This window comes from Rothia similimucilaginosa (assembly GCF_029850875.1).
Taxonomy (GTDB): Bacteria; Actinomycetota; Actinomycetes; order Actinomycetales; family Micrococcaceae; genus Rothia.
The window spans coordinates 114,171-171,841 of sequence record NZ_JAOVAM010000004.1 but is presented as its reverse complement, the minus strand read 5'-3'; the positions used below and the strand labels follow the sequence as shown (position 1 = coordinate 171,841).

The window sequence follows — 57,671 nt, the reverse complement described above, 5'->3', positions numbered from 1 at the left end:
ATGGCCCCATGCTCACTGCTATGCTCCGCGAAGATGGCGCTCAAGTACGCCGTATTGCTATCGGTGATGACCCTATTGAGCTACTGCACCGCCTCACGGCAGAATACGAAAGCTTCAAACCGGACATCATCATCACCTCGGGTGGTATCAGCCACGGCAAGTATGAGGTGGTCCGCAACGCCATCGCCAAGGTGCACGAAGCGGACATTCTGGTGCCCGTCTCTTGGTTTGGACACGTCAGCCAACAGCCCGGCGGCCCCCAAGGCGTGAACCTGCTCGACTTCAAGGGGCACCGTGTGCCCATGATTTCCTTCCCCGGAAACCCAGTGAGCACGCTCATCTCGTACGCGCTAATTCTGCGCCCTTACTTGCGTGCCGGCGGCCCCTACGGTGTGCCCTACGCGGTTGCCTCCGAACAAGCGACCTTGAATAACGCACCGCGAGGCGTGCTCGTCACCGAAACCCCGCTTACCGCTCCGGCGACCAAGCGCCAGTTCCTGCGCGGCACCCTCGCCATGGTCGAGGTCGAGCCCGGAACCTACCGGGTGGAGCTCTATCCGGACGTCCTCTCAGGCTCGCATCTGCTGCACCGCGCAGCACAAGCAGATGTGCTCATTGAGCTGGCACCCGGAACTACCTACACCGGGGGAGAGGCAGTACCCTACCACCGTACTCGCCTCACCGATCACTAGCGAAATACCCCCCCCGCATTGTTCCTTGCGTGAACGACAAGGAATAATTGAGACTCATACTAAGTAATGATTCGCGGCAGAAGAATACCTCGCAGAAGCCAGGAGAAACGATGACCTCTACCTCGCAGCCCAACCAGGAACTGACCCACGTGCGCGCCGACGGCTCAGCACACATGGTGGACGTTACGGAGAAGTCGGTCACCACCCGCACTGCCCTGGCTGAGGCAATCGTACGCACCCGCGAAGACGTTATCGCCATGATTTTTGACGCTGACCTTCCCAAGGGTGATGCGCTTCCGGTTGCACGTGTTGCCGGCATCATGGGCGCTAAGCGCACCCCGGAAATCATTCCCCTCTGTCACCCGCTGCCCCTGGGCAAGATTACGGTGGACTTTGAGCGCGGCACCGACTTCGTGCGTATTGAGGCTTCAGTGAAGACCCGTGGCGTCACCGGCGTGGAGATGGAAGCACTGACCGCCGTTTCCTCGGCGGCACTGACTGTTTTCGATATGATCAAGGCAGTCGATAAGTACGCCGTCATCACCGACATTCGTGTTCTGGAGAAGAGCGGCGGCAAGTCCGGCGACTGGTCCGTCTGCAAGGACTCCTAAGCTGCGGCGGCGCACCCCCCGTCACCTGACAGATATAGAAAAGGAATTCCAATGAGTAGCGAAGACTACACCATGCAGGAGAACCTCACCGGCCTGGTTATTGTCGCCTCCACCCGCGCAGCCCGCGGCGTATATGAGGATAAGTCCGGCCCTATCGCTGTGGAGTGGTTGCGCTCGCGCGGCTTTGACACCCCGGACGCAGTGGTCATTGAAGACCGCGATATTATCGAGTACTTCAACGCCTTAGTGGCCGAGGGTAAGAAGAACGGTAACCTGCCGACGTTCATTCTGACCAGCGGTGGTACCGGTCTGAACTCTGACGACCAGACCGTGGAGGCGGTTCGCCCCCACCTGGATAAGGAAGTGCCCGGCATTATGCATGCCTTCTGGATGAACGGTCTGAAAAATGTTCCCGCGGCGGTGCTTTCACGCGGCGTGGCGGGCGTGATTGACCGTACCTTCGTGATGACTCTGCCCGGTTCGCGCGGTGGCGTGAAGGACGGCGTGGCAACCCTCGATCCGCTCGTTGAGCACATTTGCCGTCAGATGGAGGACTACCATGACCACTAAGTCGCAGAACGAAGAATCACTGGACCACTCGGGCGCGCACGGTGCCGAGCCGAGCGGCTCGACCGTGGTGTTCACCGATATTACGGAGGCGCCCCTGGAACCGCTGTACGCGGCGGCTAAAGCTGAGGTCATGACTGATGCCATGGGTGCCCTGGTAATTTTTGACGGCATTGTGCGCAACCATGATCACGGTAGCGCGGTGCGTGGGTTGTCCTATAGCGCGCATCCGCAGGCTCGTGAGTATATTGCGGAGGTTGCCGCCGAGGTTGCTACCGAGCTGGACGGTGTACGTCTGTGGGCTGTGCACCGTGTGGGTCCGATTGCTATTGGCGAGTCGGCTCTGACCGTAATGGCGGCAGCGGCTCACCGTGGCCGTGCATTTGATGCCTGCGAGCTGGTGGCTGATCGGGTGAAGGCTCGTGTGCCGATTTGGAAGGAACAGGAACTGCTCGATGGAAGCATCGAGTGGGTTGGTGTGGATACTTCGCCTGCTTAGCCTTCTGAATATTCTGAATATAAGCCTGTCAGGGGGATTTCTCTCGGGCAGGCTTATTCTCCTTGATGCTTGGATCCCTAATAAAGTTCAAGCCACCTCTACTATTTGATGCGAGGAACCCCCCCCATGTCTTCTCACACCTCTCGTAGCGCGAGCGAGCTCTCTGCCGCTGAGCGTGCGTTCTACTCTCGTCAGCTGATTCTGCCCGAAATGGGGTATGAGGCTCAGCTGGCACTCAAGGGTGCACGTGTTGTGGTGTTGGGCGCTGGTGGTTTGGGTGCTCCCGCGCTGTTGTACCTGGCGGGTGCTGGTGTCGGTCAGATTGTGGTGGTTGATGATGACGTCGTGGATGATTCGAATCTGCACCGCCAGGTGATTCATACGCACGCCAGGGTGGGTAATTCTAAGGCTGAGTCTGCCGCTGAGTCTTTGCGCTCGCTAAATCCTTTTATTGAGGTTGTACCGGTGCGTGAGCGTTTGACAGAGGCGAATGTTGATGCGCTTTTGTCTGACGCTGATTTGGTGCTGGATGGTAGCGATAATTTTGAATCGCGTTATGTGGTGTCGGCGGCGGCTGCGCGTGCTGGGATTGCGCATGTGTGGGCTGCGATTCTTGGTTTCGATGCGCAGTTGAGTGTGTTTTGGGCGGGGCACGGTCCGGTATATGAGGATTTGTACCCTCATGCTCCTGCTGCCGGTAGTGTGCCTTCGTGTAGTACCGCTGGTGTGGTGGGTGCTATGGCTGGTGTGGTGGGTGCTGCTATGGCTATGGAGGCAGTGAAGCTGCTGACCGGGGTGGGGGAGCCGCTCATGGGTGAGGTTGGCCTATATTCGGCGTTAAGTGGGAGGTGGGAATATATACCTCTTGTGGCTAGTGTGCAAGCTGTACCTAAGAAAAGTGTCGTTTTGTCCCAAGAAACGAGTTATATGCCCAAAAATTCTGTAACAATTCGTAATATTTCTCAGGATTTTGCTAGCTCTTCGACGGATTCGATGCCTCGTCCCATAAGTGCCCAGGACTTTAAAAAGCTGTCATCGGATGAAAATATTGCCCTTTTGGACGTTCGTGAGCAGGTGGAATTCAAAGCTTTTGCTATTGAAGGCGCTATTAATCTTCCTCTGACTGAGTTGCTGGAGGCCAGTCGAAATAGTGGTTTAAAGGCCCTGATTGAGCGTAAAATCCCTGCAAATGCCCAGAAAATTGTTATTTACTGCACTGGATACGCTAGAACGGTTGAGGCGGCTCGCGAAATTGCCCCTTTGGTAGGGCCTTCTGTGTATATGTTGGAGGGTGGAATTTCTGCCTGGCTTACGGTCTAAAACACCCTTATCTCACATGAATTAAGTAAGGTTTTTATCTTGTATTTTCCATGCCAAATATCAGATATATTGGGCAGTATGGAACAAGCATCACAGATTAAGGGCCCGGACGGCCCCCTTACCGATCAGCTGATCAAGTTCGGTAAGTTTTTCTCCCGCTGGGATGAGACTGAAGACGGCCGCGCCGTCTTCCGTGAAGGCGGCCGCGAGGGTGACGCCTTCTACCGCGACCGTTGGAGCCACGATAAGGAAGTTCGCTCTACCCACGGCGTGAACTGCACCGGCTCCTGCTCCTGGAAGGTGTATGTCAAGGACGGCATTATCACCTGGGAAGCACAGGAAACCGACTACCCCTCGGTTGGTCCCGATCGCCCCGAGTACGAGCCCCGTGGTTGCCCCCGTGGTGCCTCATTCTCGTGGTACACCTACTCTCCCACCCGCGTTAAGTACCCCTACGTTCGCGGTCTCCTGCTGGAGATGTACCGCGAAGCGAAGGCAATCCACAATGATCCCGTGGACGCCTTCCACTCCATCGTGTCTGACCCCGCCAAGCGTGCACGCTACGTTAACGCACGCGGTAAGGGTGGTCTGGTGCGCTCGACCTGGGCTGAAGCTCTCGAACTGATGGCTGCTGCTCACGTGCACACCATCAAGTACTACGGCCCCGACCGTAACACCGGCTTCACCCCGATTCCGGCAATGTCCATGACCTCCTTCAGTGCGGGTGTTCGCTACATCCAGCTGACCGGTGGCGTGATGACCAGCTTCTACGACTGGTACGCCGACCTTCCCGTGGCTTCCCCGCAGGTCTTCGGCGACCAGACCGATGTGCCCGAGTCTGGCGACTGGTGGGACGCTGCATACCTCATCATGTGGGGTGCAAACGTTCCGCTGACCCGTACCCCGGATGCTCACTGGGTCTCCGAGGTCCGCTACCGCGGTACCAAGGTTGTCACCGTGAGCCCCGACTACGCCGATAACACCAAGTTCGCTGACGAGTGGCTGCCCGCCCAGGCAGGTACCGACGCAGCACTGGCTATGGCGATGGGCCACGTTATCCTCAAGGAGAACTACGTCGACCAGCGTGTCGAGTTCTTCGAGGACTTCTCCCTGACATACACCGACCTTCCCTTCCTGGTCACCCTGGAAACCCGTGAGGACGGCGTGAAGGTCCCCTCCAAGTTCCTGACCGCAGCAAAGCTCGCTGGTGAGGCTGAGCAGCCGAACGCTGACTTTAAGCCCGTGCTGATGGACCGCGAGACCGGTGAGGTCTTCGTGCCCAACGGCACCATGGGTCACCGTTACGCTCAGGAAGACCAGGGCAGGTGGAACCTGGATCTGCAGGGTCGTAAGCCGATTCTGTCGATTCGCGACCTGCCCCAGGGCCAGACAGCAGCTGCAGAGATTAAGATGCCGACCTTCGATAACCCGAAGGGTCACGGCGACGTCATTACCCGCGGTGTGCCTGTAGCATACGTTGAAGGCCACGAAGTCACCACTGTCTTCGACATCATGCTGGCACAGTACGGTGTGGGCCGCGAGGGCCTGCCCGGTACCTGGGCTAAGGACTACGAGGACTGGAACGTTCAGAACACCCCGGCATGGCAGGAGCAGATTACTTCTGTCCCCGCCGAGGCTGTTATCCGCGTTGCCCGCGAGTTCGCTAAGAGCGCCCTGGATTCCGGTGGCCGCTCCATGATTATCTTCGGTGCAGGTATCTGCCAGTGGTACCACGCTGACACCACCTACCGCGCTATCCTCGCCTTGCTGAACCTGACCGGTTCCCAGGGCCGTAACGGTGGCGGTTGGGCTCACTACGTGGGCCAGGAGAAGGCACGTCCGCTGACTGGTCTGACCAACATTGCTAACGCTCTGGACTGGAGCCGTCCGCCGCGTCACATGATCGGTACCGGCTTCTGGTACATGCACACTGACCAGTTCCGTCAGGATGCATACTCCACCGATTACCTGCAGTCCCCGCTGGCTAAGGGTGAGTTGCGCGATGTTCACACTGCTGACGTTGTGGCACGCTCCGTGCGCATGGGCTGGATGCCGTTCTTCCCGCAGTTCCCCGAGAACTCGCTGGAACTGGCTGATAAGGCAGAGCAGGCAGTGGCACGCGGCGAGGCTTCCTCGAACGCGGACTACATTGCACAGCGACTGAACTCCGGTCACTTGGAGTTCTCCGTTGAGGACGTCGACAACCCCATCAACTGGCCTCGTACCCTGACCCTGTGGCGTTCGAACCTGTTCGGTTCCTCCGCTAAGGGTGAGAGCTACTTCCTGAAGCACCTGGTCGGTAGCATGGACAACGTTCAGGGTTCCGACTCGGAGAAGCACCCGAACGAAGTGAAGTGGGTCGACGACGCACCTCAGGGCAAGCTGGATCTGCTGGTCACCTCGGACTTCCGTATGACCTCCTCGACCCTGCTGTCTGACATCGTTCTGCCGACTGCTACCTGGTACGAGAAGCACGATATCTCCTCGACCGATATGCACCCGTTCCTGCACGCGTTCTCCCCGGCAATTGATCCGCCGTGGGAGGCAAAGACCGACCACGAGACCTTCAAGGCTCTGGCATACGAGTTCACTCGCCTGGCTAAGAAGCACCTCGGCGTCCGCAAGGACATCGTTTCGGTTCCGCTGCTGCACGACACTCCCGGCCAGATTGCTCAGCCTGGCGGTCACGCACCCGACTGGAAGAACACCCCCGGTATGGTGGGCGTGCCCGGCAAGAACATGCCGAACTTCGTCACCGTCGAGCGTGACTACGGCGCACTGTACGATATGTACACCACCGTTGGCCCGCTGTTCGATAAGCTCGGTGCCACCACCAAGTTCATCACTTACGATCTGAAGGACGAAGTCGCGAAGATGGCTAAGGAATTCGGTGTGATGGACTCCGGTAAGGGCGCAGGCCGTCCGGCACTGGATACCGACGTGAAGATTTCTGAAGCAATCCTCATGATTTCCGGTACCTCTAACGGTGAGGTTGCTGTTAAGGGCTTCAAGGAGCTCGAGAAGCAGACCGGTCTGCACCTGATGGACCTGGCAGAAGGTAACGAGGAACGTCGTATTACCTTCCCCATGACCCAGGCCGCACCGCAGCCCGTGATGACTTCCCCCGAGTGGTCCGGTTCGGAGACCGGTGGTCGCCGTTACGCTCCGTTTACCGTCAACATCGAGAAGAAGAAGCCGTTCCACACTCTGACCGGCCGTATGCACTTCTTCCTCGACCATGACTGGATGCACGAAATGGGCGAGGCTCTGCCGATTTACCGTCCGCCGCTGGATATGACTGGCCTGTACAACGAGCCTGAGCTCGGTACTACCGACGGTGTTTCGGTTGCTGTTCGCTACCTGACCCCGCACAATAAGTGGGCAATTCACTCGCAGTACTTCGACAACCACTACATGCTCAGCATGTTCCGTGGCGGTCCGACTGCGTGGATGAGCCCGCAGGATGCTGAGAAGATTGGCGTCAAGGACGGCGAGTGGATTGAGTGTGTGAACACCAACGGTGTCTTCGTGGGCCGTGCGGTTGTTTCGCACCGTATGCCCGAGGGCGTCTGCTTCGTTTACCACGCTCAGGAGCGTATGGTTAGCCCGAAGTCTGAAGTCACCGGTAAGCGCGGTGGTATTCACAACTCGGTGACCCGTATTCTTCTGAAGCCCACCCACATGATTGGTGGCTACGCTCACCAGGCGTTCGCCTTCAACTATCTTGGACCGACCGGTAACCAGCGAGACATCGTCTCGTACATCCGTCGCCGTAAGTCCCAGGAGGTAACTTTCTAATGCGCGTTATGGCACAAGTTGCTATGGTGATGGCGCTCGATAAGTGCATCGGCTGCCACACCTGCTCCGTGACCTGTAAGCAGGCATGGACGAACCGAGCCGGTACCGAATACGTCTGGTTCAACAATGTTGAGACTCGTCCCGGTCAGGGTTACCCCCGCCGTTACGAGGATCAGGAGAAGTGGAAGGGTGGCTGGGTGCTGAACAAGCGCGGTCGTCTGGAGCTCAAGAGCGGTAACCGCTTCCAGAAGCTCTTCACGATTTTCGCTTCCCCGATTCAGCCCGAGCTGAACGACTACTACGAGCCCTGGACCTACGACTACCAGAACCTGACCAGTGCTCCTCTGGGTGATGATTTCCCGGCTGCTAAGCCGGTCTCCCTCATCACCGGTGAGGACACCAAGGTTGAGTGGGGTATGAACTGGGACGACAACCTGGCTGGTGCGACCGAGTACGGTCATCTGGACCCGCTGGTGGAGAAGGTCCGTAAGAAGGCTGAGGACAAGATTAAGTTCGAGTTCGAGCAGACCTTCATGTTCTACCTGCCTCGTATTTGTGAGCACTGCTTGAACCCCTCCTGCATGGCTTCTTGCCCCTCCGGCGCTATCTACAAGCGCGCTGAGGACGGTATCGTGCTGGTTGACCAGGACCGTTGCCGTGGTTGGCGTCAGTGCATCACTGGTTGCCCTTACAAGAAGGTGTACTTCAACCACAAGACGGGTAAGGCTGAGAAGTGTACCTTCTGCTACCCCCGTATTGAGGCTGGTATCCCGACTGTATGTGCTGAGACCTGTGTTGGTCGTATGCGCTACATCGGCATCTTCCTCTACGACGCAGACCGCGTGACTGAAGCTGCTTCGGTTGAGGATGAGAAGGACCTCTACGAGGCTCAGCTGTCGCTGATGCTTGATCCTTCGGATCCTGCTGTGATTGAGCAGGCTCGTAAGAACGACATCCCCGATGCGTGGATTACTGCGGCTCAGAAGTCGCCCGTGTACAAGCTGGCGAAGGAGTGGAAGGTGGCTCTGCCCCTGCACCCCGAGTACCGCACCATGCCCATGGTTTGGTACGTACCCCCGCTGTCTCCGATTGTTGACCTGCTCAAGGAGCAGGGCCACGATGCGGAGAACAGCAACAACCTGTTCGGTGCTATTGAGTCTCTCCGTATTCCGGTTGAGTACCTTGCTGAGCTGTTCACCGCAGGCGACACTGAGGTTATTACTAACGTTCTGCGCCGCCTGGCTGCGATGCGTTCGTACATGCGTGATATCAACCTCGGTGGCGAAGGCAACGAAGAGATTGCTCAGGCTGTTGGTATGACCGGTCAGCAGGTGTACGAGATGTACCGCCTGATGGCTATCGCTAAGTACAACGAGCGTTACGTCATTCCGAAGGCTCACATGGAGGACGCCCACAACCTTGAGGAAATGGGTTGCTCCCTGAGCGTGGATGGCGGACCCGGCATGTACGGCGATGCGTTCAACGACATGGAGGGTCGCCCGACTCCCGTGTCCACCGGTGTCTACGAGGCTAACAACAAGGTTAGCTTGTTCAGCTGGGACGGTTCTTCCCGTCCTGATGGCCTCTTCCCGAACACCACCGGAAAGAAGTAATAAGTGGCTGGATTCTTTTCCAAGCTCATGGGCAAAGCCAGTTCCGAGGCTGCTGTCTCGGAGCCGGCTCAGCCGGAGAACCCGTTCGATATCGATTACGGTCCCGGCGAGGATATGGACTCGGTAATCTACCAGGTGAGCGGTATGCTCCTGGGCTACCCCGATGAGGAAACTCTGAAGGTTCTGCCTGAACTGGTGGAGATTACCGCTTCCACCCAGAATGAGGCTTTCATTGCTGCCGTTGATGCGGTTCAGCAGTGGCTGACTTCTAAAGACCTGGAGGATGTGCAGTCCGAGTACGTGCAGGAATACGACCTTTCGCGTCGTCATTCTCTGCACCTGTCCTACTGGACCGATGGTGATACCCGCCGCCGTGGTGAGACTCTTCTGCGTTTTAAGCAGATGTACCGCGACTCCGGTATGTTGACCGTTTTGAACGGTGAGCTTCCGGACTACCTGCCGCTGGTGCTGGAGTTTTGTGCGTTGGTGGATCGCCGTAAGGGCCGTTCCGCTTTGCAGGCGTACCGTCCGTCCCTTGAGCTTCTTCGTCTGTCCATGAAGGACGGAAATCTGCCCCACTACGGGTTGTTGCAGAGCATCTGCGATACCCTTCCTGGCGTCTCTCCGGAGACTCAGGAGGAGGTTCAGAAGATGGCTGGCTACGGCCCTCCCGTCGAGACCGTTGGCTTGAATGGTTACGCTGATCATCAGCTGCTCCAGCAGGCTTCGGCTCGTTCTAACTAGTTTTATCCCTTGTGAGGAGACAACACGTGTACGTACTTGCTTCTGAGAACGCAGGACATGCTGCACAGGCTGTAACCGATCCGGGTATTGTGGACATCCTGCTGTGGGGCGTTCTGCCCTATGTTGCGCTGGTGGTTCTGATTGGTGGCACCATCTGGCGTTACCGTACTGACCAGTTCGGATGGACTACCCGCTCGTCCCAGGTCTATGAATCGAAGCTGCTGCGCATCGCTTCGCCCCTGTTCCATTACGGTCTTGCGGCCGTTTTCCTTGGTCACGTTGGTGGCCTGGTGGTTCCCAAGTCGTTTACCGACCTGTTCTTGTCGGAAGATGCTTACCACATGACGGCGCTGGTTGCAGGTTCTGCAGCAGCGATTGCGACCATTATTGGTATGTTCATTCTGATTGGTCGCCGTGCTTCGAACTCTCGTGTTCGTTCGGCTACCACTCGTAATGACGTCCTAATGTATGTCGTTTTGGTTCTAGTGATTCTCGCTGGCACTGCGGCTACTCTGCTTTCGGCTGTGAACCCCTCGGGCGGTTTGCCTCCGGTGAATGGTCACGAGGTTCACTTCAACTACCGTGAGACCATCGCTGTTTGGTTCCGTTCGCTGTTCTACTTCCACCCTGAGGTAGCTTTGATGGTGAATATTCCCGTGGCTTTCAAGATTCACATCGTGGTGGCTATGGTTCTGTTCATCATTTGGCCGTTTACCCGCCTGGTGCACGCACTGACTGTGCCCCTGCACTACCTCTTCCGCCCCTACACCGTGTACCGCTCTCGTGGCGGCCAGCGTGTTGGTGCACGTCGAGGTTGGGATCCGGTTGGTACTCTCCCGCGTGAGCGCGCCGACCGCTAATACACATATCCATATTGCAAAAGAGGAAATATGAGCACCCCTGCTGCACCGAGCTACGACCTGAAGAATGGTCAGCTCCGTAACGTTCTGCTTGCAACCTTCGCCTCTACCATTGGTTTCTGGGCGTGGACCGTTGTTGGCCCGCTGGCCAAGATGTATGCAAAGCAGATGCACCTGGACGCTGGTATGACCAGCCTTCTGGTTGCTATGCCGATTTTCATCGGCGCTATCGGCCGTATTCCCGTTGGTGGTCTGACCGACCGCTACGGTGGTCGTATTATGTTCACCGCTGTTCTGGCGATTAGCGCACCCCTGGTCCTCCTGGTTGGTGTTGCTGGTCAACTGAACTCGCTGCCCATGCTGCTTGTTGTGGCGTTCTGCCTGGGTATTGCGGGTACCGTGTTCGCTGTGGGTATTCCCTTTAGCTCCGCATGGTATGACGCTTCCAAGAAGGGTTTTGCGACCGGTGTGTTCGGTGCCGGCATGGTGGGTACTGCAATTTCTGCATTCGCTACCCCCCGCCTGGTGCAGGGTATTGGTTACTTCCAGACTCATGTTCTGATTGCTGTTATCTGTGCTGTAACCGCTGCTATCTCTTTCTTCTTCTTGAAGGATTCTCCGGCAACCATCGGCCGTGAGGTTACTCCGCTGATGCCGAAGATTGTTCAGGCATTCAAGGTGAAGACCACTTGGCAGCTGGGCTTCCTCTACGCTGTTGTGTTCGGTGCGTTCGTGGCATTCTCGAACTACCTGCCCACTTACCTGAGCAACATCTACAGCTTCAACGCTAACGACGCTGGTATGCGTGCGGCTGGCTTCGTGGCTGCTACCGTGATTGCTCGTCCCTTCGGTGGTGTTCTGGCTGATAAGTTCGGTCCGAAGATTATCTCCCTCATCTCCCTGGGCGGTGTGGTGATTCTGGCAGTTATTACCGCGTTCCAGCCTGATGCTGAGCACGTGTATGGTGCTGTCTTCATCCTGATGGGTGCTCTTCTGGGCCTGGGCCACGGCTCGGTCTTCGGCTGGGTGGCTCGTGCAGCTGATCCGAAGAACGTTGGTGCGGTGTCCGGTGTGGTTGCTGCTGCTGGCGCTCTGGGTGGTTTCTTCCCGCCGCTGGTGATGGGTGCAACCTACAACCAGGCTGAGAACAACTACTTCATCGGTCTGATGTTGCTGGCTGTGACTGCGGCTCTGGCTTTCCTGTCGGCATTCCTGGTGCCGCACGGTGGCAAGCCTGACCACGCTAAGTAGGGTCTTCTAATACATCCTTCTGTGGGATGTACTGTGAAGTTTGCTTTGATTGCGTCCGGTTCGTTTTCTCTTCGGAGAGAACGAGCCGGGCTCTGTGCGTTTCTGCTGTTTTTCGTCTAGCAGGGGGAGGGGGTTTAGCGGGGCAGACGACTTTGATGTTTAGGTATGTCGAATGTTGGTAAAGCTGGCGAAACTTCATGGAGATGTGGGACACTTAAGATGTTCGACTCGTCGCAATAATGCGACGTGACCCCTCTACGGTTTGCGCCGACCAATAGGAGAACCCTATGTCCTTTATTGATCGTCATCTCGGCCCCCGTTCCGCAGACGCAGAGCAGATGCTCGAAACCCTGGGATACTCTTCCCTGGATGCGCTGATGGACGCTGTTGTCCCCTCCCAGATCCGCCTTGACGGCGATCTGCAGCTGCCTGCTCCGCTGTCGGAGCATGAGGCTCAGGCAAAGATTGCCGGCTATGCAGCGAAGAATAAGGTTCTTGCCCAGATGATTGGTGCCGGATACTACGATGCTGTAACTCCCGCGGTTCTGCGCCGCAATATTCTGGAAAACCCCGGTTTCTACACTTCTTACACCCCGTACCAGGCTGAGATTTCTCAGGGCCGTCTGGAGGCTCTGCTGAACTTCCAGAACACTGTGATGGAGCTGACCGGCCTGGAGATTGCAAACTCCTCCCTGCTGGATGAGGCTTCTGCTGTAGCTGAAGCAGCTGTCATGATGCACCGTGCAAACCGCAAGGTGAAGAACGGCTTCTTCGCTATTGACTCTCGTTGCCTGCCTCAGGTTATTTCGGTGACTCGTGGCCGCGCAGAGATGCTCGGCATTCCTTTTGTGATTACTGACTTCTCCGAGGGCCTGCCTGAGGGCGATTTGTACGGCATTATCTTGGCGTACCCTAGCAATGAAGGCGAGATTCGCGATATTGAGCCGCTGATTAAGGCCGCTAAGGAGCGTAACGCTCTGGTCACCGTTGCTGCTGACCTGCTGGCTCTGACCCTGCTGAAGTCCCCGGGTGAGCTGGGCGCTGATATCGCTGTGGGTAACACTCAGCGTTTCGGTCTGCCCTTCTTCTTCGGCGGTCCGCACGCTGCGTACATGGCTGTTCACAAGGGTATGGAGCGCACTATGCCTGGCCGTCTGGTGGGTGTTTCTAAGGACTCTGCTGGTAAGCCCGCGTACCGTCTGGCTCTGCAGACTCGTGAGCAGCATATCCGCCGTGAGAAGGCTACCTCTAATATTTGTACTGCTCAGGCTCTGCTGGCGATTGTTGCTGGCGCTTACGCGATGTACCACGGTCCTGAGGGTCTGCGCGCTATCGCGAACCGTCTGCACACCAACGCGGCTAGTGTTGCTACTGCGCTGAAGGCAGCAGGTTACGGTATTGCTCACGACACTTTCTTCGACACCGTCGTGGTGGAGGCTGCTGGCCGTGCCGATGAGCTGGTTGCGAAGGCTCTGGAAGCTGGCGTGAACATCCGCCGCTTCGACGAGAACCGTGTTGGTATCTCTGTGGGTGAGTCTCACGGTGAGGAACTGCTCAAGAGCCTGGTTGAGGCTCTGGGCGGCACCCTGGGCGAGGCAGATGCACAGTATGATCTGCCCGCTGAGCTGCTGCGTACCGATGACTACATGCAGCACCCGATTTTCCACAAGTACCGTTCTGAGACCGAGATGATGCGCTACCTGCGTCACCTCGCTGATAAGGACCTGGCGCTTGACCGCACCATGATTCCGCTGGGTTCGTGCACCATGAAGCTGAATGCAGCGGCTGAGATGGAGCCTATCTCCTGGCCTGAGTTCGCAAACATTCACCCGCTGGTCCCGGAGGACCAGGCTGTGGGCTGGCACGAGTTGATTAAGGACCTGAGCGAGTGGCTGGTTGCTATTACCGGTTATGATGCTATCTCCTTGCAGCCGAACTCGGGTGCAACCGGTGAGTACGCTGGTCTGCGCGCTATCCGTTCCTTCCACGAGGCTAATGGTGACCACGAGCGTGACACTGTACTGATTCCGCTGTCTGCTCACGGTACCAACGCAGCATCTGCCGCTCTGGCTGGTCTGAAGGTTGCCGGTGTGGCAACTGCGGCTGACGGTTCGATTGATGTTGACGACCTGAAGGTAAAGATTGAGAAGTACGGCCCCAAGGTTGCCGGCATCATGATTACCTACCCCTCTACCCACGGTGTGTTTGAGGAGCAGGTTGCTGAGGTCTGCCAGTTGGTCCACGAGGCAGGTGGCCAGGTATACCTGGATGGTGCGAACCTGAACGCTCAGATGGGCTTCGCTCAGCCCGGTAAGTTTGGTGGCGATGTTTCGCACCTGAACCTGCACAAGACCTTCTCCATTCCTCATGGTGGCGGCGGCCCCGGTGTGGGCCCTCTGGCTGTTCGTGAGCACTTGGCGAAGTTCCTGCCCGGTGACGCATACCATGCTGATGCTGAGGGTAAGCTCCCCAACGACGCTGCACTGCCGATTTCGCAGGCGTTCTTCGGTTCTGCAGGCGTTCTGCCGATTAGCTGGATGTACATTGCGATGACTGGTGCTCAGGGTCTGAAGGACTCTTCGCAGTACGCGGTTCTGAACGCTAACTACATTGCGAAGAAGCTCAATGACAAGTACCCGGTGCTGTACACCGGCCCCGGCGGTCTGGTCGCTCACGAGTGCATCCTGGACTTGCGTCAGCTGACCGATCAGACTCACGTGACAGCTGAGGATGTCTGCAAGCGTCTGATGGACTTCGGCTTCCACGCTCCGACCCTGGCGTTCCCGGTTCCGGGCACCCTGATGGTTGAGCCGACTGAGTCTGAGTCGAAGGAAGAATTGGACCGCTTTATTGAGGCAATGGAGACCATCTACGACGAGATCATCGAGGTGGCTGAGGGTAAGGTCGCTGTGGAGGATTCGGTTCTGCGCAACGCACCGCACACCGTTGATGTGGTGAGTGCCGATGAGTGGGATCGCCCCTACAGCCGTACCCAGGCAGCTTTCCCGGTCCCGAGTCTGCGTGCTAATAAGTACTTCACTTCGGTGGGTCGTATCGACGGCGCTGGCGGTGACCGTAACTTCGTGTGCGAATGCCCCCCGATGGAGGCTTTCGACCTGGAAGCATAAGGAGCCTATAACGCTCCTGGGTAGACTGTAGCGGTCTACCTGCCTCACCCGTTCTCAGATTTCTGGGGCGGGTGGGGGTCGCCTCCGCAGCGTATCTCGTGTCTGTGGGGGTGAATGAAATCTATGACGATTGAACGATAACAGCACAAGGCTGTGCGTGAGGAGAATCTAATGTCCCCTAAGAAGACCTCTCTGTACTCTGTCCACGAGAAGCTTGGTGCTTCTTTCACCGACTTTGGCGGCTGGGATATGCCCCTGAAGTACGCTAATGACGTTGCTGAGCATGAGGCTGTCCGTACTAGTGCCGGTATTTTCGACTTGTCTCATATGGGTGAGTTCCGCGTGACCGGTCCGGATGCGGGCGCGTTCCTGGATTACGCTCTGGTGTCGAATATGTCCATCCTGAAGGTTGGTAAGGCAAAGTACTCGATCCTGGTCAACGACAAGGGCGGCGTGATTGACGACCTGATTACTTACCGTCTGGGCGATGAAGAGTTCCTAGTTGTTCCGAATGCTTCGAATATTGAGACTGACTTTGCGGCGATGAGCGAGCGCCTGGGTGATTTCAATGTTGAGTTTGTGAATGAGTCGGAGCAGACTTCTCTGGTGGCTGTTCAGGGTCCTCGTGCTGAGGAGATTCTGCTGGCTGCTGGCATGTCTGATGATGAGGCTGTCCGTGAGCTGAAGTACTACGCTTCGGTGCCGCTGACTGTTGCCGGTGTTGATGTTCTGCTGGCTCGTACCGGTTACACCGGTGAGGACGGTTTCGAGCTGTTTGTTCCGAATGAGAACGCTGTTGAGCTGTGGGATAAGCTGACTGCTGCTGGCGAGCCTTTCGGCATGATTCCTGCCGGTCTGGCTTCTCGCGACTCCCTGCGTCTTGAGGCTGGTATGCCCCTGTACGGTCACGAGCTGGGTCTGGACATTACTCCCTTTGAGTCCGGTCTGGGTCGTCTGGTTGAGATTGCGTTGGAGAAGAAGGCAGCTGACTTCGTTGGTCGTGAGGCTCTGGCTGAGCTGGCTAAGAGCGAGTCGAAGCGTATCCTGGTTGGTCTGAAGGCTCAGGCGAAACGTCCTGCTCGTGCCGGTTCTAAGCTGGTGGACGCTGAAGGTAATGAGATTGGTGAGGTTACCTCCGGTATTCCTTCCCCGACTTTGGGTTTCCCGATTGCTATGGCACTGGTGAACCGTGAGTTCTCTGAGGTTGGCTCTACCGTGGATGTTGATATCCGCGGTAAGCGTGCTCCGTTTGATGTTGTGACTCTGCCGTTCTACAAGCGTGAGAAGTAAGAGTTTTTCTGCAGATAATCTGTAGGGGAGAGGCGTCGTGCCCTGTGTAGGCACGGCGCCTTTTATTCGATGTGCTGCGGTGCTGAGTGGTGGGGGAGTGTCGAGGTGTTCTAGGCCTTAGTTTGTGATGGTTCTGAAGTGCGTTAGGATTAGAGCGGTCAGTCAAGGGTGATTGTCCGCACGTAGAGACCGCAGATTGATGTGTGCTTCCTCTGTTGAGGTGCACGTATCTTTTGGTGCGGTGCACAGACATTTTTATTTGAAGGACAGAACATGGCTATTAACCAGAGTGCACCCAGCAGTGCCCAGAAGAAGGCAGAGGCTCTGCCGTACGACATCAGTGTTTTTGAGATGTTCAGCATTGGTGTGGGTCCTTCGAGCTCACATACCGTGGGGCCGATGCGCGCTTCGAACCGTTTTGTGGCGGAGCTGATTGATGAGGGCATGCTGGACTGTGTAACGGGCGTACATGTTGACCTGTATGGTTCGTTGGCGGCTACGGGCGCTGGTCACGGCACGATGAGCGCTGTGTTGAAGGGTTTGTGCGGTTTTGTTCCGGAGACGATTAATATCGCTGATTCTGAGGCGATGATTGAGCGTAATAGTGTGGACGGCACGTTGCCTCTGGCAGGTTACCCCTCCTCTGCTTATGGTGTGACTGCGCCTGGTGGCGAGGAGCAGAAGGTGTATGGTCCGGTGGTGAAGTACCGTGAGCTGGATATGACTCTGCGTCCGCTGACGGTTCTTCCGCGCCATACGAACGGCATGAAGATCGCGGCGTTTGCGGGTGAGCAGCTGCTGTTGGAGCGTACCTACTATTCCATTGGTGGCGGCTTCATTGTTGAGGGTGATGAGGAGGCGACCGGTGGTGCGTCGCTGATGAACCCTCCGTATCCGTTCGGTTCGGCTACTGAGCTGCTGGAGATGGCGAATGAGGCTGGGTTGTCGATTGCGCAGTTGAAAATGGCGAATGAGTGTTCTTTGCGTTCTGAGCAAGAGGTCCGCGATGGCATCTTGCATATCTACCGTGTGATGAAGGAGTGCATTGGCTCTTCTCTGGCACGTGTGGGGTATTTGCCGGGCCCGCTGAAGGTGCGTTGCCGTGCGGGTGCGTGGCATCGCGATTTGATGGTGGAGGATCCTTCGAAGTCTCCTGAGTTCGCTATTGACTGGGTGAATCTGATTGCTTTGGCGGTCAATGAGGAGAACGCTTTTGGTGGTCGTGTGGTGACCGCTCCGACGAATGGTGCTGCGGGCATTATTCCGGCGGTGTTGCATTATGCGATGAACTACACGCAGGGTATTCGACATTGCGGTCAGGCTGCTCGTGATCAGGCGGTTGTTGATTTCTTCTTGGCTTCTTCTGCTGTGGGTGTGCTGTATAAGAAGCGTGCGTCGATTTCTGGTGCTGAGGTTGGTTGCCAGGGTGAGGTGGGTAGTGCCTCCTCGATGGCTGCTGCCGGTTTGGCACAGGTGATGGGTGGTACTCCTGAGCAGGTTGAGAATGCTGCTGAGATTGCGATGGAACACAACTTGGGTCTGACCTGTGACCCGGTGGGTGGTTTGGTGCAGATCCCTTGTATTGAGCGTAATGCGATGGCGGCGTCGAATGCAGTGACGGCTGCACGTATGGCGTTGCGTGGTGATGGTACGCACCGTGTGTCGTTGGATCAGGTGATTGAGACGATGCGTCAGACCGGTTTGGATATGTCTCACCGTTACAAGGAGACGTCTATGGGCGGTTTGGCGGTGAATGTGGTGGAATGCTAGGTGCATGCCGTGGCAGGTTTGCACTCCTGATGCGGGTGTGGTAGACAGATGGGCTTTCTTCCTGTATTGTTAGTATTTACGCTTTCCCTAACCTTTGTGCCTTCATATAGCGGTGGGCACGGGCTGAAGGTGACGTTTTCCGTCCGACTCTATAGCTTCTAGCACCGTTTATATCGGGGGCTGAGGTTGTCGTGTCGCCGGTAATGTCGCCGGGAGGCTGATTGCTAACAGACATGTCTGTGGAAGGATCCCCATTTTGGTCGCTTCGAGCACCTCGAATCATGATGCCGCTAACGGTGCGGAGAACGTCTCCCGCCGAATTTCATTCGCGAAGATTAATGAACCACTGAAGGTTCCCAACCTGCTTGCTATCCAGACCGATAGCTTCGACCGCCTCGTGGGTAACGAGCGCTGGGTGGAGCGTCTGGAAAAGGCACAGGCTGCAGGTGACAATTCTGTCCCCGCTCAGTCCGGTCTGGCTGAGATTTTTGAAGAAATCTCCCCGATTCGTGACTTCCAGGAGACTATGCAGCTCTCCTTCTCTGAGCCTGAGTTTGCTGACCCCAAGTACTCTGTTGAGGAGTGCAAGGACCGCGACGCAACCTACTCGGCTCCGCTGTACATCAAGGCTGAATTCATGAACCTCGCTACTGGCGAGGTCAAGCAGCAGACCCTGTTCATGGGCGACTTCCCCCTGATGACCGAGGCTGGTACCTTCGTTATTAACGGTACTGAGCGTGTGGTCGTTTCTCAGCTGGTGCGTTCCCCCGGTGCTTACTTTGAGAAGGCTCCGGACCGTACCTCAGATAAGGACATTTACTCTGCCCGCGTGATTCCTTCCCGCGGTGCATGGTTCGAGCTTGAGATTGATAAGCGCGATCAGGTAGGCGTGCGTCTGGACCGTAAGCGTAAGCAGTCTGTGACTGTTCTGCTGAAGGCTCTGGGCTGGACCGAGTCTAAGATTCTGGCTGAGTTCGGTCAGTACGACTCCATCCGTGCAACCCTGGAGAAGGACTCCGTTAAGGACCGCGACGAGGCTCTGCTGGATATCTACCGCAAGCTGCGTCCGGGCGAACCCCCGACGGTTGAAGCGGCTCAGGGTCTGCTGGACAACATGTACTTCACCCCGCGCCGCTACGACCTGGCGAAGGTTGGTCGTTACAAGCTGAACCGTAAGCTCGGTGTGGACGTTCCCATGGATTCCCCCGAGGCTTCCGTTCTGAGCCAGGACGACATCGCTCAGATGATTCGTTACCTCTGCGCTCTGCACGCAGGTGAGACCACCATCCCCGGCGTCCGTGACGGCGAGGAAATCTCCCTCAAGATCGATATCGACGATATTGACCACTTCGGCAACCGCCGTATCCGCACCGTGGGTGAGCTTATTGAGAACCAGATCCGTACCGGTCTGTCTCGTATGGAGCGCGTGGTTCGTGAGCGCATGACCACCCAGGATGTGGACGCTATCACCCCGCAGTCCCTGGTGAACATCCGCCCCGTCGTGGCAGCTATCAAGGAGTTCTTCGGTACCTCTCAGCTGTCGCAGTTCATGGACCAGAACAACCCGCTGGCAGGTCTGACCCACAAGCGTCGTCTGTCCGCACTGGGCCCGGGCGGTCTGTCCCGTGACCGTGCAGGCATGGAAGTTCGAGACGTCCATCCCTCGCACTACGGTCGTATGTGCCCCATTGAAACTCCTGAAGGCCCGAACATTGGTCTGATTGGTTCGCTGGCAACCTACGGTCGTATCAACTCCTTCGGTTTCATTGAGACTCCCTACCGCGTGGTAACTGACGGCCGCGTGACCGACGAGGTCCGCTACCTAACCGCTGACGACGAGAAGTCCGTCGTTATCGCACAGGCAAACGCACCGCTGAACCCCGACCGCACCTTCGCTGAGAATGAGGTTCTCTGCCGTGCGGGTGACGGTTCTGGTGAAGCTGTTATGGTTGCTCCCGGCGCCGTGCAGTACATGGACGTTTCCCCGCGTCAGATGGTGTCTGTGGCTACCGCCCTGATTCCTTACCTGGAGCATGATGACGCTAACCGAGCACTGATGGGTGCTAACATGCAGCGTCAGGCTGTGCCCCTGCTGGAGTCTGAGGCTCCCGTGGTTGGTACCGGTATGGAGAAGTATGCAGCACTGGATTCCGGTGACTCTGTGCTCGCGAAGAAGCCCGGTGTGGTTTCCTCCGTTGACGCTAAGACCGTTATCGTCCGTAACGACGACGGCTCTGTCTCCACCTACCCGATTATGAAGTTCTCCCGTTCGAACCCGGGTAACTGCTACAACCAGCGCGTTGTGGTGAAGGAAGGCCAGCGCGTCGAATACCGCGACGTTATTGCTGACGGCCCCTCCACCGACGGTGGTGAGCTGGCACTGGGTAAGAACCTGCTCGTGGCATATATGCCGTGGGAAGGCCTGAACTACGAGGATGCGATCATCCTCTCCCAACGCATGGTTTCTGAGGACGTGCTGACCTCGATCCACATTGAGGAGCACGAGATTGACGCTCGCGACACCAAGCTGGGCCCCGAGGAGATTACCCGCGACATCCCGAACGTGTCCGAGGACGTTCTCTCGGCTCTGGACGAGCGCGGCATCATTCACATCGGTGCTGAAGTTGAGGCTGGCGACATCCTCGTTGGTAAGGTCACTCCTAAGGGCGAGACCGAGCTGACCCCCGAGGAGCGCCTGTTGCGCGCAATCTTCGGTGAGAAGTCTCGCGAGGTTCGTGACACCTCTCTGAAGGTCCCTCACGGCGAGTCCGGTACCGTCATTGGTATCCGCATCTTCGACCGCGAGAGCAATGATGAGGACGATCTGCCCCCGGGTGTGAACCAGCTGGTCCGTGTGTACGTGGCTCAGAAGCGTAAGATTACCGACGGCGACAAGCTTGCAGGCCGCCACGGTAACAAGGGTGTTATTTCCAAGATCCTTCCGATCGAGGATATGCCCTTCCTGGAAGACGGTACCCCCGTGGACGTTATCCTGAACCCGCTGGGTGTGCCCGGTCGTATGAACATTGGTCAGGTTCTGGAAGTCCACACCGGTTGGCTGGCTAAGCAGGGTTGGAAGATTGAAGGCGAGCCCGAGTGGCTCAAGCACATGCCGAACTTCCCGAAGGAATCCGGCCCGACCCGCCTGGCAACCCCGGTGTTTGACGGTGCCCACGAGGACGAGCTGTTTGACCTCATGGATCACTCAAACCCGAACCGCGATGGTGACCGTCTGATCAACCGCTCCGGTAAGGCACGTCTGATTGACGGCCGTTCCGGTGAGCCGTTCCCGGACCCGATTTCGGTTGGTTACCAGTACATCCTGAAGCTGCACCACCTGGTGGATGACAAGATTCACGCTCGTTCCACCGGTCCGTACTCGATGATTACCCAGCAGCCCCTGGGTGGTAAGGCGCAGTTCGGTGGTCAGCGCTTCGGTGAGATGGAAGTGTGGGCGCTGGAGGCATACGGCGCCGCATACACCCTGCAGGAAATCCTGACCGTCAAGTCCGATGACGTGGCGGGCCGTGTGAAGGTTTACGAGGCTATTGTGAAGGGCGAGAACATCCCTGAGCCGGGTATCCCCGAATCCTTCAAGGTTCTTATCAAGGAAATGCAGTCTCTGTGCCTGAACGTCGAGGTGCTCTCCACCGACGGCAAGACTATTGAGATGAGCGACTCGGAGGAAGAAGGCTTCCGGGCAGCAGAAGATATGGGCGTAAGCCTGACCCACGACGAGCCTAGCTCCGTCGACGAGGCATAAGCACCGCCTCCTTCTAGGGTGGGGAACCCCGTATGCGCTCGCGTGCGTTGTGGGGTTCCCACCCGCTAACCTAAGTCTTCAGAAACTTACAGAAAGAGATTAGGACCGATATGTCCAACGAATCTTCGCTTGGTTTGATGCGAATTGGCCTCGCCACCGCCGACGACATCCGTCGTTGGTCTTTTGGTGAGGTTAAGAAGCCCGAGACCATCAACTACCGTACCCTGAAGCCCGAAAAGGACGGTCTCTTCGACGAGCGTATCTTCGGCCCCACCAAGGACTGGGAGTGCTACTGCGGTAAGTATAAGCGCGTACGCTTCAAGGGCATTGTGTGTGAGCGCTGTGGTGTTGAGGTGACCCGCTCTAAGGTACGTCGTGAGCGTATGGGTCACATTGAGCTGGCTGCTCCTGTTACCCACATTTGGTACTTCAAGGGTGTTCCTTCCCGTCTGGGTTACCTGCTGGATCTGGCTCCGAAGGACCTGGAGAAGGTCATTTACTTCGCTGCGTACATGATCACTAAGGTTGATGAGGAAGCTCGTCACGAGGACCTGCCGATGCTGCAGGCTGCTCACGACCGCGAGAAGCAAGAGCTTGAGGCTGCTCTGAACGCTGATGTGAACGCTATTAGCCGTGAGGTTGAGGCGGAGCTGGCTCGTATTGAGGCAGAGGGCGGCAAGGCTGCTGAGAAGCGTAAGCTGCGTGATAACGCTGAGCGTCAGCTCGCGTCGGTGCGTAAGCGTTACGAGCGTGAGGCTGAGCACCTGGATCGTGTATGGGATCGCTTCAAGAACCTGAAGGTCGCTGACCTTGAGGGTGACGAGGCTCTGTACCGTTCCATGATTGATAAGTACGGCCTGTACTTTGAGGGTGCAATGGGCGCAGAGGCTATTAAGAAGCGTCTGGAGTCCTTCGACCTGGAGGCTGAGTCTGAGGCTCTGAAGGAGATCATTCAGACCGGTAAGGGTCAGAAGAAGACCCGCGCTCTGAAGCGTCTGAAGGTTGTTAACGCCTTCCTGACCACTAATAACTCCCCGCTGGGTATGGTCCTGGATGTTGTTCCGGTTATTCCGCCGGAACTGCGCCCGATGGTTCAGCTGGACGGTGGCCGCTTCGCGACTTCCGACCTGAACGACCTGTACCGTCGTGTGATTAACCGTAACAACCGTTTGAAGCGTCTGCTGGAGCTGGGTGCTCCCGAGATTATCGTGAACAACGAGAAGCGTATGCTGCAGGAAGCTGTGGACTCGCTGTTCGATAACGGTCGTCGTGGTCGCCCGGTGACCGGCCCCGGTAACCGCCCCCTGAAGTCTCTGTCTGACATGCTGAAGGGTAAGCAGGGTCGTTTCCGTCAGAACCTGCTCGGTAAGCGTGTTGATTACTCGGGTCGTTCCGTGATTGTGGTTGGTCCTCAGCTGCAGATGCACCAGTGTGGTCTGCCCAAGCAGATGGCACTGGAGCTGTTCAAGCCCTTCGTTATGAAGCGTTTGGTGGAGCTGAGCCACGCTCAGAACATTAAGAGCGCTAAGCGTATGGTTGAGCGTTTCCGCCCGCAGGTTTGGGACGTTCTGGAAGAGGTTATTGCTGAGCACCCGGTTCTGCTGAACCGTGCACCTACCCTGCACCGTCTCGGTATTCAGGCGTTTGAGCCGAAGCTGGTTGAGGGTAAGGCTATTCAGCTGCACCCGCTGGTTTGCTCCGCGTTCAACGCTGACTTCGACGGTGACCAGATGGCAGTTCACCTGCCGCTATCTCCCGAGGCTCAGGCTGAGGCTCGTATCCTCATGCTGTCCTCGAACAACATCCTGAAGCCTTCGGATGGCCGCCCTGTGGCTGTCCCTTCGCAGGATATGATCATTGGTCTGTACCACCTGACTAGCTCCCGCGATGGTCAGAAGAACGAGGGTCACGCATTCTCCTCGGTGGCTGAGGCTCTGATGGCGATGGATCGTCACGAGATTGAGCTGTACACCAAGGTGAAGATTCGCCTTGATGGTGACCAGTTCGTTGCCCCCGAGGATTGGGAAGCACCGGAGGGCTACCAGCCCGGCGATTCTGTGCTGCTGGACTGCACCGTTGGTCAGGTTCTGTTCAACCAGGCTCTGCCGAAGGATTACCCCTGGTTCTCTGGCGTGGCAGATAAGAAGGGCCTGGGTAGCCTGATTAATGATCTGGCTGAGCGTTACCCGATGGATGTTGTGGCTCGTGCGCTAGACAACCTGAAGAACTCCGGTTTCTACTGGGCTTCCCGTTCAGGCGTGACCGTGGCTGTTTCCGATATTGCTACTCCTTCTGAGAAGCCGGCAATTATGGAGCGCTACGAGAAGCAGGCTGCTGCAATTCAGGATGACTTCGAGATCGGTACCATCGATGACGAAGAGCGTCGTCAGGAATTGATCAAGGTTTGGACCGAGGCTACCGACGTGGTTGCAGAGGCTATGCGTGAGAACTTGAGCTCTCACGGTGGTCTGAACACTATTTACCGTATGGTGACCTCCGGTGCACGTGGTAACTGGATGCAGGTCCGTCAGATTGCGGGTATCCGTGGTCTGGTGTCGAACCCGAAGGGTGAGATTATGCCTCGCCCGATTAAGTCCTCGTACCGTGAAGGCCTGTCGGTTCTGGAGTACTTTATCGCAACCCACGGTGCACGTAAGGGTCTGGCTGATACCGCGCTGCGTACCGCTAACTCGGGTTACTTGACCCGTCGTTTGGTGGACGTTTCTCAGGATGTTATCGTTCGTGAGCACGACTGTGGCACCCGCCGTGGTCTGGTTCTGCCTCTGATTGATGAGGACGGCGGTCTGCACCCGGACGTCGAGACTTCGATTCACGGTCGTACCCTTGCGGTGGATGTGAATGATGAGTCTGGTAACGTTCTGGCTGCCGCGGGTTCCGATGTCTCTGATGAGCTCATTGAGAAGCTCTTCAAGGCAGGCGTGAAGGAAGTTCGCGTCCGTTCGGTTCTGACCTGTGAGTCTGCTATTGGTGTGTGTGCACTGTGCTATGGTCGTTCGATGGCTTCGAACGTTCTGGTGGACATTGGTGAGGCTGTTGGTATTATTGCGGCTCAGTCGATTGGTGAGCCCGGTACCCAGCTGACCATGCGTACCTTCCACACCGGTGGTGTGGCTTCGGCTGACGATATTACTCAGGGTCTGCCCCGTATTCAGGAGCTGTTCGAGGCTCGTACTCCCAAGGGTGTTGCCCCGATTTCTGAGGTCTCCGGTCGCGTGACCATTGAGGATACCGAGAAGTCCTACAAGATTGTGGTGACCCCGGACGATGGTTCTGAGCCTCAGTCCTACACTGTTCTGCGTCGTGCGGCCTCTAAGCTGCAGAATGGCGACCACGTTCAGGTTGGCGATCAGCTGGCTACCGGTTCTGTTGATCCGAAGGAGGTTCTGCGTATTCGTGGTCCTCGTGAGGCTCAGAAGCACCTGGTGAGCGAGGTTCAGGGTGTGTACAAGTCGCAGGGTGTGGAAATCCACGACAAGCACGTTGAGGTTATTGTTCGCCAGATGCTGCGTCGCGTGACCGTGATTGAATCCGGTGATACCGATCTGCTGCCTGGTGAGCTGGTTGATAACATTGCTTTCCAGACTGCTAACCGCAAGGCACTGGTTGAGGGTAAGAAGCCCGCAGCTGGTCGTCCGGAAATGATGGGTATTACCAAGGCTTCGCTGGCTACCGAGTCCTGGCTGTCGGCGGCCTCCTTCCAGGAGACCACCCGCGTCCTGACTCAGGCTGCTATGGAAGCGAAGACTGACCCGCTGCTCGGCCTGAAGGAGAACGTGATTATCGGTAAGCTGGTTCCCGCCGGTACCGGTCTGGCACGTTACAACAATATTGAGGTTGAGCCCAGCGCTCAGGCTACTGCTGAGAGTATGCAGACTCTGGACACTTTCGGTGGTTACCAGAGTGCGTTCCAGATGGATAACGAGGTGTACACTTACGGCAACGGCGGCTTCATGGCTGTTTCGCTGGATGAGTACGGTCGTGGTCTGGACTAAGGCTTCTGCCGTGAGGGGCAGGTTGAGGGTTTAGACTCCCGGCCTGGTCTTCATTAGAAACGCGGATACTCGAGTTTGTCTCGGGTATCCGCGTTTTGTTTTATGAGGGGTGGAGGATTCTTTTAAGCGTGGCTATAATACTCTTTATCCTTCAATATGAGGTTGTATATTCTATGCCTAGTGGGTGAATTTATTTATAAAAATATTGAAGTGCATTATTTTTTATAATGGGAAAATTACTTGACTGCGCAAGAAATTAGGTGTCAGTCAAATATTCCCCATCTCCCTAGAAGACACACCAGGACTGCAATATATAGAATGTTGACTCGTTTTTATTTGAAGTTTATGTAGAATAAACATTCTTGATTTGAGCAATGCGAATTCAACTGGAAAGCCTTTTGGTTAGGTTATAGTCTTGAAGGCATGCATATCGCTCCAATCACTTCCGTACGGGTGATTTTCGCGGTACCCGACTGCTTTCCGGAGCATCTCAATCTCAGATGTCTGAACAGGATTCTTCTATGTCTGCAGGGGAGCGAAAGCACTCCTCTGTTTTTCGCGTTTTAAGGCGCCCACCCACTCTCTTGCTTGCATTGGTGTAGCATACCTTATTGTGGCTTCCGCAGTTCTTCTACCGGTCAGGTTGCGACCGCGGCCCCTGTTTCTCAGAGCGCTAGTGCTACCCCCTACCTGGTAGATGCGGGTGCGGCGGATGTTATCGGTGAGCCCAGTGAAGTCGGCTTCATGGGTTATGACGACTCTTTCCAGAAGGGCAGCGGTGTGCATAATCGTCAGTATGCTCGCGCTTTTCATACGGTGGATCGCGCCTCCGGTAAGCGCAACCTCATTGTTGTCCTGGACTCTCTGACTGGCTGGCAGTCGCTGCGTGATGAACTGGTCAAGAGTATCCGTGCATAGTTTGGCTTCGCATACGATGAGTCGAACATTATGATTACCGTGACTCACACCCACACGCCCCCCCCCCCGGTGGTATTACGCACCAGAGCCTGTACAACATTACGACCCTGGGCTTCCATCAGGAGGTGCTCAATGCTAATGCTGGTGATGTTTCCCCGAATACTTGGTTGAAGCCTGGTCAGGGTCCCACTAATGACCAGTTCAAGAATGTGAAGATTCAGGGTGAGAAGCAGTCTAATGCTGTGCGTTCTCAGCTCAAGAGTGCGGGTACTCCGGTGGGTAAGGGGCTGGATTTGCGTATTTCGTACTTCAATTTCTCGGGTATGAACGTGGATGCCAAGTACACCGGTGGTGGCCATAATGAGCGCACCTGTCAGGGTTTCTTGAGTACTTCGTTTGGTTCTGGTTCCACTGAGGATGGCGGTGGTGGCTGGGATGCCTATAGGGAAGGCTCTGGTTGCCCCTCTATGCTGGTTACTTTGGTGTTCACTCCGAGTGCAGCGCAGACGCGTTGCCAGCAGCCGAAGGGCATTCTCTTCTCTGCAAAAAATGGAACGGTCATTCAGGAAAAGTATCCAGTGCAGATTATGAGCTTCGGCGTCCCAGGTGACGGTTCACTGGAAGGTGTCGGCTAATACTCATAAGGGGTAGTACCGCATCCGCTACTACGGCAATGCCAATAAAAATTCGAAGACTATTACCCTGTTTGAGGGCCAGACTCGAGTCTTCCAGGTGGCGTAGCCCAGCAGCCGCTGTGGTGGACCTATAACTGGATACTCCCTTGCGGGAGGCGGATGTAGCTACGCGCTCGCCTCCCGCATCTGTTGATGCTGCCGAGAATCATCGAGAGGGTTCTGGGTGGTCTTCTGCTTTAACTTACTCCAAGGAGGCAAAAGAAACAGAGCGAGCCGAAGAGGCAGTGGGGGAGCAGTAAATCCCAATAATGTAATTTAAGTGAGGCACATCATCAGCTTTTGCTCTTAGGTAGGGGCTTAAAAGCAAAGAATCCCCGCTCTGGCGCTAGATTAAGTGGGATTTAACCTGTATAGTCTTATGCGAAGTACTTGAGCTCGGTGCACAAGGATCCACCCCCGGTGGGTTTACGCGGGATATTTCCCGAGGGTACGGGCATGATGAATCAATGGCAGTATGGATACCGTCCTTTGGTGTTGCTTTTTGCTGACACCTAAATGCCATTTTTAAGCGTGCCCAAAAACTTTTTCACCTCTGAAGGTGGGGAATTTTAGCCCTGAGAACTCGCCGAGATGTCGAGGAACCTATAGAAACCAACCGGATATGCATCCGAGCGTTTCTGATAACCGAGAGCACCCATCCAACGTGATGGGGGCCAGTAAGTTTATACGGGATTTTCTAACGAGGAACCCGATCAAGCAACGGAGAAAACGTGCCTACTATTCAGCAGCTGGTCCGTAAGGGCCGGACTCCCAAGGTCGTTAAGACCAAGGCGCCCGCACTGAAGGGCAACCCCATGAAGCGTGGCGTGTGCACCCGTGTGTACACCACCACCCCGAAGAAGCCGAACTCGGCACTGCGTAAGGTCGCTCGTGTCAAGCTCAACGGCGGCGTCGAGGTTACCGCATACATTCCCGGTGAGGGTCACAACCTGCAGGAGCACTCGATTGTGCTCGTTCGCGGTGGTCGTGTGAAGGACCTCCCCGGTGTTCGCTACAAGATCGTTCGTGGCGCTCTGGATACCCAGGGTGTTAAGGGTCGCGGCCAGGCTCGCTCCCGCTACGGCGCTAAGAAGGAGAAGAAGTAATGCCTCGTAAGGGTCCCGCTCCCAAGCGTCCCCTCGTAAACGATCCTGTTTACGGTTCTGCTCTGGTCACCCAGCTGATCAACAAGGTTCTGCTGGACGGCAAGAAGTCCGTCGCAGAGCGCATCGTCTACGGTGCCCTCGAGGGCGTCGAGAAGAAGACCGGTTCTGACCCGGTCGCAACTCTGAAGAAGGCTATGGACAACATCAAGCCTTCTCTCGAGGTTCGCTCCCGCCGCGTCGGCGGTGCAACCTACCAGGTTCCGGTTGAGGTTCGCCCCGGCCGTTCCACCGCTCTGGCTCTTCGCTGGCTCGTTGGCTTCTCCAAGCAGCGCCGCGAGAAGACCATGACTGAGCGTCTGATGAACGAGATCCTGGATGCATCCAATGGTCTTGGTGCCGCTGTGAAGCGTCGCGAGGACACTCACAAGATGGCCGAGTCCAACAAGGCCTTCGCACACTACCGCTGGTAATTCTCCGTTTAGAGCCTGCCGAGTCAATTCGAGTCGGCAGGCTTTCGGAGTATCTCATTTAGGGAGAATAACGTGGCACTTGACGTGTTCACCGACCTTAACAAGGTCCGCAACATCGGTATTATGGCGCACATCGACGCCGGTAAGACCACCACCACTGAGCGCATTCTGTTCTACACCGGTATTAACCACAAGATCGGTGAGACCCACGACGGCGCTTCCACTATGGACTGGATGGCTCAGGAGCAGGAGCGAGGTATTACCATTACCTCCGCAGCAACCACCTGCTTCTGGAAGGACAACCAGATCAACATTATCGACACCCCCGGTCACGTCGACTTCACCGTTGAGGTTGAGCGCTCCCTGCGCGTCCTCGACGGCGCAGTTGCTGTGTTCGACGGCAAGGAAGGTGTTGAGCCCCAGTCTGAGACCGTTTGGCGCCAGGCTGACAAGTACGATGTCCCCCGTATCTGCTTCGTCAACAAGATGGACAAGATGGGTGCTGACTTCTACTTCACCGTTCAGACCATCATCGATCGCCTGGGCGCACGCCCGCTGGTTATTCAGCTCCCCATCGGTGCTGAGAGCGACTTCCTTGGTGTTGTCGACCTGCTCGAAATGAAGGCATACGTCTGGCCCGGCGACGCCAAGGGCGACGTGACCATGGGCTCCTCCTACGAGGTTCAGGACATTCCTGCTGACCTGGTTGAGAAGGCTGAGCAGTACCGAGCTGAGCTGGTTGAGGCTGTTGCTGAGTCCAGCGAAGAGCTCATGGAGAAGTACCTCGAAGAGGGCGAGCTGACCATCCCCGAGATTAAGTCGGGTATCCGTCAGCTGGTTATCGCCGGCGAGGCATTCCCCGTTCTCTGCGGTTCTGCATTCAAGAACCGCGGTGTTCAGCCCATGCTGGACGCTGTGATCGAGTACCTGCCCTCCCCGCTGGACGTTCCGGACGTTGTCGGCTCCAACCCCTCCAACGAGGAAGAGAAGCTGACCCGTAAGGCATCTGCTGATGAGCCCTTCGCAGCGCTGGCGTTCAAGGTTGCAGCTCACCCGTTCTACGGTCAGCTAACCTATACCCGCGTTTACTCCGGTGTTGCAGCTCAGGGCCAGCAGGTCCTGAACTCCACCAAGGGTAAGAAGGAGCGCATCGGTAAGCTCTTCCAGATGCACTCCAACAAGGAGAACCCTGTTGAAGAGATCACCGCAGGTCACATTTACGCTGCGATTGGTCTGAAGGACACCACTACTGGTGACACCCTGTGCGACCCCGCACACCCGATTGTTCTTGAGTCGATGACCTTCCCCGATCCTGTGATCTTCGTGGCTATTGAGCCCAAGACCAAGGGTGACCAGGAGAAGATGTCCACCGCTATCCAGAAGCTTTCCGCTGAGGACCCCACCTTCACCGTTTCGCTGAACGAAGAAACCGGTCAGACCGAAATTGGTGGTATGGGTGAGCTGCACCTGGACATCATCGTTGACCGTATGAAGCGTGAGTTCAAGGTTGAGGCTAACGTTGGTAAGCCTCAGGTTGCTTACCGCGAGACCATCAAGAAGGCAGTCGAGAAGGTCGACTACACCCACAAGAAGCAGACTGGCGGTTCCGGTCAGTTCGCAAAGGTGCAGGTCTCCTTCGAGCCCCTGCCCCTGGATGGCGAAGAGCTGTATCTGTTCGAGGACAAGGTCACCGGTGGCCGCGTTCCTCGCGAGTACATCCCTTCGGTCGACGCTGGTATCCAGGACGCTATGAAGTTCGGTGTCCTCGCTGGCTACCCGATGGTAGGCGTGAAGGCAACCCTGATCGATGGTGCGTACCACGACGTCGACTCCTCCGAAATGGCGTTCAAGATCGCTGGTTCGATGGTCTTCAAGGAAGGCGCTAAGCGCGCTAACCCGGTCCTGCTCGAGCCGCTGATGGACGTTGAGGTTCGTACCCCCGAGGAGTACATGGGCGACGTTATCGGCGACCTGAACTCCCGCCGTGGCCAGGTTCGTTCTATGGAGGACGCATCCGGCGTTAAGATTATCAAGGCTATTGTGCCCCTGACCGAAATGTTCGGTTACATTGGCGACCTGCGCGGCAAGACCCAGGGTCGTGCAGTGTTCTCGATGGCATTCGATAGCTATGGCGAGGTTCCCAAGAACGTCGCTGACGAGATCATTCAGAAGAGCCGCGGCGAGTAATTTCCGCGTCTTATCCGTGGGCCACGGGCTAAAAACCTGTGGCCCACACCAAAATTTTCAATTAAATCCATTATTGAGAGCATGAACAGTTTCATCTCTGCGGCGTAATCCGCTATTGTAGACGCTAGACCGTTTTATAACGGGATGCGCCGGAGCGAAGATCCGCGTGCATGTTTTCAATCGTTCTAGGAGGAACACTCTTGGCTAAGGCTAAGTTCGAGCGCTCCAAGCCTCACGTTAACGTCGGTACCATTGGTCACGTTGACCACGGTAAGACCACCCTGACCGCAGCAATCTCCAAGGTTCTGGCTGACAAGTACCCGGACCTGAACGAGAAGCGCGACTTCGGTATGATCGACTCCGCTCCCGAGGAGCGCCAGCGCGGTATTACCATTAACATTGCTCACATCGAGTACCAGACCGAGAAGCGCCACTACGCACACGTTGACGCTCCCGGCCACGCTGACTACGTCAAGAACATGATCACCGGTGCGGCTCAGATGGACGGCGCAATCCTCGTGGTTGCAGCTACCGACGGCCCCATGGCACAGACCCGCGAGCACGTTCTGCTCGCTCGCCAGGTTGGCGTCCCCACCCTGCTGGTTGCACTGAACAAGGCAGACATGGTTGACGACGAAGAGCTCCTCGACCTCGTCGAGATGGAGGTCCGTGACCTCCTCTCCTCGCAGGAGTTCGACGGCGACAATGCTCCCGTTGTTCGCGTTTCCGCACTGAAGGCTCTCGAAGGCGATCCCGAGTGGGTTGCTAAGGTCGAGGAACTCATGGACGCAGTCGACACCTACATTCCGGACCCCGTTCGTGAGAAGGACAAGCCCTTCCTCATGCCCATCGAGGACGTCTTCACCATTACCGGTCGTGGCACCGTTGTTACCGGTCGTGCAGAGCGCGGTACCCTGAAGATCAACTCCGAGGTCGAGATTGTCGGTATCCGCCCGATCCAGAAGACCACCGTTACCGGTATCGAGATGTTCCACAAGCAGCTCGACGAAGCATGGGCAGGCGAGAACTGTGGTCTGCTGCTGCGCGGTCTGAAGCGTGACGATGTTGAGCGTGGTCAGGTTGTCGTGGAGCCGGGCTCCATCACCCCCCACACCGAGTTCGAGGCAAACGTCTACATCCTCTCCAAGGATGAGGGTGGCCGTCACAACCCCTTCTACTCCAACTACCGTCCTCAGTTCTACTTCCGTACCACTGACGTGACCGGCGTTATCACCCTCCCCGAGGGCACCGAGATGGTTATGCCCGGTGACAACACCGAGATGACCGTTACCCTGATCCAGGAAATCGCAATGGAAGAGGGCCTCGGCTTCGCTATCCGTGAGGGTGGCCGCACCGTTGGTTCGGGTCGTGTTACCAAGATCATCAAGTAATTGCCGTAAATTTACGACAATTCGCTAAAGATCTGCCGGAGCGGAAACTCTCCATCAGGTAGCGATACTCAAGGACCCCCGCATCTGCGGGGGTCCTTTTGTTATGCCCTTTTGAAGAACTAAGGAGGCCGAAGCGCCGTCTGATTTTTAGCGGTGGAACCCATACACGACAGCGGTTATGGGCTTATAGCGGCCGCTAAAAGCCACTGGGATCCGCTGAGAAACCTCTGAGAGGAGCTAGAGAATAAAACCGAATGCCATGGTAGAAAACGCCAAAGCTAAGGGTTGCGAGAGCCATCTATGCTGTACGGCTGATATTTCTTCTTAAGGACTTACCAAAGGCCTCCTACAGCCCTGGCTCCGACGCCGAGGCTGCAGTTACAAGCCGTACCGAATCTTCTTATTTTCCTCCTACTGCGAAGCCTCACAGGGCCCTACGCGCAAAGAATACTATCCCCCTATAAGTGACACTCAGGAACCATGCAAGCGCTCTTGCCGAGCACAAACGGAGAGGGTGAAGATAGAGGATCTGAGGAGCGAAGAACAAAAGCTTATTTCTTGGTGCGGAGAAAAACTAAAGCTGGTTGCTTGAGAGTAAAGAAAAACGGTTCCCAGCCCGAAGGCTGGGAACCGCAATTCGAATGACTGCCCCCTCGGAAGGGACATAGGTAGTCCTACTACAGAATGCTGCAGTAGCATAGCCTATATCTGCAGCAGGCTAGATATTTTCTTCGTCACGAGGCTGGTAGCCCTGCGGAGAAACCTGGCGTTGCTGCACCTGAGCGTTAGCCACCTGGTTCTGAGGGTAGGTACCTTCAGTCTGGGGCTCCTGGGGGTAGCCAACAACCTGAGCGGGACCTTGCTGGGATGCGACAGCATCCTGCTTATTCTGTCGAGCCAGCAGACGCCAGATAACGCCTGCGATGAGCAGAATAGAGATGATGAACAGGGTGAGCGGGTTCAGACCGGTGAGCAAAATCGCTAGGTCGAGGGTGACCAGGGCGGCCGCAATATAGGTCCAGACTCGGTCGAGCAGCAGAGCGCTCAGAAGAGTCAACGCGATACCGAGTACCAGGACCACGATATCCGGACCGTCAGCAGGAACTGCCCACGTTACCAGGGTGAGGAATACCTGCAGACCCAAAGCCCAGTACAAGGGAGCGTCCGATACCTGCGTATCCAACGGCTTCTTTACAATGAGGTTGCTGAGGACCTTCGCAGCGGTGAACGCCAGGAGCGCCAGAAGAATAACCTCAAGAATCACACTCAGCGGGTTGTAGTCTAAGTAATCAAGGACCAGACGGGCAATGAAAAGGCTGAACGCAACAGTGCCAATAGCTGGCAGACTCTTAGGCTTAGAGACCGATACGAAGGATAGAGCAAACAAACCCCAAAGAAGGGCGTTGAGCTCCACCTGCTCGTAATCGAAAATCAAGCCGAAGAACGTCATGAATCCCAACACGCACAGCGCCGGAATCATCAGCAACGTATTGACCGGAGCGTAGATCGCTTGGGCCAGGGAGCGGCGCGGCGTAAAACGCGGATAGGGCGAACCGAGCGGACCGTGCATCGGCAGCTTAAGCGTCCTATTACCGGCCGGGACAGAGATGTACGGGCGAATAGTAGCCTTTGCACCAGAGACCTCGACCGGGAGCATCACCTTCAGAACGAAAAGGATAATAACGGCAAAGAGCGTGTAGTACCCCAGAAGAGTGACTTCCATGATGCTCTTCTTAGCGTGGAAGAGATTCCACAGGGAGCCAATGCAGAAAATGGTAACGCTGATGGAAGCGCCAATCTGCATGTAAGGCGCCTTGAAGAAGATTGCCACCGCCCAGAGAACAATCAGGAGAGCCGGAGTAGCTACTGAAAGCAGAAGCTGATCAATATCTGCCATAGTGTGGACTGCGCTCAGTACAGCGCCAAGGGTGAAGAAGCTCGCTGCTGCGTACGCCTCGTAGATTCGCTTGGAACGTGCGTAGAGCAGTACGCTACACAGAGCTTGACCAACCAGCAGAACAATGAACAGGAAGTTGACTACAGAATCCTTCACGTTGCCGCTGATGGCGAGCAGAACAACAGACCAGCAGATGGGGAAACGAGCAATAGTGAGTAGCTCGGAACGGACCGAAGAACCTGCAGCAATGAAAAGGCCAAGTGCCACGTAAATGACCGTCAGAACGGCAGGCAAAGCTACTGCAACATATTCTTTCTGCGGACCGAAGAGCAGATAGTGTCGAGAGCCAATCATAGCGATGGCGAGGGCTGTGTAGAGCGCGATACGCACGGCGCTGACCACGGTGGAGCGGACAGAACCAACAATATCCGGAAGTTGCAGGGCCCGACCCAGCAGAAGAGCGCTCAGAGTGCTGACGAAAAGAACGGCTCCAGCGAACAGGGAGAAAATGATCCGGAAGCGGTCATGTACGGCACCGTCAATAATGCTGATGCTATATCCTGCAAACAACGCGAAGACGCCCAAGATGAGGTATGCCGCCATCTCATTGAGTCGGTAGCTCGCATTCTGCGCTGCCCTATTCTGAGAGAACGCAAAGGTCAGTAGCGCGATAGCTGAGCAGACCATAGCAAACATCAGAGGCGATTCAGAAGTTTGCATCTCGGGAATGAGAGCAAGGAAGAGCTGAATCATGCCGATGGCATAACCAATATTGCTGAGCACAGCTCCAGCAGTTCGCATCTCAGGGGCTTTAGCACTGAGCAGGTAGATAACAATAGCAGCGGCAAAGAAGAGATAGAAGGTGCCCTGACTATTGGGGGAGAGATACATGGCAATCACAGGAATGACTGCCGCAAAAATCATGAGCACCAGAGGCTGAACTGCCTTGCGGTAGAGCAAGAAACTCACAATGCACAGGACGCCAATAACCCAGGGAGCGGGGAAGAGCCCCTGCTGGCCTTCTGCATAGGGAAGGAAAGTGCTCCAGCGTGTTACATGTGCCGAGCTGTGAGTCGCATAAGTTGCGTAGAATGCATCCAGGACCGTCAAGAAGGAGAAGAAAACACCGATGCACGCGTCAACGGCAGGTAGCCATGCCTTCTTGCCAGTACGAGGCTGAAGAGCATCCTGAGCCCAGGGAATAGGGGGCATCTGCTGATTCGGAGCGACATAATACTCGTGAGAGTCAACCATCTCACCAATGTTCTGCTGCAAACGCGGGACAAAAGCGTATACGGAAATTATGTTCACAAGCAGAACTGAAACAAAGAAAATACTCGGGAACCATGGGCCGTGATTCAAATCCAGAACGAAGCACAGGACTGAAGCAATGGGGTAGATACGAGCCTGAGCGTAGTTATCCGCTGTACCGTTCAGCCAGGTGAACAGAATGGCGTGCACAGACATAAGCGCAAAAGCAATACCCGCGTCCGTGTAGCTCAGATCGTTAGTGAAGAAGAAAATAGCGATGGCCGTAGCCGGAACGAAAATACGAGAAGAATCAACGAGACCTTCGCGGATGCCCTTCGGCGCAGCGTTCGGCGCAAAGTGCAAAATCAGTCCCAGTACGGTGGCAACAACGGTCAACGAGACGAAATACCAGACAAAAGGCAGGTAGGCGACTTTTGTTGCTGACAGAGAGTCCGAAACGATAAACGAAATCAGCAGGTACGCCATCACGCGGTTGCGCATGAGAGTACAGGCTCCCACAATGGCGGCTGTGCCAACTAGGGAGGTGAGAAACCAGATGTAACGTCCCTCTGTCCAAATCTCAAGGACATAGACGGCGATACCGGTCAGAGGGATAAACGCCAGACCGGTCGCTGCAAAAGAGTAGGAGGCGATACGTAAACGCTCAACGAAACGGTAGGTGAGCAGACCGGCAGAATAGAAGAGGACGGCTCCGAGACCCAATGCGACGACGCGGAAAATAGCAGTCTCATCCTTAGAAGAGGTAACCGAGGTGACGAAAAGACCAGCGGCACCTATAAGCAAGAGCGAGCCAATGTACAGAACAATATTGAGGAAGATGTCTTCATTGACTCGGCGTCGTTGTACAGGAGGCTGAGAATATACGCCCGCTACCGTAGAGGGAGTATGCGTACCAAGAGCCGGTTGCTGAACATGCTGAGGGCTCTGGGTTGATGAGTGAGAGCTAGAGGGCGCCTGATGAGGTTGTGTCGGCTGAGACATAGTTTCTCCTTAGGCTGTAGTGATACTTCTACAATACGAGAGCTTTCAGCACTAAAACCTTTATTGCGGGCAATAAAGCGCATGGAACTTACTGAAAATAGATTGAAAGCTCCCTGAGAGCTACATCGGGGGGGGGGCACCCCCCCGGCTGATAGAGATAGTTAAGTGTTCTTAAGCACTTAACTCGTGTTTGTATTGCGCAAGCGCTCTATCTCTGAGAGAATTGACGACGTTGTCAAAGCGTCTACCTGCACTAAAGGTAGGCCCACGTATGACCCGGTCCGAAGGATGACGGGATGAGTCTGTCTAGAAAATAGGCGACACGCCCGAGTTCGGGGGTCGGTACTCAGGCGGGGTGAGGAACCCGGCAAAGCCGGATTCAGTCCGTTCTGAGTGGCGCACGTGATGAATATATCGCGTTCCTTAAGCGCTATAACAAAGGGGCAAAAGCTCCGATACAGGGAATACATCAAGAAAGAGAGTCCGACAGATGGCGGGACAGAAAATCCGCATCCGTCTGAAGTCCTATGACCACGAGGTCATCGATTCTTCGGCACGGAAAATCGTCGAAACGGTAAAGGGCGCAGGCGCAACTGTAGTTGGCCCCGTGCCGCTGCCGACCGAGAAGAACGTTTACTGTGTTATCCGTTCTCCCCACAAGTACAAGGACAGCCGCGAGCACTTCGAGATGCGTACGCACAAGCGTCTGATCGACGTTGTTGATCCGACCCCCAAGGCTGTTGATGCCCTCATGCGTCTCGACCTGCCGGCAGACGTAAACATCGAGATCAAGCTGTAGAGGATCGCATCTAATGACTAATAAATTCGAGCGCCAGGTGAAGGGCCTGTTGGGCACCAAGCTCGGCATGACCCAGGTCTGGGACGAGGACGGCAAGTTTGTGCCCGTCACCGTCGTTAAGGCTGATTCTAACGTTGTTACCCAGATCCGTAACCAGGAAACTGACGGCTACGAAGCTGTTCAGATTGGTTTCGGTGCAATCGACTCTCGCAAGGTTACCAAGCCCCTGGCTGGTCACTTCGAGAAGGCCGGTGTTACCCCCCGTCGCCACATCGTCGAGCTGCGTACCGCAGATGCTTCTGAGTATTCCCTCGGTCAGGAACTGACCGTTGAGCTCTTCGAAGCAGGCCAGAAGGTCGACGTCGTTGGTAAGACCAAGGGTAAGGGCTTCGCAGGTGTTATGAAGCGTCACGGCTTCAAGGGTGTTGGCGCGTCTCACGGTCAGCACAAGAACCACCGTAAGCCCGGTTCCATCGGTGGCGCATCCTACCCCGCACGCGTGTTCAAGGGTATGCGCATGGCTGGCCGTATGGGCGCAGCACGTCACACTACCTTGAACCTGACTATCCAGGGTGTGGACGCAGAGAACAATGTCCTGCTGATCAAGGGCGCAATCCCCGGTCCCAAGGGCGGCGTTGTTCTGGTTCGTACCGCTGTGAAGGGAGCCTAATACATCATGGCTGTTAAGACCCTTAAGGTAGACCTGCCCGCAGAGATTTTCGACGCGCAGGCATCCGTGCCCCTGCTGCACCAGGTTGTCGTTGCACAGCTCGCTGCTGCACGCCAGGGCACCCACAAGACCAAGAACCGCGGCGAGGTTTCCGGTGCAGGCCGTAAGCCCTTCAAGCAGAAGGGTACCGGTAACGCACGTCAGGGCTCCATCCGCGCACCGCACATGACCGGCGGTGGCGTTGTTCACGGTCCGACCCCGCGTAACTACGCACAGCGCACCCCCAAGAAGATGATTGCCGCTGCACTGCGCGGTGCTCTCTCCGATCGCGCTCGTCACGACCGCGTCCACGTTGTCGAGAACTTCATCTCCGGTGAAACCCCCTCGACCAAGGCTGCAAAGGCTGCATTCGCAGCTATCACCGAGCGCAAGAACATCCTTCTTGTGATTGCTCGTGCAGAGGACGTTGTGGCTCTGTCCGCACGTAACCTGGAGAACGTCCACGTTCTGTACGCAGATCAGCTCAACACCTACGATGTGCTGGTTTCGGACGACGTGGTCTTCACCAAGGCAGCATTCGACGCATTCGTTGCTGCAGCTCAGAAGAAGGAGGGCGCTAAGTAATGAGCGTTTCCACCAAGTCTGTATACGACGTGATCCTCGCTCCCGTCGTTTCCGAGAAGAGCTACGGTCAGCTCGACGAAGGTAAGTACACCTTCGAGGTCGCAACCGATTCCAACAAGCTGGAAATCAAGCAGGCCATCGAGAAGATCTTTGACGTCAAGGTTGCTTCCGTCAACACCATCAACCGTCAGGGCAAGCGCAAGCGCACCCGTTTCGGTTGGGGCGCTCGCAAGAACACCAAGCGTGCGATTGTGACCCTCAAGGAAGGCACCATCGACATCTTCGGCGGTCCGCAGGCATAAGTCCCGCGGAGACCACTTTAACGAAGGAAGAAATATCTAAATGGGTATTCGTAAGTACAAGCCGACGACCCCGGGTCGCCGCGGTTCGAGCGTTGCTGATTTCTCCGAGATCACCCGCTCCACCCCGGAAAAGTCCCTGCTTCGTCCGCTTCACAAGACCGGCGGCCGTAACAACACCGGCCGCATCACCACCCGTCACAAGGGTGGCGGCCACAAGCGCCAGTACCGTCTCATCGACTTCCGTCGTCACGACAAGGACGGCGTTAACGCACGCGTTGCACACATCGAGTACGATCCCAACCGTACCGCTCGCATCGCGCTGCTGCACTACTTCGATGGTTCCAAGCGCTACATCATCGCTCCGAACAAGCTCGCTCAGGGCGACATCGTCGAGTCCGGCCCCGCAGCTGACATCAAGCCCGGTAACAACCTGCCCCTGCGCAACATCCCCGTTGGTACCGTGATTCACTGTGTCGAGCTCCGTCCCGGTGGCGGCGCAAAGCTGGCTCGTTCCGCAGGTGCTTCTGTACAGCTGGTTGCTAAGGAAGGCAAGTACGGTCAGCTCCGTCTGCCCTCCGGCGAAATCCGCAACGTGGATGTTCGTTGCCGCGCAACCGTTGGTGAAGTTGGCAACGCTGAGCAGTCCAACATCAACTGGGGTAAGGCAGGCCGTAACCGCTGGAAGGGCATCCGCCCGACCGTCCGTGGTGTGGTCATGAACCCGGTTGACCACCCGCACGGTGGTGGTGAGGGTAAGACCTCCGGTGGTCGTCACCCCGTTAACCCCAACGGTAAGCCCGAGGGTCGTACCCGCCGTCCCAACAAGGAAAGCGACAAGCTCATCGTTCGTCGCCGTCGTACTGGCAAGAAGCGCTAAGGAGCCTGAAACATGCCTCGTAGTTTGAAGAAGGGCCCTTTCGTTGATCAGCACCTCTACCTGAAGGTTGCAGCTCAGAACGAGAAGGGCACCAAGAACGTAATCAAGACTTGGTCGCGTCGCTCGATGATTATCCCCGACATGCTCGGTCACACCATCGCAGTGTACGACGGTCGCAAGCACGTGCCGGTGTTCATCACCGAGTCGATGGTTGGTCACAAGCTCGGTGAGTTTGCTCCGACCCGCACTTTCCGCAGCCACGTGAAGGACGACCGTAAGGGCAAGCGTCGCTAATCGGTTCACACCGATAAGCTAACGTTTCCCTTTCGGCAATAGACGAAAGAGAGATAGGCAATGGAAGCCAAGGCATCAGCGCGTTTCGTTCGCGTTACGCCTATGAAGGCCCGCCGTGTCGTCAACCTGATCCGTGGTAAGCAGGCGGAAGAGGCTCTGGCGATTCTGAAGTTCGCCCCCCAGGCAGCTTCGGAGCCGGTATACAAGATCGTTGCTTCGGCAGTAGCTAACGCTCGTCAGAAGGCAACCCAGCAGGGTCTGCCCTTCCGCGAGGAAGAGCTGTTCATCAGCGAAGCATTCGTGAACGAGGGCCCGACCATGAAGCGCATTCAGCCCCGCGCTCAGGGTCGCGCATACCGAATCAACAAGCGCACCAGCCACATCACCGTGGTAGTTGCTACCCCGGAGAAGGAGGAGGGCCGCTAAATGGGTCAGAAAATTCACCCGAACGGTTTCCGACTGGGCATCACCACTGACCACGTCTCCAAGTGGTTCGCTGATTCCAATAAGCCCGGCGAGCGTTACGCTGACTTCGTCCGCGAGGACGTAAAGATCCGCGAGCTGCTGGCAAAGAACCTGGATCGCGCAGGCGTTGCAAAGGTCGAGATCGAGCGCACCCGTGACCGCGTGCGTGTGGACATCCACACCGCTCGTCCCGGTATCGTGATTGGCCGACGTGGCGCAGAAGCAGACCGCATCCGCGGCGAGCTCGAGAAGCTCACCAACAAGCAGATTCAGCTGAACATCCTCGAGGTTGCTAACCCCGACCTCTCCGCTCAGCTGGTTGCACAGAGCATCGCAGAGCAGCTCGCATCGCGTGTTGCATTCCGCCGTGCCATGAAGAAGGCAATCCAGTCCGCACAGCGTGCAGGTGCAAAGGGTATCCGTATCCAGTGCTCCGGCCGTCTGGGTGGCGCTGAAATGTCCCGTTCCGAGTTCTACCGCGAAGGCCGTGTGCCCCTGCACACCCTGCGTGCGAACATCGACTACGGCTTCTTCGAGGCTAAGACCACCTTCGGTCGCATCGGCGTGAAGGTCTGGATCTACAAGGGCGACCTGACCGACAAGGAGCTGGCAGCTCAGCAGGCAGCAAACAACCGCCGTGGCAACCGCCGCGATGGTGACCGCCGCCGCCAGGGCAACCGTGGTCCTCGTCGCGAGCGCCGCAACGAGAACGCTTCGGCAAAGGTCGAGGCCAAGACTGCAGAGAACGGTGAGGCATAAATGCTTATTCCCCGTCGAGTAAAGTACCGCAAGCAGCACCACCCCAAGCGTAATGGTCTCGCAAAGGGCGGCACCGAGGTTAGCTTCGGTGAGTGGGGCATTCAGGCCCTGTCGCCCGCATACGTGACCAACCGCCAGATTGAGGCTGCACGTATTGCAATGACCCGTCACATTAAGCGTGGCGGTAAGGTTTGGATCAACATTTATCCCGACCGTCCGCTGACCAAGAAGCCCGCTGAAACCCGTATGGGTTCCGGTAAGGGTTCGCCCGAGTGGTGGGTCGCAAATGTCAAGCCGGGTCGAGTCATGTTTGAACTCTCCGGTGTGTCCGAAGAAGTGGCTCGCGAGGCAATGCGCCTTGCAATCCACAAGCTCCCGATGAAGGCACGTGTTGTGCGTCGCCGCGAAGGTGGTGAATAAGCGAGATGGCAGTAGGATCCAAGGACCTGAGCATCGATAAGCTCGCAGAGCTCTCCAACGAAGAGCTGGCTGCAAAGCTGAGCGAAGCGAAGAAGGAACTCTTCAACATCCGCTTCCAGGAAGTCACCGGTCAGGCTAACGCAGGTCGTCGCCGCACTATCAAGCGCGACATCGCACGTATCTACACCGTGCTGCGTGAGCGCGAGCTCGGTATTCGTCCCGCAACTGAAGGTGAGTCCAAGTGAGTGAAGTAAAGAACGAAGAGCGCGGCTACCGCAAGACCCGCCGCGGCTACGTTGTCTCCGACAAGATGGACAAGACCGTTGTCGTCGAGGTCGAGGATCACGTGAAGCACGCACTGTACGGTAAGGTCGTTCGCCGTAGCTCCAAGATCAAGGCACACGATGAGCAGAACGCTGCTGGCATCGGTGACCTCGTTCTGATTGCAGAGACCCGTCCGCTGTCCGCTTCCAAGCGCTGGCGTATCGTGGAGATCATCGAGAAGGCTAAGTAAGCCCTTTTCATGATTCTCTGTTAGAGCAGTAAAAGAACCCCTCTCCTACCTAGGTAGGAGAGGGGTTCTTTTCGTAACCTTCGTGCGAGAAGAACTGTGGTGGGGCGCGCCCTATGGCATGGGCTAATAACAGACGCTAAGACAATGTTTGTCATAAATGTCTTGATACGTCATACGAGAGAGTAATATTTTTCTCTTGTTTTGATGGTGCAATCCATGCGTAGACGCTGCTAGAGAAGAAAGCGCATGTGGAGACGGAATTGTGATGAAAAAATGAAGAATAATGCGGGAGTAAGGTGTCTAGGAACTATGACACCTGATGAAAAGCACTTGAAATAACCTAACTAGGCACTTAATATCAACTTTATAGTTGCTTAGCATAACCTTGCCCAATAATCAGTGGGGTGGCTTTGCATCTTCCAGAGGTTGCACGACCTTTGGAGAAGTACCACTACATATTATCGAGGATCAGCATGATTTCTTCGCCCAAGCCCTCACGTAAGCTGCTCGCCATTGCAGGCGCACTTTCCGTTGTTGCAGGCTCTTTCGCTACCGTTCCCGCTACCTTTGCGGCAAACGTTTCCGCATCCGTTCCCGGCGGAAACTCCCAGACTTCTACTGAGGAATGCCGTCACATTGCAGTGAGCGCTACCCAGTACCAGGGTCTGCCCGGCCAGTACCAGCTGGCATACTCGGCGGCAACCTCCTCCCTCTACACTTCATTCTCTTCCGGACGCCCGCCGATTCTGACCGGTGGCGTCGGCACCTGGAACGTTGCATCCACCCCGAGCCTTTCTACTGTCTACCAGTTCCCGACCGCGGACTTTATTGGACGTGGTGCTACTGCACCGACCGGTAAGCAGATCGAATCTCCCTACGGTATTGCCTACGACGAAGCAACCGGATACGTATGGGTGACCCAGACCCGTGTCAACAAGGTATCTGTCTTCGATCCCGCGACCAATAAGATTATTTGGAGTAGCGCAGAAGGCGACGTCAATCACCCGCGTGAGGTACGCATCGACCCCTCTAGTGGCAAGGTCTTTGTATCTGGCTCTGGCGGCATTAGCGTCTTCGATACTACCTCGCACACCCTGGTCAAGAAGATTGAGTTCACCGACGCCAAGGGAGAATCGGACATCGCAATGAACATGCACGTGGACTCCGCCGATGGCAAGCTCTACGTGCCCTCCCTGAGCGCCGGCACCGTGAAGGTGATTGACACCAAGAGCTACGAGGTCGAGAAGACCATTCAGCTGCACAAGGAAAATGCTGAAGCTGCTCTGAACGCATCGGACGTCACTGTAGACAAGTCCCTGAAGGAAATTTACGTCAGCTCCCAGGGTGACCGTAAGGGCACTAACTCCGGTATCACCGCCTACGACCTGGAAACCGGTGCCTACAAGAAGACCATTCCTTTCGGTACCCAGGCCCTCGCCCTCGCCTCCGATGAAGCCCGTGACCTGCTGTACGTGACCGATTACGGTACCGGCAATGTCGGTGTTATTGATGCACGAACTGGTACCGTTGTTTCTCAGGTGTCTACCGGCGCAACTAGCGGTGCAAATGATGTTCTGGTCACCGCAGATGGCAGCGCATACGCTGTAGCCCGCAGCATCGAAGGCACTTCCGCTATCGAAACCGACTACACCATCGATAAGACCACCGGCGAATATCGCACCTCTAGCACGGAGCCCAAGGGCAAGGACAACGCAGATTCCCCGATCGTTCCCGGCGTTATGGTGAAGATCAACACCACCGTTGAAACCACCGCGAAGCCTACCGCGCAGACTTCTTCTGAAGAACTGGTGAAGACCTACGCCGACGGCGCTAAGCTCTACGCTGTGAAGGACTGGACCACCGGTGAAACTCTGAAGCTGCGTGGTGAAGGTTTCAAGACTCAGGACGGTTCAAAGGGCTCCGTACTTGCAGTCAAGCTCAACAAGGGCCGCATCTCTGCCAAGGAAGAGCCGAAGTTCAACGGCGTTGACGGCAACAGTGCGGGTGTCTGGGCGTACATCCAGGCAGATGAGAATGGTAACTTTACTGCTGAACTGCCGTACCCGACCACTGAGAACTCCAACCTGACGGAAAACCTGAAGAACGGCGATAAGGTATCGGTCTTCCTGCTCTCCGGCTCCATGGTTGAAGGTGATACCGCACGTGGTGGTGAAGCGCTCTCCGCAACTGTTGCAGAGAAGAAGGCAGACACCACTGAGACCTGCGCACCGGCGGAAACCACCCAGGTCGCCGCTGCTCCTTCTGGCGTGACTACCACTTACCCCGTCGGTACTAAGCTGAGTCTGCCTGATAGCAACGAGCCCACCCCGGCTCCGAGTGAGTCTGCTAAGCCTGAGCCGACTACTCCGGCTCCGAGTGAGTCTGCTAAGCCCGAACCGAGTACCCCGGCACCCTCCGAAAGTGCAGAATCCAACGAGATTGTGCACGAGTACAAGGATGGCGCAAAGGTCTACTTCCCCAAGACCTGGGACGGCCAGAAGCTGACCTTCCGCGGTGAAGGCTTCAAGACTCGGGATGGTAAGGGCTCCATTATCGCTGTCAAGCTGAACAAGGGCGCTATCTCTGCAAAGGAAGAGCCTAAGCTTGAAGGTGTTGAAGGCAATAGCGCAGGCATCTGGGCTTATATCAAGGCGGATGAAAACGGTAACTTCACCGCAACCATCGACCGCCCCACTGTAGCGAACTCTAACCTGTCTGAAGAGCTGAAGACCGGCGATAGCGTTGCTATCTATCTGCTCTCCGGTTCCCTGGCAGAGAACGATAACGCACGTGGCGGCGTTGCTGTAGAGTACACCTTCAGCACCGAAAATAAGGTACCTGCACCTGAGGCATCGGAGCCGAAGGCATCCGAGTCGGCCAACGCACCTGTAACCAACCCCTCTGATGCTCCGTCTGCACCTGCAGATGCCAAGGAACAGGCAAAGGAGCAGCCTGCTAATGATCAGTCCAAGGCTCCCGCGGATTCTTTGAAGTCCGAGGCGCAGAAGAAGGACAGCACCGCCCCGAAGACCTCCGGCTCTTTGTCGCAGAATGTTACCTCTTCCAGCAACGGCTCCACCTCTTCGAACCCCTCGAAATCTTCACTGGCTAACACCGGTGCTTCGGGCGTCGTCGTTGCAGCTGGAGTTGGCGTTCTTGCCCTGATCGTTGGCGCAACTGTGCTTGTAGCACGTCGTCGCAAGGCATAGTCCGTACCCCACGGTAGCTCACGATACTACCGCTCTGTAGTAACTAAAGAGGTAGGGCGGGATCTGCAGGATATTTAAGAACCCGATTTATCCTCTGAAACTGCCGGTAGACATTGAAAGGGGCGGTACCCATCAAAGCGATGGGTACCGCCCCTTTCAGCTTGTCCATATGTCTGTTATAGAGGTGGAAGGCCTAGACCAGAGTCAGAAGTAGCAGCGAGACGGGGGAGAGAGAAGGAATGAGAGAAATAGGGGAGGGCGAGGCGGACCTTCTGCATTCGCCCGTCCATATTTGACCAGTTAACAGCCCGTAAAAGATGAAATGTAGGGTTCTGGTACCTCAGATATAAAGAAAACCCGCACCGAAGTGCGGGTTTGTGTCAAAGCGAGGTTCGGTCCCTAGACAAACGGATTAGCGAGGAAAAAGGGACCCAAGAAATCTGTCCGATAAGGACCGAACCTCTTATTTGACGCATGCGTCTCTTCTATTATGGTACATCTTGCTGATTTTCGCACCTTGAAGCACATTTATTACCAAAAAACTTGATTTTTGAAAAAACGACCCTTAATTTCTAAATTTTTAAGCAGATTTTTTCAGAGCACTGCTTTGGTGGAGTTCAAGGGTGGCGAAATATGGCGCCATTGCTATGAACAAGGCAGAGGACTACCCTGCAGATTAAGGTTCCCCGCGTGCTGGATGTGCGCTTTGATGAATACTGCGAGGCTCTAGAAGAGAATTGGTAGGGAGAAGCCTCTTGTCCATGACGGTACCGCGAAGTATATGTGTCCTGGCTACTGAGTGAAGAGCGGTCGATATACCTAAAAACAGTCCCGGCCTTCCCTCTGATGCTGTGTGTGCGCTTGTGAGGTGGGAGAGTAGGACTGGGGTGATCTCTTGCTAGCTGCGGCAAGTCTGTCGTGGAAGTACAGTAAAGCGTAGTAAAATATAAATATCTATCTTCCTTGTTTTACACATTGTTTGATAGATTTCTCGAGGCCCCTTCAGTTTCTTATGCGTCAGGAACTACACGAAGGGGCCTCCTGCTTTAAGTGTCAAATAATGGACCTTCTCAATCGATGGTGATGTGGGATATGGGGTTTTACTCTATAAACCCGGCTATCTCCAGAGATAGGGTGGAGGAGACCGAAATCATAGTCGATCAACTCTTGCGCTACATACCTGCTTCCTGTACAGTGTTAAGACTGTGTGGCTGTATCCAAATAGCTGCACAACCACGGGCTTCTCGTGCCAGTGCATAATGCCGCTACTTACGGGTGGGATACGCCCGCTTCACGCGGGTCCAAATGCTTCTGGCATGGGTTTGCCCCAGGCGTTTCCGCTAACCCCTTCCATAGAGATGGGGCCCGGGGCGTCAACCAATCCCGTAAAAATGTTCCGCAAGGCTGGCTCGCGCCTAAAGCGAGTCGGAACCGGCGAGACGACAGGAGAAATATGATTCAGCAGGAGTCGCGACTGAAGGTCGCCGACAACACTGGTGCGAAGGAAATCCTGACCATCCGTGTTCTCGGTGGTTCCTCGCGTCGCTACGCAGGCATTGGCGACATCATCGTCGCAACCGTCAAGGATGCAATCCCCGGCGGTACCGTAAAGAAGGGTGACGTTGTCAAGGCAGTCGTCGTCCGCACCAAGAAGGAAACCCGTCGTCCCGACGGTTCCTACATCAAGTTCGACGAGAACTCCGCAGTGATCCTGAAGAACACTGATGGTGATCCCCGTGGTACCCGTATCTTCGGCCCCGTGGGTCGTGAGCTTCGAGATAAGAAGTTCATGAAGATCGTTTCGCTGGCTCCGGAGGTGCTCTAATTCATGGCTAAGATCAAGTCCGGCGACCTGGTTCAGGTTATTTCCGGTGCAGATAAGGGCAAGCAGGGCAAGGTTCTGAAGGTTCTCCCCAAGGAAAACCGCGTGATTGTTGAGGGCGTCAAGGTCGTCACCAAGCACACCAAGGCTAACCCCCTGACCGGCGCAGCAGGCGGCATCCAGAAGGTTGAGGCACCGATCCACGTTTCTAACGTTGCGATTGTTGACCCCGAGACCAAGAAGCCGACCCGTGTTGGTTTCCGCCTCGAGACTGTAGAGCGTGACGGCAAGGAGCGCACCGTTCGCGTGCGCGTTGCTAAGCGTTCGGGTAAGGACATCTAATGACCGAAACCAAGATCACCCCCCGCTTCAAGACCAAGTACGCTGAGGTCGTCGTTCCCGCTCTGCAGGAAGAGTTCAAGTACGAGAACGTCATGCAGACCCCGAAGATCGTTAAGGTCGTCGTAAACATGGGTGTTGGCGAGGCAGCTCGCGACGCAAAGCTCATGGAAGGCGCAATCCGCGATCTCACCGCAATCACCGGTCAGAAGCCGATTGTTACCCGCGCTAAGAAGTCCATCGCACAGTTCAAGCTGCGCGAAGGTATGCCCATCGGCGCACACGTCACCCTGCGTGGCGACCGCATGTGGGAATTCCTGGACCGCCTCGTCACCCTGGCACTGCCCCGAATCCGCGACTTCCGCGGCCTCTCGGACCGCCAGTTCGACGGTAACGGTAACTACACCTTCGGTCTGACCGAGCAGTCCATGTTCCACGAAATCGATCAGGACTCGATCGACCGCGTGCGTGGTATGGACATCACCGTGGTGACCTCCGCGAAGACCGACGAGGAAGGCCGTGCAATCCTGAAGGCACTGGGCTTCCCGTTCAAGACCAACTAACGACTACGTTGTAGGTCCAGACCCCGTTACCGCGGGGTAGGGAAACCACAACGAGGAAGGGCTAAAGCCCACAATGACTATGACTGATCCGGTCGCAGATATGCTGACCCGTTTGCGTAACGCAAACTCCGCATACCACGACACCGTATCCATGCCCTACTCCAAACTGAAGGCTCGCATTGCTGAGATTCTGAAGGCTGAGGGCTACATCGCCGACGTGAAGGTTGAGGATGCAAAGGTCGGCAAGACCCTGACCCTCGTCCTCAAGTACGGTCCGTCCCGCGAGCGTTCTATCGCTGGCGTGCGTCGTATTTCCAAGCCGGGCCTGCGTACCTACGCAAAGTCCACCAACCTGCCCCAGGTTCTGGGTGGCCTCGGCATCGCAATCCTGTCCACCTCTTCGGGTCTGCTCACTGACAAGCAGGCTGCGAAGAAGGGCGTGGGCGGCGAAGTCATCGCTTACATCTGGTAGTCGGTTAGAAGAGAAAGGAAGAGAATAATGTCACGTATTGGACGTCTCCCCATCTCGGTTCCCGCCGGCGTTGAGGTTAAGGTCGATGGCAACCTGGTCACTGTTAAGGGCCCGAAGGGCGAGCTCTCCCACAAGGTAGCTTCCCCCATCACCGTGGCTCTGAACGAAAACGAGATCGTTGTATCTCGTCCGAACGACGAGCGTCTGTCTCGCTCGCTGCACGGTCTGACTCGTACCCTGATTCAGAACCTGATTATCGGCGTTACCTCCGGTTATGAAAAGAAGCTGGAAATTGTTGGTACCGGTTACCGTGTGACCCCGAAGGGTAACGACCTGGAGTTCGCTCTGGGCTACTCCCACCCGATCAACATCACCGCTCCTGAGGGTATTACCTTCGCAGTGGAGGGTGCTAACAAGCTGACTGTGTCGGGTATCGACAAGCAGCTCGTTGGTCAGGTTGCAGCAAACATTCGTGGTCTGCGTAAGCCCGATCCCTATAAGGGTAAGGGTGTTCGCTACGCAGGTGAGCACATCCGCCGCAAGGTCGGAAAGGCTGGTAAGTAAACATGGCTATCAAGTCGAAGGCAGCGCAGCGTGCACGTCGTCACGCTCGCGTCCGCAAGTACGTTTCGGGTACCGCTGCGCGTCCGCGCCTGTGTGTCACCCGTTCGACCCGTCACATGTTCGTTCAGGTTATCGACGATGTTAAGGGCGTAACCCTGGCATCCGCTTCCACCATGGAATCAGAGCTGCGTGCAGCTGACCTGGACAAGACCGCTAAAGCAAAGCGCGTTGGTGAGCTCGTAGCAGAGCGTGCCAAGGCAGCTGGTGTTGAGGCAGTCGTGTTCGACCGCGGTGGTAACAAGTACCACGGCCGTGTTGCAGCCGTTGCAGACGGTGCACGCGAGGGAGGTCTTGCACTCTAATGAGCGAGCAGAACGTAAAGGAAACTCAGGTGAGCGAAGCAGTAGTAGCTGAAACCGCTGAGACCTCCAACCAGCGCGAGGAGCGCCGCAACAACCGCGGCGAGCGTCGTGGCCGTGGTGAGCGCCGCAACAACCGCGCTCGCGAGGAGGAGAAGGACAAGTACATCGAGCGCGTTGTGACCATCAACCGCGTTTCCAAGGTCGTCAAGGGTGGTCGTCGCTTCAGCTTCACCGCGCTGGTCGTCGTTGGTGACGGTAACGGCCTGGTCGGCGTTGGCTACGGTAAGGCTAAGGAAGTTCCCGCAGCAATCTCCAAGGGTGTCGAGGAAGCAAAGAAGAACTTCTTCCGCGTTCCCCGCATCGAAGGCCGCACCATCCCGCACCGTGTGCAGGGTGAAGCAGCTGCAGGCGTTGTGATGCTCCGTCCGGCAACCGCTGGTACCGGTGTTATCGCAGGTGGCCCCGTGCGTGCAGTACTCGAGTGCGCAGGCATTCACGATGTGCTGTCCAAGTCGCTCGGTTCCTCGAACCAGATCAACATCGTTCACGCAACTGTTGCAGCACTCAAGCAGCTCGAGGAGCCCCTGGCAGTGGCAGCCCGCCGTGGCCTGCCCACCGATGAGGTTATCCCGAGCTACCTGCGCAACACCAAGTCTGAAAAGGCAGGTGCGTAGTAATGGCCAAGCGTATTCAGCCCAGCGACGCAAAGCTGGAAATCACCCAGGTCAAGTCCTATGTTGGTCAGAAGCAGAATATGCGCGACACCCTGCGTTCCCTGGGCCTCAAGCGCCCCGGCAACAAGGTAGTCCGCACTGCTGACCCCATCACCGTTGGCATGGTTAACACCGTTGCTCACCTGGTGAAGGTTGAGGAGGTCAAGTAAAGATGGCAGAAGCTATCAAGATTCACGATCTGCGCCCGGCACCGGGTGCCCACAAGGCAAAGACCCGCGTTGGCCGCGGTGAAGGCTCCAAGGGTAAGACCGCAGGTCGCGGTACCAAGGGTACCAAGGCACGTTACCAGGTTCGTGTAGGCTTCGAAGGCGGCCAGCTGCCGCTGCACATGCGCCTGCCGAAGCTGCGCGGCTTCAAGAACCCCTTCCGCACCGAGTACCAGGTTGTTAACCTGGACCGAATCCAGGAACTGTTCCCCAACGGTGGCGACGTCACCGTGGAGGCACTGGTTGCTAAGGGTGCCGTTCGCAAGAACGAGCTCGTGAAGGTTCTGGGCAACGGCGAAATCTCCGTTAAGGTGAACGTTGTTGTCGACAAGGCATCGGCTTCCGCTATCGAGAAGATCGAGGCCGCTGGCGGTTCTGTAACCGTTAAGTAGTCTTCAAGACGAGAAAGCCCCCGTCCGTACACTGTACGGCGGGGGCTTTTTGCTGCTCGAAAAGACTCACAACAGGGGTATATTCCTGTATTCGTATATTTGAACGCTTGGTACACGCCACATTTAGTGTTCAGAAATCACGCTAAGAGAATATAAAAGCTACATAATCTGCTAGGGAGTTATCGTTACCCGCTCCAAACACGATAGACTGGAAGATGTGTTTACTGCGCCCTAAAACTCCTCGAGAGGGATGGGCGCCCCATAGACTTACAGGAGGACATGTGCTGAGCGCATTCGGGCGAGTCTTTAAGACCGCCGATTTGCGGCGTAAGCTGCTGTTTACCCTGGCAATGATTGTGCTGTACCGCGTGGGCACTTTCATCCCCGCGCCAGGCGTTTCCTACGGAAATGTACAGCAGTGTCTGAAAGCCAATGTTACGAGCGGTGGCGTCTACGATATCGTCAACCTCTTCAGCGGTGGCGCACTGCTGCAGCTTTCGATCTTTGCCCTCGGCGTGATGCCGTACATTACCGCGTCCATTATCATCCAGCTGCTGCGCGTGGTCATCCCGCGATTCCAGGAGCTACACGATGAAGGCGCGCAGGGCCAGGCAAAGCTCACCCAGTACACCCGCTACCTGACCATCGCTCTTGCTCTGCTGAACGCAACCACCATCGTCTCGATGGCGCGCTCCGGCGTTTTGCTGGGTAACTGCCCCGGCATCATCCCCCAGGACGATGTACTGCACATCCTGCTGATTATCGTCACCCTGTGTGCAGGTACCACCGTCATCATGTGGATGGGTGAGCAGATTACCGAGCGTGGCGTCGGCAACGGCATGTCCCTGCTGATCTTCACCTCAATTGCTTCCTCCTTCCCGAGCGCTCTGGGCTCCATCCAGCGCACCCACGGTTGGGGTATTTTCGCAGCTGTCTGCGGCATCGGCCTGCTGGTTATGCTCGCTGTGGTCTATGTGGAGCAGTCCGTTCGCCGTATCCCTGTGCAGTACGCAAAGCGCATGATTGGTCGACGCACCATTGGCGGCACCAACACCTATATTCCACTCAAGGTCAACATGGCCGGCGTGATCCCGCTGATTTTCGCCTCCTCCCTGCTGACCCTGCCCGGTCTGCTTGCCCAGTTCAACACCCCGACCGACGGCTCCACTCCACCGGACTGGGTTAACTGGATCAACGCATACCTGGTGCGCGGCGACCACCCGCTGTACATTGCTCTCTACTTCTTCATGATTATTGGCTTCGCGTACTTCTACGTGGCGGTCACCTTCGACCCGGTAGAAGTAGCGGACAATATGAAGAAGTACGGTGGCTTCATCCCCGGTATTCGCGCCGGTAAGCCCACCGAGCGTTACCTCAGCTACGTACTCAATCGAATTACGTTGCCTGGTGCACTTTACCTGGGTGTAATTTCCATGATTCCCCTGGTAGCGCTTATCCTATTCAACGCAAACCAGAATTTCCCGTTCGGCGGCGCCTCGCTGCTGATCGTGGTGGGTGTTGGTCTTGATACTCTCAAGCAGATCAATGCTCAGCTCCAACAACGAAACTACGAAGGACTGCTCCGATGAACCGTCTGCTCATCGTCGGCCCTCCCGGTGCAGGTAAGGGCACCCAGGCCGTCAAGATTGCTGAAGCGCTGAAGATTCCCACGATTTCTACCGGTGATATCTTCCGCAAGAACATCAAGGAAGAGACCGAACTGGGCAAGGAAGCAAAGTCGTACATCGACTCCGGCAACCTGGTTCCCGACTCTGTCACCAACAACATGGTGCGCGCACGCCTGGAGGAAAGTGACGTCGTCAACGGCTTCCTGCTCGACGGCTATCCCCGCAACACCTCCCAGGTGCACGAGCTGGACTCCATCCTCGAGGCCAAGGGCGAGAAGATCGACCGCGTTCTCCTGCTGGTTGCAGACAACGACGAACTCGTCGAGCGTCTGCTCAACCGCGCAGCAGAGCAGGGTCGTACCGATGACAACGAAGAGGTCATCCGTCACCGCCTGAAGGTCTACGAAGAAGAAACCGCACCGCTGATCGCAATCTACCGCGAACGCGGCATCGTCAAGGAAGTTAATGGCCTCGGCGAGATTGCTGAAGTCACCAAGCGCATCCTCGACGCTCTGAAGTAATCTTCTGCTGTACCCCCGCAATTTGAGGTGCATGATGCATCACAAAGACTTGCGGGGGTACAGTGCTGTCTGTAGAGTTCTAAGCTTGGGCGTACCGCCCCACATACCTAAGGAGCCAGAATGGCACGAGTCGAAATTAAAACCAACGCACAGCTTCAGCAGATGGCTCGTGCAGGCGTTATCACCAGCCGCGCGCTCGATGCGGCAGTGGCTGCAGCCCGCCCCGGTATAACCACCGCAGAGGTCAACGCCGCCTTTGAGCGCACCATGCTGGAACTGGGTGGAACCTCCAACTTCTACGGCTACTACGACTACCCTGCAACTGTATGTACCTCCGTCAACCATGAGGTTGTTCACGGTATCCCCGGCGACTACGTGCTCAAGGACGGTGATATTCTCTCCATCGACGGTGGCGCGTACGTCATTGATCCCGCTACCAACCGTCAGTGGCACGGCGATTCGGCGCGTACTGTACTGGTTGGTAACGTGAGCGAAGCACGCGCCGAGCTTTCCGCTGTCACCCGCGAGGCAATGTGGCATGGTATTGCCGCTCTGGCAACCGCAAAAAAGGTCGGCGAAATCGGCCTTGCCATCGAAGCGTATGTGACCGAAGAATACGGCGATAAGTACGGCATCATTGAAGACTACGTCGGTCACGGTATCGGCTCCCAGATGCACATGGCACCGGACGTACTGAACTACGCTGTGCGTGACATGGGTCCGAAGATTAAGCCCGGCATGGCTTTCGCTGTCGAACCGATGCTTGTCACCGGCTCCATCGAGACTAACGTGCTCTCCGACGACTGGACTGTTGTGACCGTTGATGGCTCCGATGCATGCCAGTGGGAGCACTCCGTTGCTGTGCACAGTGAAGGTATCTGGGTCCTGACTGCAGAAGACGGTGGCGCAAGCGAACTTGCTCGCTTTGGCGTAACCCCGGTTCCGATTCCCGCCTAAGTCTCACCGCTAGGGTAGGGGAACCCACCTTTAGCTGCCTCACCTCCACCTGAAGAAACCGGCGAATCCGGTCCGGTGCGTGATAACGTATCCGAAAGCATCCACATCACAAGGAAGAAGCTCCATGAGCGAAACTCTCAACAGCGGCGAGACAACCGCACCCGCTGCGACCAAGGTGCCGGTTGAAATCTCGAATATTCGCCCCGCACCCGGCCAGATCACCCTGAAAGCACCGCGCCGTGCGAAGCCGCCCAAGCATATCGCTGACTTCGACATGGCTGGCCGCCGCGAATTTCTGAAGGAACTTGGCCATCAGTCGTTCCGTGCATCCCAGCTGTCCAAGCACTATTTTGAGCGTTTAGTCACTGACCCTGCCGAGATGACTGACCTGCCGGCTAAGGACCGCGAGCAGATAGTTGCACAGGCGATGCCTCAGCTTCTGACCCCGGTCCGTACCCTCGAGGCTGACGGTGGCGACACTCTGAAGGTTGTGCACCGCCTCTTCGATGGTGCGCTCATTGAGTCCGTTATCATGCGCTATGACAACCGCGTGACCATGTGCATCTCTTCGCAGGCTGGTTGCGGTATGAACTGCCCCTTCTGTGCGACCGGTCAGCAGGGTTTGACCCGTAACCTCTCCACTGCAGAAATTGTGGAGCAGGTCGTTGCCGGTGCTCGCTATCTGAAGCAGATGAAGGGCCTGGAAGAAGCAGAAGGTGGTTCTGAGGATACTCGTCCGCTGCGTGTTTCCAATATTGTCTTCATGGGTATGGGCGAGGCGCTCGCTAACTACAAGGCAACCATGGGTGCTGTGCATCGTCTGATTGACCCTTCGCCGGAGGGCCTCGGTATTTCTGCTCGTGGTCTGACCATGTCGACCGTGGGCCTGGTGCCGGGTATTCGTAAGTTCGAGCTGGAGAAGCTGCCCATTACTTTGGCGCTGTCTCTGCATGCTCCGGATGATGAGCTGCGTGATGAGCTGATTCCGATTAACCAGCGTTGGAAGGTCGACGAGACTCTGGACGCTGCGTACGACTACTACCGTACGACCGGTCGCCGCGTCTCCATTGAGTATGCGCTGATTCGCGATATTAACGATCAGGGCTGGCGTGCGGATCTGCTCGGTAAGAAGCTGGCTCAGCGAGGCCGAGGCTGGGTGCACGTGAATCCGATTCCGCTGAACCCGACCCCGGGTTCGAAATGGACGGCATCCCGTAAGGGCGTTGAGCAGAACTTTGTGGAGCGTCTGCGTGCCCACGGTATTCCGACGACTATTCGTGATACTCGTGGTTCCGATATTGATGGCGCATGCGGTCAGCTTGCCGCTAAGGAAGACTAGGCAACTGAGCTTTGCTCGATAAGGTGTGCCCCTTTCCGCCGGTTGGCAGTCCTTAAGGCTTTCTGGAGTGGGGGGGGGGGCTTAAACCTTTTAAACCTTAAGTGCCTGATGTCATAAAAATCACGGTTGTTTTTCCCCGCTCTTTGCCGTAGAGTTAAGAGTTGGTTGTTTGTGCCAGTGTTAAGTGCACCTTAAAACGCCCTAGCACCTCACCGCGGTGAGCTCACAGACAGAAGATACATTTGCCCGCCGCACCTGCGACGGGCACCGACGTTAGCGGAGGATATGGCTAAGAAAGACGGCGTCATCGAGATTGAAGGCTCTGTGGTTGAAGCTCTGCCCAACGCGATGTTCCGTGTTGAGCTGGATAACGGCCACAAGGTTCTCGCACACATCTCGGGCAAGATGCGTCAGCACTACATTCGCATCCTGCCTGAGGACCGAGTAGTAGTGGAACTGAGCCCCTACGACCTTTCCCGAGGTCGTATCGTCTACCGTTACAAGTAAACCCGAGATAAACGTCGCCTTTGGCGGCGTTTAAATCGTGTTCAAAGGGATAACGCAGTTCCCCAACGTAAGTGAGGGAACCTCTTATCTCGCCAGTAATCAAGTTGCAATCAAAAGGAATGCGATGAAGGTCAAGCCGAGCGTTAAGCCGATCTGCGATAAGTGCAAAGTGATCCGCCGTCACGGTGTGGTCATGGTGATCTGCGAAAACCCGCGCCACAAGCAGCGCCAGGGCTAATCCCTAGTAGCTGACTTTGTAACCGCCTCAACAGAGGGCGGAATTGTCATAGGCACCGCTCCGAAGCAACGCCCAAAAAGGCGCCTTCGGATACCTCCGGACTCAGAGGCCGGGGACCGAGGCAGAACAACTCGGGCAGTGATGCTATAGACCTCTGGAAAACAACAAGGAGAAGCCAGTATGGCACGTCTCGCTGGAGTTGATATTCCCCGCGAAAAGCGCGTGGAAGTTGCTCTCACTTACATCTACGGCGTGGGCAAGACCCGTGCACATGAAACCCTCGCTGCTACCGGCGTCAACCCTGACACCCGCGTCAAGGACCTGACCGACCAGGAGCTCGTGGCACTTCGTGACTTCATCGAAGGCAACTACAAGGTTGAAGGTGATCTTCGCCGCGAGGTTGCAGCTGACATCCGCCGTAAGGTTGAAATCGGTTCCTACCAGGGCCTGCGCCACCGCCGCGGCCTGCCGGTTCACGGTCAGCGCACCAAGACTAACGCACGTACCCGCAAGGGCCCGAAGCGTACCGTCGCAGGTAAGAAGAAGTAAGCAACGTTGCTCTGTTGGATATCCCTATCCGACCAACGTATTAGAAAACCTTTGTAGGAGAATCAAAAATGCCTCCCAAGACTCGCGCTGCGGCAGCTCGTAAGACCAACCGCCGCAAGGTTAGCAAGAACATCGTTGCTGGTCAGGCTCACATCAAGTCGACCTTCAACAATACCATCGTCTCCATCACCGATCCCACCGGTGCAGTGATCTCCTGGTCCTCCGCTGGCGACATGGGCTTCAAGGGCTCCCGTAAGTCCACCCCCTATGCCGCACAGCTGGCTGCTGAGGCTGCTGCAAACCGCGCCAAGGAGCACGGCGTCCGCAAGGTTGACGTGTTCGTCAAGGGTCCCGGTTCCGGTCGCGAAACCGCAATCCGCTCCCTGCAGGCTGCAGGCCTCGAGGTCGGTTCGATCCAGGACGTTACCCCCGTTGCACACAACGGTTGCCGTCCCCCGAAGCGCCGCCGCGTCTAATTAGGTCTCGACCTAATCCCTCGACGGGCACACTCCGCAAGGAGCCGTACCCGGAGAGTACAGACACCCGTCTGCTTCCTAAGATATGTTTTCCCCAACCTGTGGGCTCATATAGCGGAGCTCACCGAAAGGAAACAAAGTGCTTATTGCACAGCGCCCCACTCTGACTGAAGAGGTCGTAGCGCCCAACCGCTCGCGCTTCACCATCGAGCCTCTGGAGCCCGGTTTCGGCTACACCATGGGTAACTCCCTTC

52 protein-coding genes (2 of these 52 cut by a window edge) are annotated in these 57,671 nt (G+C 56.3%); 51 read left to right on the top strand and 1 reads right to left on the bottom strand.

Annotated features, from left to right (window positions below; genetic code table 11):
* From QFX05_RS04595 to tuf, 21 genes are all read left to right on the top strand, one after another.
* Positions 1-692, top strand: the 3' portion of a protein-coding gene (locus tag QFX05_RS04595) for a molybdopterin molybdotransferase MoeA (protein WP_279741318.1). It extends 688 nt beyond the left edge of the window; 692 of the gene's 1,380 nt are visible here — the last part of the coding sequence; its start codon lies beyond the left edge, outside the window; its stop codon occupies positions 690-692.
* 110 nt (positions 693-802) lie between these two features.
* The gene (gene moaC, locus QFX05_RS04590) at positions 803-1,303 is read left to right on the top strand and encodes a cyclic pyranopterin monophosphate synthase MoaC (RefSeq protein WP_279741317.1); all 501 of its coding nucleotides are present in this window, start codon (positions 803-805) and stop codon (positions 1,301-1,303) included.
* A gap of 51 nt (positions 1,304-1,354) precedes the next feature.
* Complete coding sequence (locus QFX05_RS04585; RefSeq protein WP_279741316.1) at positions 1,355-1,873, top strand: MogA/MoaB family molybdenum cofactor biosynthesis protein; 519 nt, start codon at positions 1,355-1,357, stop codon at positions 1,871-1,873.
* Complete coding sequence (locus QFX05_RS04580; protein ID WP_279741314.1) at positions 1,863-2,369, top strand: molybdenum cofactor biosynthesis protein MoaE; 507 nt, start codon at positions 1,863-1,865, stop codon at positions 2,367-2,369. Before QFX05_RS04585 ends, QFX05_RS04580 begins: the two co-directional genes overlap by 11 nt.
* Positions 2,370-2,495: 126 nt before the next feature.
* Positions 2,496-3,689: a ThiF family adenylyltransferase gene (locus tag QFX05_RS04575; protein ID WP_279741312.1), complete on the top strand. Its 1,194-nt coding sequence runs from the start codon at positions 2,496-2,498 to the stop codon at positions 3,687-3,689.
* A gap of 78 nt (positions 3,690-3,767) precedes the next feature.
* A complete protein-coding gene (locus QFX05_RS04570; RefSeq protein ID WP_279741311.1) occupies positions 3,768-7,487 on the top strand; it encodes a nitrate reductase subunit alpha in 3,720 nt (1,239 codons plus the stop codon).
* Complete coding sequence (narH, locus tag QFX05_RS04565; protein ID WP_279741310.1) at positions 7,487-9,100, top strand: nitrate reductase subunit beta; 1,614 nt, start codon at positions 7,487-7,489, stop codon at positions 9,098-9,100. The genes QFX05_RS04570 and narH overlap by 1 nt, the downstream gene beginning before the upstream one ends.
* Positions 9,101-9,103: 3 nt before the next feature.
* Positions 9,104-9,844: a nitrate reductase molybdenum cofactor assembly chaperone gene (gene narJ / locus QFX05_RS04560; protein ID WP_279741308.1), complete on the top strand. Its 741-nt coding sequence runs from the start codon at positions 9,104-9,106 to the stop codon at positions 9,842-9,844.
* A 26-nt stretch (positions 9,845-9,870) separates the two neighbouring features.
* Positions 9,871-10,704 (top strand): respiratory nitrate reductase subunit gamma, encoded by an 834-nt coding sequence (narI, locus tag QFX05_RS04555; RefSeq protein WP_279741306.1) that lies wholly within the window; start codon positions 9,871-9,873, stop codon positions 10,702-10,704.
* 30 nt (positions 10,705-10,734) lie between these two features.
* Positions 10,735-11,955 (top strand): MFS transporter, encoded by a 1,221-nt coding sequence (locus QFX05_RS04550; protein WP_279741304.1) that lies wholly within the window; start codon positions 10,735-10,737, stop codon positions 11,953-11,955.
* 287 nt (positions 11,956-12,242) lie between these two features.
* On the top strand, positions 12,243-15,083 hold the full coding sequence (gcvP, locus tag QFX05_RS04545; protein WP_279741302.1) for an aminomethyl-transferring glycine dehydrogenase: 2,841 nt from the start codon (positions 12,243-12,245) through the stop codon (positions 15,081-15,083).
* Between the two features lie 171 nt (positions 15,084-15,254).
* Positions 15,255-16,373 (top strand): glycine cleavage system aminomethyltransferase GcvT, encoded by a 1,119-nt coding sequence (gene gcvT / locus QFX05_RS04540; protein WP_279741300.1) that lies wholly within the window; start codon positions 15,255-15,257, stop codon positions 16,371-16,373.
* A gap of 273 nt (positions 16,374-16,646) precedes the next feature.
* Positions 16,647-18,143, top strand: coding sequence for an L-serine ammonia-lyase (locus QFX05_RS04535; RefSeq protein ID WP_279741299.1), 1,497 nt, complete (start codon positions 16,647-16,649; stop codon positions 18,141-18,143).
* A gap of 256 nt (positions 18,144-18,399) precedes the next feature.
* Complete coding sequence (gene rpoB / locus QFX05_RS04530) at positions 18,400-21,906, top strand: DNA-directed RNA polymerase subunit beta (RefSeq protein WP_279741297.1); 3,507 nt, start codon at positions 18,400-18,402, stop codon at positions 21,904-21,906.
* Positions 21,907-22,016: 110 nt separating this feature from the next.
* Positions 22,017-25,919, top strand: a complete 3,903-nt coding sequence (locus QFX05_RS04525) for a DNA-directed RNA polymerase subunit beta' (RefSeq protein ID WP_279741295.1) — start codon at positions 22,017-22,019, stop codon at positions 25,917-25,919.
* 588 nt (positions 25,920-26,507) lie between these two features.
* On the top strand, positions 26,508-26,837 hold the full coding sequence (locus tag QFX05_RS04520) for a neutral/alkaline non-lysosomal ceramidase N-terminal domain-containing protein (RefSeq protein WP_279741293.1): 330 nt from the start codon (positions 26,508-26,510) through the stop codon (positions 26,835-26,837).
* Between the two features lie 125 nt (positions 26,838-26,962).
* The gene (locus QFX05_RS04515; protein ID WP_279741291.1) at positions 26,963-27,472 is read left to right on the top strand and encodes a neutral/alkaline non-lysosomal ceramidase N-terminal domain-containing protein; all 510 of its coding nucleotides are present in this window, start codon (positions 26,963-26,965) and stop codon (positions 27,470-27,472) included.
* 770 nt (positions 27,473-28,242) lie between these two features.
* Positions 28,243-28,617 carry a 30S ribosomal protein S12 gene (gene rpsL / locus QFX05_RS04510; protein WP_005504939.1) on the top strand — a complete coding sequence of 125 codons (375 nt, stop codon included), beginning with the start codon at positions 28,243-28,245 and terminating at the stop codon, positions 28,615-28,617.
* Positions 28,617-29,087 (top strand): 30S ribosomal protein S7, encoded by a 471-nt coding sequence (gene rpsG / locus QFX05_RS04505; RefSeq protein WP_005504941.1) that lies wholly within the window; start codon positions 28,617-28,619, stop codon positions 29,085-29,087. The genes rpsL and rpsG overlap by 1 nt, the downstream gene beginning before the upstream one ends.
* 72 nt (positions 29,088-29,159) lie before the next feature.
* Positions 29,160-31,274, top strand: a complete 2,115-nt coding sequence (gene fusA / locus QFX05_RS04500) for an elongation factor G (protein ID WP_279741289.1) — start codon at positions 29,160-29,162, stop codon at positions 31,272-31,274.
* Positions 31,275-31,474: 200 nt separating this feature from the next.
* Positions 31,475-32,665, top strand: coding sequence for an elongation factor Tu (gene tuf, locus QFX05_RS04495; protein ID WP_005504946.1), 1,191 nt, complete (start codon positions 31,475-31,477; stop codon positions 32,663-32,665).
* 718 nt (positions 32,666-33,383) lie between these two features.
* Here the strand turns inward: tuf and QFX05_RS04490 are convergent.
* Positions 33,384-36,815 carry a Fe2+/Zn2+ uptake regulation protein gene (locus tag QFX05_RS04490; protein WP_279741287.1) on the bottom strand — a complete coding sequence of 1,144 codons (3,432 nt, stop codon included), beginning with the start codon at positions 36,813-36,815 and terminating at the stop codon, positions 33,384-33,386.
* Positions 36,816-37,305: 490 nt separating this feature from the next.
* Here QFX05_RS04490 and rpsJ point away from each other — a divergent pair, with 490 nt between their 5' ends.
* The 30 genes from rpsJ to QFX05_RS04340 form a co-directional block, all read left to right on the top strand.
* Positions 37,306-37,614: a 30S ribosomal protein S10 gene (gene rpsJ / locus QFX05_RS04485; protein ID WP_004005287.1), complete on the top strand. Its 309-nt coding sequence runs from the start codon at positions 37,306-37,308 to the stop codon at positions 37,612-37,614.
* A gap of 13 nt (positions 37,615-37,627) precedes the next feature.
* Entirely contained in the window at positions 37,628-38,284 is a 657-nt protein-coding gene (gene rplC, locus QFX05_RS04480) for a 50S ribosomal protein L3 (protein ID WP_005504955.1), read from the top strand.
* A gap of 6 nt (positions 38,285-38,290) precedes the next feature.
* Positions 38,291-38,908 carry a 50S ribosomal protein L4 gene (gene rplD / locus QFX05_RS04475; protein ID WP_005504957.1) on the top strand — a complete coding sequence of 206 codons (618 nt, stop codon included), beginning with the start codon at positions 38,291-38,293 and terminating at the stop codon, positions 38,906-38,908.
* A complete protein-coding gene (gene rplW, locus QFX05_RS04470; protein ID WP_279741285.1) occupies positions 38,908-39,210 on the top strand; it encodes a 50S ribosomal protein L23 in 303 nt (100 codons plus the stop codon). Before rplD ends, rplW begins: the two co-directional genes overlap by 1 nt.
* 40 nt (positions 39,211-39,250) lie before the next feature.
* Positions 39,251-40,087 carry a 50S ribosomal protein L2 gene (rplB, locus tag QFX05_RS04465; protein ID WP_005504961.1) on the top strand — a complete coding sequence of 279 codons (837 nt, stop codon included), beginning with the start codon at positions 39,251-39,253 and terminating at the stop codon, positions 40,085-40,087.
* Positions 40,088-40,099: 12 nt separating this feature from the next.
* On the top strand, positions 40,100-40,381 hold the full coding sequence (rpsS, locus tag QFX05_RS04460; protein ID WP_004005282.1) for a 30S ribosomal protein S19: 282 nt from the start codon (positions 40,100-40,102) through the stop codon (positions 40,379-40,381).
* A gap of 60 nt (positions 40,382-40,441) precedes the next feature.
* A complete protein-coding gene (rplV, locus tag QFX05_RS04455) occupies positions 40,442-40,807 on the top strand; it encodes a 50S ribosomal protein L22 (protein WP_279741282.1) in 366 nt (121 codons plus the stop codon).
* The gene (rpsC, locus tag QFX05_RS04450) at positions 40,808-41,605 is read left to right on the top strand and encodes a 30S ribosomal protein S3 (RefSeq protein ID WP_005504966.1); all 798 of its coding nucleotides are present in this window, start codon (positions 40,808-40,810) and stop codon (positions 41,603-41,605) included.
* Positions 41,606-42,025, top strand: coding sequence for a 50S ribosomal protein L16 (rplP, locus tag QFX05_RS04445; protein ID WP_044150210.1), 420 nt, complete (start codon positions 41,606-41,608; stop codon positions 42,023-42,025).
* 5 nt (positions 42,026-42,030) lie between these two features.
* Positions 42,031-42,270 carry a 50S ribosomal protein L29 gene (rpmC, locus tag QFX05_RS04440; RefSeq protein WP_005504969.1) on the top strand — a complete coding sequence of 80 codons (240 nt, stop codon included), beginning with the start codon at positions 42,031-42,033 and terminating at the stop codon, positions 42,268-42,270.
* On the top strand, positions 42,267-42,539 hold the full coding sequence (gene rpsQ, locus QFX05_RS04435) for a 30S ribosomal protein S17 (protein ID WP_005508401.1): 273 nt from the start codon (positions 42,267-42,269) through the stop codon (positions 42,537-42,539). The genes rpmC and rpsQ overlap by 4 nt, the downstream gene beginning before the upstream one ends.
* 473 nt (positions 42,540-43,012) lie before the next feature.
* Positions 43,013-45,748 (top strand): LPXTG cell wall anchor domain-containing protein, encoded by a 2,736-nt coding sequence (locus QFX05_RS04430; protein ID WP_279741277.1) that lies wholly within the window; start codon positions 43,013-43,015, stop codon positions 45,746-45,748.
* A gap of 1,453 nt (positions 45,749-47,201) precedes the next feature.
* Positions 47,202-47,573 (top strand): 50S ribosomal protein L14, encoded by a 372-nt coding sequence (gene rplN / locus QFX05_RS04425; RefSeq protein ID WP_005504986.1) that lies wholly within the window; start codon positions 47,202-47,204, stop codon positions 47,571-47,573.
* Between the two features lie 3 nt (positions 47,574-47,576).
* The gene (gene rplX / locus QFX05_RS04420; RefSeq protein ID WP_005504988.1) at positions 47,577-47,912 is read left to right on the top strand and encodes a 50S ribosomal protein L24; all 336 of its coding nucleotides are present in this window, start codon (positions 47,577-47,579) and stop codon (positions 47,910-47,912) included.
* A complete protein-coding gene (gene rplE / locus QFX05_RS04415; RefSeq protein WP_279741275.1) occupies positions 47,912-48,472 on the top strand; it encodes a 50S ribosomal protein L5 in 561 nt (186 codons plus the stop codon). The genes rplX and rplE overlap by 1 nt, the downstream gene beginning before the upstream one ends.
* A gap of 73 nt (positions 48,473-48,545) precedes the next feature.
* A complete protein-coding gene (gene rpsH / locus QFX05_RS04410) occupies positions 48,546-48,944 on the top strand; it encodes a 30S ribosomal protein S8 (RefSeq protein WP_005505003.1) in 399 nt (132 codons plus the stop codon).
* Positions 48,945-48,971: 27 nt separating this feature from the next.
* Entirely contained in the window at positions 48,972-49,508 is a 537-nt protein-coding gene (rplF, locus tag QFX05_RS04405) for a 50S ribosomal protein L6 (protein ID WP_005505004.1), read from the top strand.
* 2 nt (positions 49,509-49,510) lie between these two features.
* Positions 49,511-49,870: a 50S ribosomal protein L18 gene (rplR, locus tag QFX05_RS04400; RefSeq protein WP_279741272.1), complete on the top strand. Its 360-nt coding sequence runs from the start codon at positions 49,511-49,513 to the stop codon at positions 49,868-49,870.
* Between the two features lie 29 nt (positions 49,871-49,899).
* Entirely contained in the window at positions 49,900-50,544 is a 645-nt protein-coding gene (gene rpsE / locus QFX05_RS04395; protein ID WP_204860947.1) for a 30S ribosomal protein S5, read from the top strand.
* Positions 50,545-50,546: 2 nt separating this feature from the next.
* Positions 50,547-50,753, top strand: a complete 207-nt coding sequence (gene rpmD / locus QFX05_RS04390) for a 50S ribosomal protein L30 (protein ID WP_279741271.1) — start codon at positions 50,547-50,549, stop codon at positions 50,751-50,753.
* A 2-nt stretch (positions 50,754-50,755) separates the two neighbouring features.
* Positions 50,756-51,202 (top strand): 50S ribosomal protein L15, encoded by a 447-nt coding sequence (gene rplO, locus QFX05_RS04385; protein ID WP_279741269.1) that lies wholly within the window; start codon positions 50,756-50,758, stop codon positions 51,200-51,202.
* 281 nt (positions 51,203-51,483) lie between these two features.
* On the top strand, positions 51,484-52,791 hold the full coding sequence (gene secY, locus QFX05_RS04380) for a preprotein translocase subunit SecY (protein WP_279741267.1): 1,308 nt from the start codon (positions 51,484-51,486) through the stop codon (positions 52,789-52,791).
* Positions 52,788-53,351, top strand: coding sequence for an adenylate kinase (locus QFX05_RS04375; RefSeq protein ID WP_279741266.1), 564 nt, complete (start codon positions 52,788-52,790; stop codon positions 53,349-53,351). Before secY ends, QFX05_RS04375 begins: the two co-directional genes overlap by 4 nt.
* Positions 53,352-53,471: 120 nt before the next feature.
* Complete coding sequence (gene map / locus QFX05_RS04370; protein ID WP_279741264.1) at positions 53,472-54,308, top strand: type I methionyl aminopeptidase; 837 nt, start codon at positions 53,472-53,474, stop codon at positions 54,306-54,308.
* Positions 54,309-54,432: 124 nt separating this feature from the next.
* Complete coding sequence (gene rlmN / locus QFX05_RS04365) at positions 54,433-55,647, top strand: dual-specificity RNA methyltransferase RlmN (RefSeq protein ID WP_279741262.1); 1,215 nt, start codon at positions 54,433-54,435, stop codon at positions 55,645-55,647.
* Between the two features lie 285 nt (positions 55,648-55,932).
* Positions 55,933-56,154: a translation initiation factor IF-1 gene (gene infA, locus QFX05_RS04360; RefSeq protein WP_005505018.1), complete on the top strand. Its 222-nt coding sequence runs from the start codon at positions 55,933-55,935 to the stop codon at positions 56,152-56,154.
* A 124-nt stretch (positions 56,155-56,278) separates the two neighbouring features.
* Positions 56,279-56,392, top strand: coding sequence for a 50S ribosomal protein L36 (gene rpmJ, locus QFX05_RS04355; RefSeq protein WP_004005257.1), 114 nt, complete (start codon positions 56,279-56,281; stop codon positions 56,390-56,392).
* Between the two features lie 180 nt (positions 56,393-56,572).
* Positions 56,573-56,941, top strand: coding sequence for a 30S ribosomal protein S13 (gene rpsM / locus QFX05_RS04350; protein ID WP_005505026.1), 369 nt, complete (start codon positions 56,573-56,575; stop codon positions 56,939-56,941).
* Between the two features lie 68 nt (positions 56,942-57,009).
* Complete coding sequence (rpsK, locus tag QFX05_RS04345; protein ID WP_005505028.1) at positions 57,010-57,417, top strand: 30S ribosomal protein S11; 408 nt, start codon at positions 57,010-57,012, stop codon at positions 57,415-57,417.
* A gap of 139 nt (positions 57,418-57,556) precedes the next feature.
* A protein-coding gene (locus tag QFX05_RS04340) for a DNA-directed RNA polymerase subunit alpha (RefSeq protein ID WP_279741260.1) crosses the window boundary here: on the top strand, positions 57,557-57,671 show its 5' portion. The gene runs 878 nt beyond the window's last position; 115 of the gene's 993 nt are visible here — the first part of the coding sequence; its start codon is at positions 57,557-57,559; the stop codon falls past the right edge of the window.

What these genes read in the sequence shown, in the direction of transcription:
- moaC (WP_279741317.1), top strand. Translation starts at nt 803, where the DNA reads ATGACCTCTACCTCGCAGCCCAACCAGGAACTGACCCACGTGCGCGCC.
- QFX05_RS04585 (WP_279741316.1), top strand. Translation starts at nt 1,355, where the DNA reads ATGAGTAGCGAAGACTACACCATGCAGGAGAACCTCACCGGCCTGGTT.
- QFX05_RS04580 (WP_279741314.1), top strand. Translation starts at nt 1,863, where the DNA reads ATGACCACTAAGTCGCAGAACGAAGAATCACTGGACCACTCGGGCGCG.
- QFX05_RS04575 (WP_279741312.1), top strand. Translation starts at nt 2,496, where the DNA reads ATGTCTTCTCACACCTCTCGTAGCGCGAGCGAGCTCTCTGCCGCTGAG.
- QFX05_RS04570 (WP_279741311.1), top strand. Translation starts at nt 3,768, where the DNA reads ATGGAACAAGCATCACAGATTAAGGGCCCGGACGGCCCCCTTACCGAT.
- narH (WP_279741310.1), top strand. Translation starts at nt 7,487, where the DNA reads ATGCGCGTTATGGCACAAGTTGCTATGGTGATGGCGCTCGATAAGTGC.
- QFX05_RS04550 (WP_279741304.1), top strand. Translation starts at nt 10,735, where the DNA reads ATGAGCACCCCTGCTGCACCGAGCTACGACCTGAAGAATGGTCAGCTC.
- gcvP (WP_279741302.1), top strand. Translation starts at nt 12,243, where the DNA reads ATGTCCTTTATTGATCGTCATCTCGGCCCCCGTTCCGCAGACGCAGAG.
- gcvT (WP_279741300.1), top strand. Translation starts at nt 15,255, where the DNA reads ATGTCCCCTAAGAAGACCTCTCTGTACTCTGTCCACGAGAAGCTTGGT.
- QFX05_RS04535 (WP_279741299.1), top strand. Translation starts at nt 16,647, where the DNA reads ATGGCTATTAACCAGAGTGCACCCAGCAGTGCCCAGAAGAAGGCAGAG.
- QFX05_RS04525 (WP_279741295.1), top strand. Translation starts at nt 22,017, where the DNA reads ATGTCCAACGAATCTTCGCTTGGTTTGATGCGAATTGGCCTCGCCACC.
- rpsG (WP_005504941.1), top strand. Translation starts at nt 28,617, where the DNA reads ATGCCTCGTAAGGGTCCCGCTCCCAAGCGTCCCCTCGTAAACGATCCT.
- QFX05_RS04490 (WP_279741287.1), bottom strand. Translation starts at nt 36,815, where the DNA reads ATGTCTCAGCCGACACAACCTCATCAGGCGCCCTCTAGCTCTCACTCA.
- rpsJ (WP_004005287.1), top strand. Translation starts at nt 37,306, where the DNA reads ATGGCGGGACAGAAAATCCGCATCCGTCTGAAGTCCTATGACCACGAG.
- rplC (WP_005504955.1), top strand. Translation starts at nt 37,628, where the DNA reads ATGACTAATAAATTCGAGCGCCAGGTGAAGGGCCTGTTGGGCACCAAG.
- rplD (WP_005504957.1), top strand. Translation starts at nt 38,291, where the DNA reads ATGGCTGTTAAGACCCTTAAGGTAGACCTGCCCGCAGAGATTTTCGAC.
- rplW (WP_279741285.1), top strand. Translation starts at nt 38,908, where the DNA reads ATGAGCGTTTCCACCAAGTCTGTATACGACGTGATCCTCGCTCCCGTC.
- rplB (WP_005504961.1), top strand. Translation starts at nt 39,251, where the DNA reads ATGGGTATTCGTAAGTACAAGCCGACGACCCCGGGTCGCCGCGGTTCG.
- rpsS (WP_004005282.1), top strand. Translation starts at nt 40,100, where the DNA reads ATGCCTCGTAGTTTGAAGAAGGGCCCTTTCGTTGATCAGCACCTCTAC.
- rplV (WP_279741282.1), top strand. Translation starts at nt 40,442, where the DNA reads ATGGAAGCCAAGGCATCAGCGCGTTTCGTTCGCGTTACGCCTATGAAG.
- rpsC (WP_005504966.1), top strand. Translation starts at nt 40,808, where the DNA reads ATGGGTCAGAAAATTCACCCGAACGGTTTCCGACTGGGCATCACCACT.
- rplP (WP_044150210.1), top strand. Translation starts at nt 41,606, where the DNA reads ATGCTTATTCCCCGTCGAGTAAAGTACCGCAAGCAGCACCACCCCAAG.
- rpmC (WP_005504969.1), top strand. Translation starts at nt 42,031, where the DNA reads ATGGCAGTAGGATCCAAGGACCTGAGCATCGATAAGCTCGCAGAGCTC.
- QFX05_RS04430 (WP_279741277.1), top strand. Translation starts at nt 43,013, where the DNA reads ATGATTTCTTCGCCCAAGCCCTCACGTAAGCTGCTCGCCATTGCAGGC.
- rplN (WP_005504986.1), top strand. Translation starts at nt 47,202, where the DNA reads ATGATTCAGCAGGAGTCGCGACTGAAGGTCGCCGACAACACTGGTGCG.
- rplX (WP_005504988.1), top strand. Translation starts at nt 47,577, where the DNA reads ATGGCTAAGATCAAGTCCGGCGACCTGGTTCAGGTTATTTCCGGTGCA.
- rplE (WP_279741275.1), top strand. Translation starts at nt 47,912, where the DNA reads ATGACCGAAACCAAGATCACCCCCCGCTTCAAGACCAAGTACGCTGAG.
- rpsH (WP_005505003.1), top strand. Translation starts at nt 48,546, where the DNA reads ATGACTATGACTGATCCGGTCGCAGATATGCTGACCCGTTTGCGTAAC.
- rplF (WP_005505004.1), top strand. Translation starts at nt 48,972, where the DNA reads ATGTCACGTATTGGACGTCTCCCCATCTCGGTTCCCGCCGGCGTTGAG.
- rplR (WP_279741272.1), top strand. Translation starts at nt 49,511, where the DNA reads ATGGCTATCAAGTCGAAGGCAGCGCAGCGTGCACGTCGTCACGCTCGC.
- rpmD (WP_279741271.1), top strand. Translation starts at nt 50,547, where the DNA reads ATGGCCAAGCGTATTCAGCCCAGCGACGCAAAGCTGGAAATCACCCAG.
- rplO (WP_279741269.1), top strand. Translation starts at nt 50,756, where the DNA reads ATGGCAGAAGCTATCAAGATTCACGATCTGCGCCCGGCACCGGGTGCC.
- QFX05_RS04375 (WP_279741266.1), top strand. Translation starts at nt 52,788, where the DNA reads ATGAACCGTCTGCTCATCGTCGGCCCTCCCGGTGCAGGTAAGGGCACC.
- map (WP_279741264.1), top strand. Translation starts at nt 53,472, where the DNA reads ATGGCACGAGTCGAAATTAAAACCAACGCACAGCTTCAGCAGATGGCT.
- rlmN (WP_279741262.1), top strand. Translation starts at nt 54,433, where the DNA reads ATGAGCGAAACTCTCAACAGCGGCGAGACAACCGCACCCGCTGCGACC.
- infA (WP_005505018.1), top strand. Translation starts at nt 55,933, where the DNA reads ATGGCTAAGAAAGACGGCGTCATCGAGATTGAAGGCTCTGTGGTTGAA.
- rpmJ (WP_004005257.1), top strand. Translation starts at nt 56,279, where the DNA reads ATGAAGGTCAAGCCGAGCGTTAAGCCGATCTGCGATAAGTGCAAAGTG.
- rpsM (WP_005505026.1), top strand. Translation starts at nt 56,573, where the DNA reads ATGGCACGTCTCGCTGGAGTTGATATTCCCCGCGAAAAGCGCGTGGAA.
- rpsK (WP_005505028.1), top strand. Translation starts at nt 57,010, where the DNA reads ATGCCTCCCAAGACTCGCGCTGCGGCAGCTCGTAAGACCAACCGCCGC.